The sequence below is a fragment of the Halorubrum sp. GN11_10-6_MGM genome (assembly GCF_005435165.1).
GTDB lineage: Archaea > Halobacteriota > Halobacteria > Halobacteriales > Haloferacaceae > Halorubrum.
In genome coordinates, this window is sequence record NZ_SGUC01000023.1 from 1 (window position 1) to 50,173 (window position 50,173).

At 68.8% G+C, this 50,173-nt stretch carries 54 protein-coding genes and 1 tRNA gene; 26 read left to right on the forward strand and 29 right to left on the reverse strand.

The features are described from left to right. The coding region (locus EXE46_RS11430; RefSeq protein ID WP_241981544.1) for a transglutaminase domain-containing protein at nt 1-2,204 on the forward strand (2,204 nt) is incomplete at its 5' end. Nucleotides 2,205-2,258: 54 nt separating this feature from the next. After that, nucleotides 2,259-2,552: a stress response translation initiation inhibitor YciH gene (yciH, locus tag EXE46_RS11435; RefSeq protein WP_004046732.1), complete on the forward strand. Its 294-nt coding sequence runs from the start codon at nt 2,259-2,261 to the stop codon at nt 2,550-2,552. 207 nt (nt 2,553-2,759) lie between these two features. On the opposite strand, the gene EXE46_RS11440 is transcribed toward yciH, so the two are convergent. Continuing rightward, on the reverse strand, nt 2,760-3,593 hold the full coding sequence (locus tag EXE46_RS11440; protein ID WP_137688523.1) for a geranylgeranylglycerol-phosphate geranylgeranyltransferase: 834 nt from the start codon (nt 3,591-3,593) through the stop codon (nt 2,760-2,762). Nucleotides 3,594-3,729: 136 nt separating this feature from the next. On the opposite strand from EXE46_RS11440, the gene EXE46_RS11445 reads away from it, so the two are divergent. Further along, nucleotides 3,730-4,338, forward strand: coding sequence for a helix-turn-helix domain-containing protein (locus EXE46_RS11445; protein WP_137688524.1), 609 nt, complete (start codon nt 3,730-3,732; stop codon nt 4,336-4,338). Nucleotides 4,339-4,360: 22 nt separating this feature from the next. Here the strand turns inward: EXE46_RS11445 and EXE46_RS11450 are convergent, their stop codons facing one another. The 3 genes from EXE46_RS11450 to fer form a co-directional block, all read right to left on the reverse strand. Further along, nucleotides 4,361-5,596, reverse strand: a complete 1,236-nt coding sequence (locus tag EXE46_RS11450; protein WP_137688525.1) for a TIGR04347 family pseudo-SAM/SPASM protein — start codon at nt 5,594-5,596, stop codon at nt 4,361-4,363. Further along, on the reverse strand, nt 5,593-6,042 hold the full coding sequence (locus tag EXE46_RS11455; RefSeq protein WP_137688526.1) for an Htur_1727 family rSAM-partnered candidate RiPP: 450 nt from the start codon (nt 6,040-6,042) through the stop codon (nt 5,593-5,595). Before EXE46_RS11455 ends, EXE46_RS11450 begins: the two co-directional genes overlap by 4 nt. A gap of 259 nt (nt 6,043-6,301) precedes the next feature. After that, nucleotides 6,302-6,691, reverse strand: a complete 390-nt coding sequence (gene fer / locus EXE46_RS11460) for a ferredoxin Fer (RefSeq protein ID WP_137688527.1) — start codon at nt 6,689-6,691, stop codon at nt 6,302-6,304. Nucleotides 6,692-6,942: 251 nt separating this feature from the next. Here fer and EXE46_RS11465 point away from each other — a divergent pair, with 251 nt between their 5' ends. Then, nucleotides 6,943-7,812 carry a CheF family chemotaxis protein gene (locus EXE46_RS11465; RefSeq protein WP_137688528.1) on the forward strand — a complete coding sequence of 290 codons (870 nt, stop codon included), beginning with the start codon at nt 6,943-6,945 and terminating at the stop codon, nt 7,810-7,812. Between the two features lie 75 nt (nt 7,813-7,887). Beyond that, nucleotides 7,888-8,784 (forward strand): hypothetical protein, encoded by an 897-nt coding sequence (locus EXE46_RS11470; protein WP_137688529.1) that lies wholly within the window; start codon nt 7,888-7,890, stop codon nt 8,782-8,784. A gap of 86 nt (nt 8,785-8,870) precedes the next feature. Here EXE46_RS11470 and EXE46_RS11475 read toward each other — a convergent pair whose 3' ends face one another. From EXE46_RS11475 to EXE46_RS11495, 5 genes are all read right to left on the reverse strand, one after another. Next, entirely contained in the window at nt 8,871-9,755 is an 885-nt protein-coding gene (locus EXE46_RS11475) for an MOSC domain-containing protein (RefSeq protein ID WP_137688530.1), read from the reverse strand. Between the two features lie 104 nt (nt 9,756-9,859). Beyond that, complete coding sequence (locus EXE46_RS11480) at nt 9,860-10,093, reverse strand: hypothetical protein (RefSeq protein ID WP_137688531.1); 234 nt, start codon at nt 10,091-10,093, stop codon at nt 9,860-9,862. Continuing rightward, complete coding sequence (locus EXE46_RS11485; protein ID WP_137688532.1) at nt 10,090-12,081, reverse strand: TRAP transporter fused permease subunit; 1,992 nt, start codon at nt 12,079-12,081, stop codon at nt 10,090-10,092. The genes EXE46_RS11480 and EXE46_RS11485 overlap by 4 nt, the downstream gene beginning before the upstream one ends. Before the next feature lie 158 nt (nt 12,082-12,239). Further along, a complete protein-coding gene (locus EXE46_RS11490) occupies nt 12,240-13,379 on the reverse strand; it encodes a TAXI family TRAP transporter solute-binding subunit (protein WP_137688533.1) in 1,140 nt (379 codons plus the stop codon). Nucleotides 13,380-13,663: 284 nt separating this feature from the next. Continuing rightward, nucleotides 13,664-14,092: a universal stress protein gene (locus EXE46_RS11495; protein WP_137688534.1), complete on the reverse strand. Its 429-nt coding sequence runs from the start codon at nt 14,090-14,092 to the stop codon at nt 13,664-13,666. A gap of 94 nt (nt 14,093-14,186) precedes the next feature. On the opposite strand from EXE46_RS11495, the gene EXE46_RS11500 reads away from it, so the two are divergent. Next, entirely contained in the window at nt 14,187-14,819 is a 633-nt protein-coding gene (locus EXE46_RS11500; RefSeq protein ID WP_137688535.1) for an IS6 family transposase, read from the forward strand. 70 nt (nt 14,820-14,889) lie between these two features. On the opposite strand, the gene EXE46_RS11505 is transcribed toward EXE46_RS11500, so the two are convergent. The 4 genes from EXE46_RS11505 to EXE46_RS11520 form a co-directional block, all read right to left on the reverse strand. Continuing rightward, entirely contained in the window at nt 14,890-15,711 is an 822-nt protein-coding gene (locus EXE46_RS11505) for a fumarylacetoacetate hydrolase family protein (RefSeq protein ID WP_137688536.1), read from the reverse strand. Between the two features lie 21 nt (nt 15,712-15,732). Beyond that, entirely contained in the window at nt 15,733-16,080 is a 348-nt protein-coding gene (locus tag EXE46_RS11510; protein ID WP_137688537.1) for a cupin domain-containing protein, read from the reverse strand. Next, on the reverse strand, nt 16,077-16,865 hold the full coding sequence (locus EXE46_RS11515; protein ID WP_137688538.1) for an SDR family oxidoreductase: 789 nt from the start codon (nt 16,863-16,865) through the stop codon (nt 16,077-16,079). The genes EXE46_RS11510 and EXE46_RS11515 overlap by 4 nt, the downstream gene beginning before the upstream one ends. Before the next feature lie 99 nt (nt 16,866-16,964). Further along, nucleotides 16,965-18,284 (reverse strand): DUF362 domain-containing protein, encoded by a 1,320-nt coding sequence (locus tag EXE46_RS11520; protein ID WP_137688539.1) that lies wholly within the window; start codon nt 18,282-18,284, stop codon nt 16,965-16,967. A gap of 161 nt (nt 18,285-18,445) precedes the next feature. On the opposite strand from EXE46_RS11520, the gene EXE46_RS11525 reads away from it, so the two are divergent. The 3 genes from EXE46_RS11525 (at nt 18,446) to EXE46_RS11535 (ending at nt 22,223) form a co-directional block, all read left to right on the forward strand. Continuing rightward, entirely contained in the window at nt 18,446-19,555 is a 1,110-nt protein-coding gene (locus tag EXE46_RS11525) for a mandelate racemase/muconate lactonizing enzyme family protein (RefSeq protein ID WP_137688540.1), read from the forward strand. A gap of 31 nt (nt 19,556-19,586) precedes the next feature. Next, nucleotides 19,587-20,807 carry a mandelate racemase/muconate lactonizing enzyme family protein gene (locus EXE46_RS11530; RefSeq protein ID WP_137688541.1) on the forward strand — a complete coding sequence of 407 codons (1,221 nt, stop codon included), beginning with the start codon at nt 19,587-19,589 and terminating at the stop codon, nt 20,805-20,807. Nucleotides 20,808-21,062: 255 nt separating this feature from the next. Then, nucleotides 21,063-22,223, forward strand: a complete 1,161-nt coding sequence (locus EXE46_RS11535) for an acyl-CoA dehydrogenase family protein (RefSeq protein WP_137688542.1) — start codon at nt 21,063-21,065, stop codon at nt 22,221-22,223. A 33-nt stretch (nt 22,224-22,256) separates the two neighbouring features. On the opposite strand, the gene EXE46_RS11540 is transcribed toward EXE46_RS11535, so the two are convergent. Then, nucleotides 22,257-23,216 (reverse strand): D-2-hydroxyacid dehydrogenase, encoded by a 960-nt coding sequence (locus EXE46_RS11540; protein ID WP_137688543.1) that lies wholly within the window; start codon nt 23,214-23,216, stop codon nt 22,257-22,259. A 66-nt stretch (nt 23,217-23,282) separates the two neighbouring features. Beyond that, nucleotides 23,283-24,617 carry an MFS transporter gene (locus tag EXE46_RS11545; protein WP_137688544.1) on the reverse strand — a complete coding sequence of 445 codons (1,335 nt, stop codon included), beginning with the start codon at nt 24,615-24,617 and terminating at the stop codon, nt 23,283-23,285. Nucleotides 24,618-24,956: 339 nt separating this feature from the next. Here EXE46_RS11545 and EXE46_RS11550 point away from each other — a divergent pair, with 339 nt between their 5' ends. Then, entirely contained in the window at nt 24,957-25,223 is a 267-nt protein-coding gene (locus tag EXE46_RS11550; protein WP_137688545.1) for an AbrB/MazE/SpoVT family DNA-binding domain-containing protein, read from the forward strand. A 3-nt stretch (nt 25,224-25,226) separates the two neighbouring features. Beyond that, nucleotides 25,227-25,580, forward strand: a complete 354-nt coding sequence (locus tag EXE46_RS11555) for a type II toxin-antitoxin system PemK/MazF family toxin (protein ID WP_137688546.1) — start codon at nt 25,227-25,229, stop codon at nt 25,578-25,580. A gap of 94 nt (nt 25,581-25,674) precedes the next feature. On the opposite strand, the gene EXE46_RS11560 is transcribed toward EXE46_RS11555, so the two are convergent. The 7 genes from EXE46_RS11560 to EXE46_RS11585 all read right to left on the reverse strand — a co-directional run bounded on the left by EXE46_RS11560 (nt 25,675) and on the right by EXE46_RS11585 (nt 30,080). Continuing rightward, the gene (locus tag EXE46_RS11560) at nt 25,675-26,067 is read right to left on the reverse strand and encodes a PIN domain-containing protein (protein WP_137688547.1); all 393 of its coding nucleotides are present in this window, start codon (nt 26,065-26,067) and stop codon (nt 25,675-25,677) included. After that, nucleotides 26,064-26,216 (reverse strand): hypothetical protein, encoded by a 153-nt coding sequence (locus EXE46_RS17180; RefSeq protein ID WP_199234156.1) that lies wholly within the window; start codon nt 26,214-26,216, stop codon nt 26,064-26,066. Before EXE46_RS17180 ends, EXE46_RS11560 begins: the two co-directional genes overlap by 4 nt. A 93-nt stretch (nt 26,217-26,309) precedes the next feature. Next, nucleotides 26,310-26,603, reverse strand: a complete 294-nt coding sequence (locus EXE46_RS11565) for a chorismate mutase (RefSeq protein WP_137688548.1) — start codon at nt 26,601-26,603, stop codon at nt 26,310-26,312. Nucleotides 26,604-26,666: 63 nt separating this feature from the next. After that, nucleotides 26,667-27,560 carry a shikimate kinase gene (locus tag EXE46_RS11570; protein ID WP_137688549.1) on the reverse strand — a complete coding sequence of 298 codons (894 nt, stop codon included), beginning with the start codon at nt 27,558-27,560 and terminating at the stop codon, nt 26,667-26,669. A gap of 83 nt (nt 27,561-27,643) precedes the next feature. Beyond that, on the reverse strand, nt 27,644-28,270 hold the full coding sequence (locus EXE46_RS11575; protein WP_137688550.1) for a hypothetical protein: 627 nt from the start codon (nt 28,268-28,270) through the stop codon (nt 27,644-27,646). Continuing rightward, nucleotides 28,267-28,728 (reverse strand): hypothetical protein, encoded by a 462-nt coding sequence (locus EXE46_RS11580; protein ID WP_137688551.1) that lies wholly within the window; start codon nt 28,726-28,728, stop codon nt 28,267-28,269. Before EXE46_RS11580 ends, EXE46_RS11575 begins: the two co-directional genes overlap by 4 nt. Next, nucleotides 28,725-30,080: a hypothetical protein gene (locus tag EXE46_RS11585; RefSeq protein WP_137688552.1), complete on the reverse strand. Its 1,356-nt coding sequence runs from the start codon at nt 30,078-30,080 to the stop codon at nt 28,725-28,727. The genes EXE46_RS11580 and EXE46_RS11585 overlap by 4 nt, the downstream gene beginning before the upstream one ends. A gap of 274 nt (nt 30,081-30,354) precedes the next feature. On the opposite strand from EXE46_RS11585, the gene EXE46_RS11590 reads away from it, so the two are divergent. From EXE46_RS11590 to EXE46_RS11605, 4 genes are all read left to right on the forward strand, one after another. Continuing rightward, nucleotides 30,355-30,813: a DUF5796 family protein gene (locus EXE46_RS11590; protein WP_137688553.1), complete on the forward strand. Its 459-nt coding sequence runs from the start codon at nt 30,355-30,357 to the stop codon at nt 30,811-30,813. A 31-nt stretch (nt 30,814-30,844) separates the two neighbouring features. Next, the gene (locus EXE46_RS11595) at nt 30,845-31,084 is read left to right on the forward strand and encodes a hypothetical protein (RefSeq protein WP_137688554.1); all 240 of its coding nucleotides are present in this window, start codon (nt 30,845-30,847) and stop codon (nt 31,082-31,084) included. 73 nt (nt 31,085-31,157) lie between these two features. Continuing rightward, a complete protein-coding gene (locus EXE46_RS11600) occupies nt 31,158-31,535 on the forward strand; it encodes a ferredoxin (RefSeq protein ID WP_137688555.1) in 378 nt (125 codons plus the stop codon). 45 nt (nt 31,536-31,580) lie between these two features. Next, nucleotides 31,581-31,665 (forward strand) — tRNA-Leu (locus EXE46_RS11605). A 56-nt stretch (nt 31,666-31,721) separates the two neighbouring features. On the opposite strand, the gene EXE46_RS11610 is transcribed toward EXE46_RS11605, so the two are convergent. After that, the gene (locus EXE46_RS11610; RefSeq protein WP_137688556.1) at nt 31,722-32,105 is read right to left on the reverse strand and encodes a transcriptional regulator; all 384 of its coding nucleotides are present in this window, start codon (nt 32,103-32,105) and stop codon (nt 31,722-31,724) included. A 333-nt stretch (nt 32,106-32,438) separates the two neighbouring features. On the opposite strand from EXE46_RS11610, the gene EXE46_RS11615 reads away from it, so the two are divergent. Next, nucleotides 32,439-32,792, forward strand: coding sequence for a hypothetical protein (locus tag EXE46_RS11615; protein ID WP_137688557.1), 354 nt, complete (start codon nt 32,439-32,441; stop codon nt 32,790-32,792). Between the two features lie 68 nt (nt 32,793-32,860). Continuing rightward, on the forward strand, nt 32,861-33,148 hold the full coding sequence (locus EXE46_RS11620) for a ParA family protein (RefSeq protein WP_137688558.1): 288 nt from the start codon (nt 32,861-32,863) through the stop codon (nt 33,146-33,148). Here EXE46_RS11620 and EXE46_RS11625 read toward each other — a convergent pair. After that, entirely contained in the window at nt 33,132-33,587 is a 456-nt protein-coding gene (locus tag EXE46_RS11625) for a MoaD/ThiS family protein (protein WP_137688559.1), read from the reverse strand. The two genes, EXE46_RS11620 and EXE46_RS11625, sit on opposite strands and share 17 nt — an antisense overlap. Before the next feature lie 239 nt (nt 33,588-33,826). Here EXE46_RS11625 and EXE46_RS11630 point away from each other — a divergent pair, with 239 nt between their 5' ends. After that, nucleotides 33,827-36,112: a nitric-oxide reductase large subunit gene (locus tag EXE46_RS11630; RefSeq protein WP_137688560.1), complete on the forward strand. Its 2,286-nt coding sequence runs from the start codon at nt 33,827-33,829 to the stop codon at nt 36,110-36,112. 195 nt (nt 36,113-36,307) lie between these two features. Beyond that, nucleotides 36,308-38,236, forward strand: coding sequence for a hypothetical protein (locus EXE46_RS17430; protein WP_241981545.1), 1,929 nt, complete (start codon nt 36,308-36,310; stop codon nt 38,234-38,236). A 301-nt stretch (nt 38,237-38,537) separates the two neighbouring features. On the opposite strand, the gene EXE46_RS11640 is transcribed toward EXE46_RS17430, so the two are convergent. The 3 genes from EXE46_RS11640 to EXE46_RS11650 all read right to left on the reverse strand — a co-directional run bounded on the left by EXE46_RS11640 (nt 38,538) and on the right by EXE46_RS11650 (nt 40,750). Further along, nucleotides 38,538-39,449 carry a 1,4-dihydroxy-2-naphthoyl-CoA synthase gene (locus tag EXE46_RS11640; RefSeq protein WP_137688561.1) on the reverse strand — a complete coding sequence of 304 codons (912 nt, stop codon included), beginning with the start codon at nt 39,447-39,449 and terminating at the stop codon, nt 38,538-38,540. A 184-nt stretch (nt 39,450-39,633) separates the two neighbouring features. Next, nucleotides 39,634-39,873, reverse strand: a complete 240-nt coding sequence (locus EXE46_RS11645) for a hypothetical protein (RefSeq protein ID WP_137688562.1) — start codon at nt 39,871-39,873, stop codon at nt 39,634-39,636. A 103-nt stretch (nt 39,874-39,976) separates the two neighbouring features. Next, nucleotides 39,977-40,750, reverse strand: a complete 774-nt coding sequence (locus EXE46_RS11650; protein WP_137688563.1) for a GTP cyclohydrolase III — start codon at nt 40,748-40,750, stop codon at nt 39,977-39,979. 247 nt (nt 40,751-40,997) lie between these two features. Here EXE46_RS11650 and EXE46_RS11655 point away from each other — a divergent pair, with 247 nt between their 5' ends. The 6 genes from EXE46_RS11655 (at nt 40,998) to EXE46_RS11680 (ending at nt 46,035) form a co-directional block, all read left to right on the forward strand. Further along, nucleotides 40,998-41,777: an HAD-IIA family hydrolase gene (locus EXE46_RS11655; protein ID WP_137688564.1), complete on the forward strand. Its 780-nt coding sequence runs from the start codon at nt 40,998-41,000 to the stop codon at nt 41,775-41,777. Nucleotides 41,778-42,066: 289 nt separating this feature from the next. Next, nucleotides 42,067-43,401 carry a DUF92 domain-containing protein gene (locus tag EXE46_RS11660; RefSeq protein WP_137688565.1) on the forward strand — a complete coding sequence of 445 codons (1,335 nt, stop codon included), beginning with the start codon at nt 42,067-42,069 and terminating at the stop codon, nt 43,399-43,401. Nucleotide 43,402: 1 nt separating this feature from the next. Next, the gene (locus EXE46_RS11665) at nt 43,403-43,921 is read left to right on the forward strand and encodes a GNAT family N-acetyltransferase (RefSeq protein WP_241981546.1); all 519 of its coding nucleotides are present in this window, start codon (nt 43,403-43,405) and stop codon (nt 43,919-43,921) included. A gap of 115 nt (nt 43,922-44,036) precedes the next feature. Beyond that, nucleotides 44,037-44,420: a phosphoribosyl-AMP cyclohydrolase gene (gene hisI / locus EXE46_RS11670; RefSeq protein ID WP_137688566.1), complete on the forward strand. Its 384-nt coding sequence runs from the start codon at nt 44,037-44,039 to the stop codon at nt 44,418-44,420. 3 nt (nt 44,421-44,423) lie between these two features. Next, nucleotides 44,424-45,602 carry a hypothetical protein gene (locus EXE46_RS11675; RefSeq protein ID WP_137688567.1) on the forward strand — a complete coding sequence of 393 codons (1,179 nt, stop codon included), beginning with the start codon at nt 44,424-44,426 and terminating at the stop codon, nt 45,600-45,602. A gap of 34 nt (nt 45,603-45,636) precedes the next feature. Next, a complete protein-coding gene (locus EXE46_RS11680) occupies nt 45,637-46,035 on the forward strand; it encodes a hypothetical protein (RefSeq protein WP_137688568.1) in 399 nt (132 codons plus the stop codon). Between the two features lie 32 nt (nt 46,036-46,067). Here EXE46_RS11680 and EXE46_RS17185 read toward each other — a convergent pair whose 3' ends face one another. Together EXE46_RS17185 and EXE46_RS11685 are read right to left on the reverse strand one after the other, a co-directional pair. After that, nucleotides 46,068-46,235 carry a hypothetical protein gene (locus tag EXE46_RS17185; RefSeq protein WP_004596778.1) on the reverse strand — a complete coding sequence of 56 codons (168 nt, stop codon included), beginning with the start codon at nt 46,233-46,235 and terminating at the stop codon, nt 46,068-46,070. An 84-nt stretch (nt 46,236-46,319) separates the two neighbouring features. Next, on the reverse strand, nt 46,320-46,871 hold the full coding sequence (locus EXE46_RS11685; RefSeq protein ID WP_137688569.1) for a hypothetical protein: 552 nt from the start codon (nt 46,869-46,871) through the stop codon (nt 46,320-46,322). 121 nt (nt 46,872-46,992) lie between these two features. On the opposite strand from EXE46_RS11685, the gene EXE46_RS11690 reads away from it, so the two are divergent. Next, entirely contained in the window at nt 46,993-49,713 is a 2,721-nt protein-coding gene (locus EXE46_RS11690) for an AAA domain-containing protein (protein WP_137688570.1), read from the forward strand. Nucleotides 49,714-50,173 lie beyond the last annotated feature (460 nt).

The following is a 50,173-nucleotide window of genomic DNA, read 5'->3' on the forward strand; positions in this document are numbered from 1 at the left end:
GCCCGGCGGTCGTCGGCGTCGCGGTCGTCGCCGCGGCGTACCTCGGCGTGTTCTTCCAGGTGACGAACGTCGTCGGCGGGACGGCGCGGACGGCGGCCGTCGTCGCCGTCGCGGGGGTGGGGGGCGTCGCGCTGGCGCTGGCCGTCGCCGAGCGGACCGCGCTCCTGCTCGCCGGAGCGCTCTTCGCCGCCGGGCTGGTCGGGTACTTCCTCGCCGTTCCGGAGAGCCAGCGCGCGCTGTTCACCGTGCGAAGCGTCGTCCTGGACGTGCTCGCGCTGTCGACCGGGCTCTCGGTGCTGCGGCTGGCGCTCGCGGACGTCTGGGTGCTCGCGGTGGCGCCCGTGCCGACGTTCCTCGTCGGCTACTTCGCGGGGCGCGGCCGCCACGTCGCGGCCGCGGCGGTCGCGGGCGGGACCCTCGGCTTCCTGGTCCTCACCGGCGACGCGGGGACCGGAGCGGCGGTCGCGGGCGTCGTCGGCCTCGCGCTCGCGGTGGGCCTCTCGACGCTCTCGACCCCGGGCCGGCGTCGGGGCCACGCGGGCACGTTCGCGGTGGTGGTCGCGGCGATGGTCGTCGCGAGCGCGACCGTGACCGTGATCCCGGCGGGCGCGGCGGCCCCGTTGGGGCTCGACCGGGGGACGGCGACGCTGGAGTCGAGCCTGAGCGCCGACGACGAGCTGGAGGTGATCGGGTCCACGCGCCTCTCGCCGGAGGTTCGGTACACGATCGAGAGTCCGGTCGAGCGGAACTGGCACACGGGGGCGTACGACACCTACACGGGCGACGGCTGGGTGAGGGCCGGCGAGCGGTCCGCGCTGGGCGACCCGCTCGCGGGACCACCGGGACCGAGCGAAGCCGTCTCCGTGTCGATAACCGCAGAGACGGAATCGACCGCGCTGCCGGCCCCGTGGAAGGCCGTGTCTGCCTCGGGCGGCGGGGCGGTCGAGGTCGACGAGCGCGGCAGTCTCCGGCTCGCGGAGCCGCTCGAACCCGGCGACCGAGTGAGCGTCGAGAGCCGCGTCCTCGACGCCGACCCCGCGGCGCTCCGGAACGCCAGCACCGACTACCCCGCGGCGATCGAAGAGCGGTACACCCAGCTGCCGGAGAGCACGCCCGAGCGGGTCGGCGACCGAACGGAGGAGATCGTCGCGGCCGCGGGCGCCGACTCGGCGTACGAGCAGGCCGCCGCGGTCGAGGCGTACCTGCGCTCGGGGTACGACTACTCGCTGACCGTCGAGGAGCCCGAGGGCGACGTGGCGGACGCGTTCCTCTTCGAGATGGACGCCGGCTACTGCGTCTACTTCGCGACGACGATGGCGGCGATGCTCCGATCGCAGGGGATCCCCACGCGGTTCGAGAGCGGCTACACCTCCGGGCAGCGGGTCGGGGAGGACGAGTACGTCGTCCGGGGACAGAACGCCCACGCGTGGGTGTCGATCTACGTGCCCGAGCACGGCTGGGTGGCGTTCGACCCAACCCCGCCCGACCCGCGCGACGCCGCCCGCGACACCCGGCTCGCGGAGGCGCGCGCCGACGGGGTCGAGGACGTCGACACCGAGGCGTCCACGCCGAACCAGACGCTGGAGGTCGGTCCACGGACGGCCCAACCGAACTCGATCGGCGGCGAGTCGGAGCCGGGCGCGGACGAGAACGACTCGACGGAGTCGGAGCCGGCGGACGCGAACGCGACGAACGGTACGGGCCTTTCGGAGGCGGACATCTCCCGTCTCGAAGGCGCGGAGGCGGACGGTATCGGGCCGGCCGGCGAGTCCGGCGGCTCCGGGGTCGGCGGGCTCCTGCCGACACCGAGCGCGGAGACCGCGCTCTATTGGCTGCTCGTCGCGGGGCTCGGCGTCGCCGGCGCCCGCCGCACGGGGCTCGCGAGCCGGGCGAGCCGGCGAATCGGCCCGATTCTCCCGCGGCGCCGACGCGATCCGGACGCGGAGGCAGTGCGGGCGTTCGCCGACCTCGAACGGCTGCTCGCCGGGCGCTACCGCGAGCGGCGACCGGGTGAGACGCCGCGGAGCTACGTCGACGCGGTCCGGACGCTCGGCGCCGACGAGCGCGTCGAGACCGTCGCGGCCGCGTACGAGCGCGCCGCGTACGCCGGCTCGGTGACCCGCGACGAGGCCGACGCGGCCCGGCGGGCCGTCCGCCGGCTCGCGCTCGAACGGCTGCCGCTCGTCGGGCGCTTCGTCCGCTGAACGGGGGGCCTCCCGACACTATTTAATATGGGCGTCCTGTAGATTCGGGCTGTAATGTCGGAAGTCTGCTCGACGTGCGGACTGCCTCAGGAACTCTGCGTCTGCGAGGACGTCGCGAAAGAGTCCCAGCAGATCAGCATCCGCATCGACGAGCGCAGGTACGGTAAGGAGGTAACGGTCATCGAAGGATTCGATCCGAAGGACGTGGACATGAGCTCCCTCTCGTCGGATCTCAAGTCGAAGTTCGCCTGCGGGGGCACCGTCGAGGACGGCGCCATCGAACTCCAGGGGAACCACTCGGGTCGCGTGGAGGATTTCCTCCGCGACAAGGGCTTCAACGTCGCGTGACCGTCACCTAACCGTCCGCCGTCGAGCGCCGGTTCGAACCGAACCGGTTTCGGGGGTAGTTTTTAACCGAATCGCGTCCGCGAGCCGCCGCTCCGTTCGATCTCGGACAGCGACAAGTCGCGTCGCCAACCGGAGTCGGTCGTCGCACCGGAGTCGGTCGTCGCACCGGAGTCGGTCGTCGCACCGGAGTCGGTCGTCGCACCGGGTTCAGGCGACCACGACGGCCCGCCCGACGACGAACGCCGCCGCGGCGAGGAAGGTCCCGTACTTGAATCGCTGCTGTGCGGCGCCGGGGTCGACGAAGCTCTCGTAGGTCGCGTACAGCATGACCGCGTCGGCGACCGCGACGACCGCGAGATACCCCGCACCGAGGGTCCCGGTGAGGTACGGAAGCGGACTGACGGCGACGGCGACGACGAGCGCGGCCGCGCCGATCCACAGCGCGGTGCGCTCGCCGACGGCGATGGGCAGCGTCGCGAGCCCCTCCTCGCGGTCGCCGGCCACGTCCTCGACGTCTTTGATCACCTCGCGGGTGAACGTCGAGAGGCCGGCGAGCGCGGCGAGGACGACGACCGCGCGCGGGTTCCCGACGGCGGCCCCGCCGAACAGGAACGTCGACCCGACGAGGTACGCGACCAAGACGTTGCCGAGGCCCGGCGTTCCTTTGAAGACGCTCGTGTACGTGACCAGGGCGACGAGGTTCACCGCGGCGATGGCGATCGCCAGCGGCGGGAGGCTGATCGCGACCGCGACAGCGACCGCGAACCAGCCGATCGCGGTCGCGAGCGCCGCGCGCGGCGAGACCGCGCCGCGAGGAATCGGCCGGTCCGGCCGGTTCACCGCGTCGATCTCGCGGTCGAAGTAGTCGTTGACGGCGTTGCCCGCGGCGACCGCGAACACGGTCGTCGCGGCCGCGAGCGCGGTCGGGAGGACCGCTCCGCTCGCGCCCGCGACGAACGCACCGGTGGCCGTGAGCACCCCGGCGGCGACGCAGTTGCCGAGGCGCGCGAGTTCGACGATACCGCGGAGCGTGTCTCGCACGTCGTCCGCGTACTCCCGCCCGCGAGAAATAAACGGTGCGGGATCGGTCGAGCCGGTCCGCGGTCGCCCCGTGCTGCTCGGCCGGGCTCCGGGAATCCGCCGAAAAGTAAAACGGCTCCCGTCCGTAGCGATGATCATGTCCGACGCCGCCGGCGACGACGGGGGGCGCCGCCTGCGGGTCGACCTCGACGTCGACCCGACCGACGACGGCGGCTGTCCGATCGCCGCCGAGGCAGACGAGGCCGCCGAGGTGGCGGTGAACGCGGTCGGCGACGAGTGCGTCGTCGACGTGACGACGCCGGAGGGCGACGTGTACCGCGGGACCGGCGAGGTCGACGAGGACTGCCTCTGTCACGCGTTCTCGCGGCTCGGCTACGCGCCGCACTTCCGACGCGTCGAGGACGGGACGATACTCGTGACCGCGTACGTCGACGACCGGGCCGCCGTCCGCCGCCTCGTCGAAACGCTCCGCGGCGTCGTCGACGGGGTCCGGCTCGTCCGGCTCGCGGTCGTCGAGGGACCGGACGCGACCGAGCAGGTCACCTTCGACCTCTCCGCGCTGACGCCGAAACAGCGCCGGGGGCTCGAACTCGCGGTCGTCCGGGGCTACTTCGACGACGACCGCGACGTTCGTCTGTGCGAGCTCGCGGACGAGCTCGGGATCAGCAAGTCCGCGCTCTCACAGCGGCTCCGCACCGCGCAGGCGAAGCTGGTGACCGACGTCTTCGAGGGCGCCGAGCGGTGAGCGCGGGCGTCCCGGTGTCGGCTCAGTCGTCGGCGGGCGCGGACCGACCCGCACCGTCGATCCGCGCGAGCGCCTCGTCGCCGGCGCGCTCGGCGTCCGTGAGGTAGCACTTCGGGTCGGGCGCGAACGGGTCGCCGTGCGCCGAGAGCGCGCGCAGCCGCGAGCCCCCCCGACAGATCGACTGGTACGCGCAGTCGGCGCACCGCCCGGAGAGGTGCTCTTCCCGCTCGCGGAGCCCGGCGAGGAGCGGGTTCGACTCGTCGGACCAGATCGCGCCGAACGAGCGGTCGCGGACGTTCCCGGGCGAGTACCCCTGCCAGAACTGCGTGAGGTGGACGTTGCCGACGGGGTCGACGTCGGCGACGCGCTCGCCGGTGGGGTCGCCGCCGTTGCGTTCGAGGTACCGATAGATGAGCCGGGCGCGGTCGGTCCCCATCTCGCGGTCGGCGTACTCGACGAGGTGGCCGGCGTCGGCGTAGTTGCCGACCAGCAGCGTCTCGATCTCCTCGCCCGCGTCGTGGTACTCGCGGGTGAGGTCACAGAGGTCGGTGACCGCCGTCCGGGTCGCCTCCGGGCTCAGGTCGACGTCGGAGATGTCCGCGCCGCGGCCGCCGTAGTCGAGGTGGTAAAAGCAGAAGCGGTCGACGCCGACGTCGACGAGCAGGTCGACGACGCCGGCGAGGTCGTCGACGTTGTGCTCGGTGATCGTGTACCGCAGCCCCGTCTTGAGCCCGACGTCGAGGCAGGCTTCGATCCCGCGCACGGCGGCGTCGAACGCGCCCTTCTCGCCGCGGATGCGGTCGTTGCGCTCGGGGAGGCCGTCGACCGAGACCCCGGCGTACTTGAGCCCCGCGTGCTTCAGCTCGCGGGCCCGCTCCCGGGTGAGGAGGGTGCCGTTCGTCGAGAGGACCGGGCGGACCCCGCTCTCGTCCGCGTGCTCGATCAGTTCGGGCAGGTCCTCGCGCACGAGGGGTTCGCCGCCGGAAAAGAGGAGGACCGGGACGCCGAACTCGGCGAGGTCGTCGATGAGCGCCTTCCCCTCCGCGGTCGACAGCTCGTTCGGGGCGCCCTCGGCGTCCGCACCGGCGTAGCAGTGCTCGCAGTAGAGGTTACAGCGCTTCGTGGTGTTCCAGACGACGACCGGGCGGCGCTGTTTCTCCTCGGTGATCTGCGGCTCCTTCGAGCCGTCGGCCGCGTCGTAGCGGAGCCCGTCGCTCTCGGCGTCGAGGCCGCACAGCAGCTTGCTGACGGAGATCATCGCGACCCCTCCGCGGGCGATTCGGCGGCGTCGTCTCCGTCGCGGTCGACCGGCGCGCCGCCGGAGGAGGCGGTCGGCGTCCCCTCCGTCTCCTCGTAGACGCGCTGCTCGGTGTCGGCCGCATCCTCGGCGGCGGCCGCATCCTCGTCGTCGTCGGGCGCCTCGCCGTCGTCAGCCCCTTCCGGAGCTCCGGTCGCCCCGTCGTCCGCCATCGACGCCGCGGAGTACCGCGACACCTCCGCGGCCGGACACACCCACACGTCGCGGGCGTACCACGCGAACAGCTTGCTCGCCTCCTCGTGGGCCGCGTCCGGCGTCGGCGCCGCGACCGTGCCGACGTGGCGGAGCGGGTCCGACTCCTCGTCGCGGACGAACACCTCGAACCGGCGACCGTCGGCCGATCGAACCCCGCTCGCGTCCTCGCTTCGATTCGTCTTCTCGACCATACCCCCGATACGGGCGGTCCCCCGAACGGGGTTTCGCGCGTTCTCACGGCCGCGAAACTCGCCCGAACTGGTTCGGGAGAGGGCCGCGAGACGCGGTCGCCACTCAGAGGGTGCGGATCGAAGCGGGAGCCCGGTCGCTACCGTTTCGAGAACCCGGTCGCTATCGTTTCGCGAGACCGGTCGCTACCGTCCCGAGGAAGTCGAGGACCGCGGGCGTCGCGATCCCGTGTGAGAACGGCCCGTTACCAGAAAGATCCGATCAGATGACGCGGTTCTGTAGGTAGTCGAGGTGTTTCGCGTTGTAGACGATCTTGACCTCGTCGGTGGCCGGGCTCCCGATGCAGGTGAGGCGGACGTTCTTCTCTTCGACCTCCTCGTCGGAGAGGATCTGCTGCATGTCCATCTCGATGTCGCCTTCCTTGACGATGGACGCGCAGTTCGCGCACGCACCGGCGCGACACGAGAAGGGCCAGTCGTAGCCCTGCGCCTCGGCGGATTCGAGGATGTACTCGCCCTGGTTCACTTCGAGGGTGCCGTAGTCCTCTTCGTCGAGGCCGGCGTCGGCGGCCTCCTCGAAGAGATCGTCGTCGTCCATCGACCAGCCGTGGTCGTCGAGCACTTCGTAGTTGAGGTATTCTACTGTGGGCATCACCTGCCGGTTTGAAGCCCACCTCATTAGGCTTTGCTGTTCCCTAGCCGGCGGGGCCGCCGCAGGATCCGAGCGACCGAACACGTTCGACCCGGCTCGGTGCCGCGAACGGGGTGCGGTCCGCCGCGGTCGGCCGTTCGCTCCGATCGCCGCCACCGTCCGTCCGGTCTCGGCGCCCTCGTGACAGAGGGTTATCACGACTGATACGAGACGGGTAACAATAAATAGCGTACGGCGCTCAGAGGGTACCGATGGAGGAGTCCGTCGTCGCCGACTTCGTCGGCCGGGTCCACGCGGCGAGCCTACCGACAGACGAGCCGGCGACGGGTCGCGTCCTGTTGAGCCAGCGGCGGCTCGTCCTCGCGACGGACGGCGGGAAGGAGACGATTCCGCTCTCGCGGATCTTCGACGTCGTCGTCGGGAACGTCCCGGGGGAGCTGCGCTCGTTTTTCAACGACAGCGTCACCGTCGCGTACGAGCGCGACGGGTCGCGGCGCTCGGCGCTCGTGGAAGGCGAGCCGGACGACATGGACAAGTTCGTCAGGCTGCTGTTCAAGGCCCTGTTGCGGGACGTCACCGTGACGGTGCGCCACCCGGCGAAGGTCGGCGGGCGCGTCACGGACGCGACCGATCACCGCGCCTCGGTGACGGTGGCGCCGGGCGAGATACGGTTCGGGAACTGTCCGGAGCCGTTCGCCGTCGACCTCTCCGCCGTGATCGACTACGAGCGGACCGACCGTACCCTCGACGGGACGAAGCGCCCCGCGCTCGTGTTCCGGCACGTCCTCGACGAGCGGACGGTCACGTCGATAGCGACCGTGCCGAACAAGCGCGCGCTCAACATCCTCGGCCGGTACATCAAGATCGAATACGACGAGGCGATGGAGGAGCTCGACTCCTTCGACCCGACCGAAGAGCAGCTGGAGATCCTCGTCTCCATCTACTCGGCCGGCGGGGAGGCGAACATCGCCGACGTGATCACCGGCGACGTCGCGCAGACGTCGATGATCCTCGACACGCTCCGCGAGGCCGACCTCGTCGCGGACGGTGACAGCGGCACCACGCTGACCCGGAAGGGACAGATGATCGTGAGCACCTACCTCGAATCGGTCAACGCCTGACGGGGAGTTCGAAACGGTCCGTAACCCCCGGCGGTGGGGGGAAGTTTGATGCTTGTGTAACCGTAGGTACTGCCCATGAGAGACCGTGACCACCGCGGGGAGGCGACGGCGCTCGACGCCGCGGCCCGCGAGCGGGGAATCGACGGACCGACCGGAGAGCGGTCGGGCGGGGGCGAGACCGGTTCGGGACCGCGAACCGCCCGCGTGCCGGCCGACCACGACCACGACACGTTCTCGGTCGAGGGGATAGACACCGACCGCCGCGAGGGAGTGCTGGAAGCGGTCCTGCGCGACGTCGACGGCGTCAGCGCCGCCTCGGCGACGCGGCGCAACGGGACGGTGGGCGTTCACCACGCCCCGTCGCTGTCGCGCGGCGCGATCCGCGAGGTGCTCGAAGCGTGCGGGCTCGTCGTCGCCCCCGGCGACGAGGCGTTCGAGGCGCGGCGCGCCTCGCAGTTCGCGTCCGCCCGCGTCGCGGTCGCGGTGCTGTTCGGCCTGATGGTCGCGACGCCGTACGTCGCGGTGCTGTACCCGACCCGCGTCGAGTGGCTGTTCTACGACCCGGTGACGGTCCAGTACCTCCAGTCGATCCTCGACTCGCAGATGACGACGCACTTCTTCATCAACCTCGGCGCGCTCTCGGGGATCGCGTTCCTCGTCGCCTGCGGGCCGACGATCCGGCGCGCCGCGGCGGCGGTACGCGACGGCGAGTTCACCAACGAGGTCGCCTTCGTGGGGAGCGTCGCCGCCCTCTACGGGTACAGCACGCTCGTCGCGTTCACCGGGCTAGCGGGCGCGGTCCACTACGACCTCGTCGCGTACGCGGTCGTCGTCGCGACGCTCTGGACGCAGTTCGGCGTCACGGACACGGCCTTCGACCCCGCGCCGAACGGCGAGGACGACGCCGAGGAAGCCGCCGACGCCGACCCCGACCCCGACGAACCGGTCGCGATGACCGACGGCGGTCGCTGACGGGGTCGCTCCGCTCGGCTGCGGCCGTTCGTCTGTATCGTCTGTACCCTTTTCCGTCGCCTTCGCCGTTTCCCTGCGGAGCCCACCTACGCGGTCGGCGTCCCGTTCTCGTCGACAGCCACGAGACCGTCGACGGCGACCGCGTCACCGACCGCCAGAACGTCCCCCCACGAGCGCTCCTCGACGACCGTGTTCACCATCAGTCGGAAGTCGTGGTCGAAGCGGTCGCTCGCCGTCCACTCGGGCAGCGTCTCGCGACGCTTCCGGACGAACCGCTCGCGGAACCCCTCGATCTCGGCGCCTGTGTCCGGATTCCGAGAGGGGACCACACAGCGCTGGCACGGGTTGACGCCGATCAGTTCCGTGTCGCCGACGGCGACGCGGACGCCCTCCCCGCTGTCGGCGAACAGTCGGTCCTCGAAGAACGCGGGGCAGTCGTCTAAGACGACGTTCGGGCGGAGTCGGCGCCGCATCTCCGTCGCGTCGGCCACCTCGTCGAACCACGAGGCGACGGTCTCCAGCGTCGCGCGGGAGACGACGGTCGGGCCGTGAGCGGCGCGGTCGTCGGGGAAGCCGCCGCTCCGGTCGCGGACGAGGTCGACGGCGTACCCGAGGTGTTCGCCGACCCAGTCGGCCAACTCGTCGCCCTCATCGGGGAGCGCGAACGTCCGCTCGTCGGCCGGGGCACGCGCCGTTTCCGGTCGCGAGAGCGTCACCGCGGTCGGCGTGGCGTCGGTCGGGCCCGCGAGGTCGTACTCCGCGCGGAGGCCGTGGACCGCCGCCTCGCTCTTTCCGTTGACGTAGCCGCCGCCACCCCCGACCGAGGCCGTCTCGGGGTCGACGCCGGCCTCGACGAGCGCGTACGAGCGGTCGCCACGGAGCGCGCCCGCCGGACCGATCGCGGCGCGGTCGACGGCGACGCCGTCACAGGATTTCAGGGGATACGCGAGGAGTTCGGCGACGCGTGTCATGCCCCGAGTTCGACGGGGCGAATAAAAAGCGATCTGGCGCGGGAGTCGGAATTCCCGAACGAATCACCGCGGGGTCCGGAACCGACCGGACGCCGCCGGCGGCCTCACAGCAGTTCGAGGAAGATGAGGAGCCACCAGACGTAGCCGCCGGTGAGCGCGATCGCGGTGAGGAGTTCGAGGGCGCCGACGTACTTCGAGCCGTGCGTGCGACGGAACGCCTGAATCTTCTCGACTTGGTTCCACACCGGCAACAGCGGGTCCGGGATGATCTCTCCGAGGCCGCCGGCCTGCTGTGCGGACTCCTCGGCGACCGATTCGGGAGAGTCGTCGTCGCTCATTGGCTCGCCCCCCTGCCGAACGGCAGCGTGAGACCGCGGATCATCACCTTTTCGGCGATGAACACGGCGGCGAAGACGGCGATTCCCGCGATCTTCGCGGTGTTGTTCGGGTACACCATGATGAACAGGCCGAGCGTCGCGAGCAGCGCGCGCGCGCCGATCTTCCGCCCGGGGCGCATCTTGAACGGGTAGTTCAGCCCGTAGATGATCGCCACCGCGCCGAGCAGCACGAGCAGTCCGACGTACAGCGTGTACGCCCCGACGTCCATCGAGATCAGGCCGGGGTTGTAGACGAACGCGACCGGCAGGACGAAAAGCGGCGCGGCGATCCGGATCGCCGCGCCGCAGGTCCGCCAGAAGTTCGCCTCCGCTATCCCGGCCGCGATCACCGCCGCGGTCGCCACCGGTGGCGTGATCCCCGCGAGGATCGCCGCGTAGAACATCGTGTAGTGGGCCGTGATCGGCGCGACGTTGAAATCGGAGACGAACGTCGGCACGATGAGGATGGCCACGATGACGTACGCGGCGACCGTCGGCATACCGACGCCCATCAGGATGGCGACTCCCATCCCGAGCAGCACCGCGAACAGCAGCACGCCGCCGGAGATGTTGATGAGCAGCAGCGCGATCTTCGCCGGGATGCCGGTCGTGCTGAAGAGGTTCACGACGCCGCTGATGACGACGAGGATGATCGCGATCGGCGCGAGGATGATCGCACCGCGACGGATTCCGTGAACGGTGTTTTTCACCTGCGTGACGAGCTCGCCGGCCGGGCCGACGCCGCTGTTGTCGACGAGCCGCTGGATCGGCGGCATGAGCGTCCCCGTGACCATCATCGCGACGACCGTGTACAGCGCGGACGTCATCACGGTGTACTGCGCGACCCCGAGGAGGTAGATGAGTATCCCGAACGGCACGCCGAACCGGATCGCCTCGAACACCTTTTTCTCCGTCGAGAGCTCCTCGTCGAAGAACTCCGAGAACTCCATGTCCTGACTGCTGGAGTCGGAGATGGCGAGGTAGTGAACCGCGATGGAGATGGACGCCACCAAGATCGCGGCCGGAACGAGGCCGGCGACGACGATGTCGAGGTACGGGACGCCGAGGTACGACGCCATCACGAACGCGGACGCGCCCATCACCGGCGGAAGCACCTGCCCGGACGTGGAGGCGACCGCCTCGATGCCGGCCGCGCGGTGTCCAGCCATTCCGGACTCCTGCATCGTCGGGATGGTGAACGACCCCGTCATCGCCGCGTTCGCGGTGTAGGAGCCGTTGATCGAGCCGATGACCGCCGAGGAGAGCACGGCGGTCTGTGCGATCCCCGACTCGATGTACTTCGCGGCCACGATGGCGACCCGCAGGATGAGGTCGAACGCGCCGTACGCGAACAGCAGGCCGGCGTACAGCAGGAACGGGGCGATCCACGACGCGGTGATCTGCGTGAGGCTCCCGTAGAACCCGTACAGGTCGGTGACGGTCGCTTGGAGCAGCGTCGCCTGGTTCATCCCCGCATGACCCAACACGCCCGGCACGAGGTTCCCGTACATCGCGTACGCGAACACGCCGATGATGAGCCCGAGGAACACGTTCCCGAACTCGCGCCACGTGAGGTACATCAGCGAGAGGACGACGAGCCGCGCGAGCATGTACTCGTGTTCGAGCGCGTACCCCTGCCGCAGGAGGTACACGTCCTGGAAGTTGAGCGCGAAGAACGCCGAGGCGGTCATCAGCGACAGCGACGCCGGGATCAACACGGCGCCGTCGATCCACTCGCCGTCGCTGATGGCGAGCCGCGTCTCGTTGAGCGCGTACACGGTCAGGATGCCACCGACGAACGCGGTGGCGAACTGCACCTGTGAGATCGTCTGCGTCTGCGCCCAGTAGAGCACGCCGGCCCAGAACAGCAGCGCCGCCGCCGTGACCGTGACGTCGAGCCCCCGCAGCAGTCCCGACTCAGAGTCCGTCGAGGCCGTTTCCGTACTCATTGGCGTCGTCGTACGTTAGGTGGGACGTTCGGTTGTCCGGGCGTGATTGAGAGTGTCATAGTTGATGTCTGGATTGTCGGTTACGTGGTTGGTGATTTTAAATTACTGATCGGTACGCCTCGGATATCGTGGGGGGAGAGCCCCCGACTACCGGCCGATCAGGCGCTGTCGCCTTCGGTCAGGCTGTCATCCCACGCGTCGTTGTCCCGGTAGTACTGGACCGCACCGCGGTGGACCGGGATGTTCTCTCTGGCCGACCCGAGCATGTCCGCGGTGGACTCGAAGTCGTTGAACTGCGCTTCGCCTTCGTTGACCGTGTCGTTGTGTTCGTCGACGACGCGGCACAGCTCGTAGACGGCGTCCGGGTTCGCCTCGGGGTTGAACGTGTAGTTCACTTCGAGGTTCCAGTGGAACACCTCGTCCGTGCCGATGTCGGTGTCCGCGATGGGCCAGTCGTCGTAGCTCGTGGTGCCGGTGCCGGCGCCCGGGTACGACTCGGCGGACTCCATGAGCGCGTCCGTCGGCTCGACGTAGTGGATGTCCGTTCGGGAGGCGATCTCCTGAACGAAACCGGTGTATCGCACGCCGGGCGTCCCGTACGCGATACTGGCGTCGATCGTCCCCTCCTCGAACGCGCCGGGCGCGGAGTCGACGCCCATGTTCTGGATGTTCATCTGGTCGTAGATGTCGGCCGTCGGCTCCTGCGACCAGACGTCGAGCGTCGTCGCGCGCGTCGAGTACCCCGGCTCGGCCGGGTAGACGTTCGCGCCGGCGAGGTCGTCGAAGGTCTCGATCCCCGTGCCGTCGCGAGCGATGATATAGATGGCGTACGGGAACGCGTAGAACCCGTACTGCGGGATGCGTTCCACGGGCTGTTCGGAGAACGCACCGGTCTCGTCGAGCGCCTTCGACAGCGAGTTGTTGTCGGTGATACCCGCGTTGAACTGATTGTTCGCCATCCGGCGGATCGTGCCGATGTACCCCGGGCTCTCGATCGTCGAGTAGCTCAGGGTGTCGCTCTCCTGGCTCACCGCGCGCTCGACGGCGAGTCCCACGTCTTGGGTCCCGCCGGCCGACGTCCCCACGCGGAGCGAGAGGTCCTGGCTCCCGCCGTCGGAGCCGTCGCTACCGTCGGAGCCGTCGCTACCGTCAGATCCGTCTCCGCCGTCGGACCCGTCGCTACCATCGGAGCCGTCGCCGCCGTCGCCGCCGCCGCCGGAACAGCCGGCGAGTCCGGTGATGCCTACAGCGCCGGTACCGTACAGGAACTTACGACGATTGACTGAGTTCTTCGACATACTCAACTGAGTACATCCGGTCGATCATTAACAATGTGTCTGTTTATTTCAGTTCAAAACCCGAGAATCTCACGGTCTTTCATGGTATCTAACACGTCACGGCCTCCGGCACAGAGCCGTGCGGAGACTTTCCGTCCCCGTAGCGTCGGGGTGAATTCGACGTATCTCGTCTCATTCCACAGTCGACAGCGCGACCGACCGTGCCGCGGCCGCCCCGTTCTTTCAATTGTGTTACAGTAACAGGTTCCGGTCGAGATGGCGCGGCCCGGCGTCGGGGGAGATCGTCACTCGTCGAGGATCACCGTCACCGGACGGTCCGCCGCGAGCAACACCGACTGGGTCGTGCTCCCGAACAGCATCTTGCCCGTCGGGCTCCGGCGCCGCCCGCTCATGGTGATGTTGTCGACGTCGAGTTCGTCGGCGACCTCGATGATCGTCTCGGCGGGGTCGCCGTGTTCGCGCCGGCGAGACGTTTCGACGCCCGCCTCAGTCAGCCGGTCCTCGACGTCGTCGACGCTCTCGGGGTAGTTCTCATCATTCCACACCTCCTCGGAGTCGACGCGGCCGCCCTCGCCGCTCACTTCGAACCCCTCGTACACGTTGAGAATCACCGCCTCGACGTCGGAGTCGGCGTTCGGTAGCGACGCGACGGAGTCGGCCGCGGCGAGCGCGTGGTCGACGTCGCCGCCGACGGGTAGCAGTACGCGGTACATGGTGACACTCAACCGAACAGGGGATGATAAATCTGTCTGCCGTGGCGGCCGCGGTGTTAAGTTAAGGAAGAGGCGGAGCGAAGTTCTAGTGCCTATGCCAGAAATCGCCCGCCTCACCGAGTGTACCGAGTGGATCGACTTGGAGTTTGTGGAGCGAGAGCGGACACCCCGGTCGATCATTGAAAAGGGTATTCGCCACCATCTCGCAGGATTATCACTTTCGAATACAGTTATTCTTCTTGAGGAATTGGGTGTCAAGAGAAGTCGTGTCGCTGTTCACAACTGGGTACAGAAAGCTGATTTACAGCCAGCTGGCGGTGAAAGCCCGGATCGCGTTGCGGTCGATCAAAAGGCGATCCGGATCAATGACGAGCAGTATTGGCTGTATGCTGCCGTCGATCCGGAAACAAACAGAATCCTTCATTCACGGCTATTTCCGACGTACACGATACCGATCGCACGAGAATTTCTCACAGAATTGGCCGAGAAACACGACGTTGAAGACGCCCTGTTTCTCGTCGATGACGCCGACGATCTGATCGGTGGGCTCCGCCGCGAAAACTATAGCTACCGCGTCGAACAACACGGCTTCAGAAACTCCGTAGAACGTGTCTTTAGAGAAGTAGAACGACGAACCTCTTCGTTTTCAAACTGTTTCAGCCACGTCGGTCCACCGACCGCGGAAAACTGGTTACAAGCCCACGCCGTCTGGTGGAATCATGTTTAAGTTAACACGACAGTGGCGGCTCGACGGCGCCGATCGGGGGCGGACGGCCGCGCTCTGCGACCCGGTCCGCCTACCGCGTCACCGGCGCGTCGACCGTCCCGATCGACTCGACGACCGCCCGCACCTCGTCGCCGGGGTCGATGGGCGCCGCACCGGGCGTGCCGGTGCTGAACAGGTCGCCCGGTTCCAGCGTCATCACGTCGGAGTGGAACGAGACGATCTCCGCCGGCGGGAACAGCATGTTTCGGATCTCGTTTTCGGCCTTCACCGCGCCGTTGACCTCCGTCCGCACGGAGAGCGCTTCGAGGTCGAGCGGCTCCTCCGGCACCGCGAGCGCGGCGCCGGGCACGAGGAACGTGTCGTAGCTCTTCGCCCGCGTGAGGAAGCGCGGATTCCGCTGGAGGACGTCCTCCGCGGTCATGTCGATCACGGGGAGGTAGCCCGCGACCACGTCGTCGACGTCGCCCTCGTCGACGTTTCGGCACGACCGGCCCATCACGACGGCGAGCTCCGCCTCGGCGGTCACCCGCTCGCTCTGTTCGGTCGGCGGCAGGCGGATCGGCCCGCCCGGCCCGGTCAGGACCGACGACGGCTTCATGAAGCTCGCCGGCTCCTCCGGGCGCTGTTCGTCGAGGTCGCCGGCGTGTTCCTCGTAGTTCAGCCCGATCCCCCACAGCTTCCCGAACGACTCTAGGGGCGCGCCGAACGAGAGGTCCGCGGCCGGGACGGGGTCGGCGGTCGCGTCGGCGACGTCGCCGAGCGTCCCCGCGGCGGCGCGGGGGAGCGCGTCCCGGACCGTCTCCAGGTCGGGCTCGACGGCGCCGAGGGGGACGTACCCCTCGTCGTCGCCGAGCAGCGGGTCGCCGGTCGCCGTTCGCGCGAGGTACTTCATTTCGGGGTCGCTCCGTTCATCTCACTCATCCCGGTCCGTCCAGAAGTCGAACGAGCGCCCGGGCGCGAACACGTCGAGGCCGACGGCGAGCTCGTCGCCCGTGTTCTCGACGCGGTGGGGTTCGTTGGACTCCAGGAGGACAGAATCGTTCTTCTGGAGCGTCACCTCGTCGTCCTCAGTCGCGACCGTGAGCTCGCCCTCCAGACAGAGGCACACCTGCTCGTTCTCGTGGTCGTGCATCGGCGAGCTGTGGCCCGGCGGCTTCTCGAACCACTCGAAGGAGAACCGGTCGCTGCCCGCCATCGACACGCGCCGCCACCCCTCCTCCGGCTCGTAGGTCTCCGCCTCGTCGAACGGGACGGGCTTCATAGGTTCGCTCCGGTCGAGCCGCCGTCGATCGGGAGCGCGGTGCCGTTGACGTAGCCCGACTTCGGCGACGAGAGGAACGCGACGGTGTTGCCGAGCTCCATCGGGTCGCCGATGCGTTCGAGCGGGTTCCCCGCCCAGTCGTCGAGCCCCTCCTCGTAGGAGTCGTAGTCGCCGCGGTCAACGGCGGCCTCGACGAGGTCGCGGATCCGGCTCGTCTCGTGGGGGCCCGGGAGGACGGCGTTCGCGCGTACCTCCGGCGCGAACTCCTTCGAGAGCGTCTTCTCTAACCCGATGACGCTCATCCGGACGGAGTTCGACAGCACGAGGCTGTCGATGGCCTCCTTCACGCTGCGGGAGGTGATGTTGACGATCGTGCCGCCGTCGCCCTCCTTGAGGTGCGGATACGACTCCCGCGCCAGCCGGACGACGCTCATCACGAGCAGGTCGTAGGCGTGCTGCCAATCCTCGTCGTCCGTGTCGAGGAACGCGCCCGAGGGCGGCCCGCCCGCGCTCGTCACGAGGTGGTCGATCGTGCCGAACTCGTCGACGGTCGTCTCCACGAGCGCCGCGACCTCGTCGGCGTCAGTCAGATCGGCCGGCTGCGCGACGATCTCGCCCGTCGCGACCGCTTCCACCTCCTCCTTGGCGGCCGCCAGTCGCTCCTCGTCGCGACCGTTGATGACGACGTTCACACCCTCTCGGGCGAGCGCCTTCGCCGATGCCTTGCCGAGTCCGCTGGACGATGCCGTGACGAGCGCCGCGTTTCCGTCGATCTGTAGGTCCATGCACTACCGATTCCGAGTGTCGGGTGAAAACGTTTTCTTACAGGCAACCGGAGCGGCTGTCTATCGGCCGACACGACGGCCGCGAGACCGCGTCGGCCACTAGTTGTCCCCGTCGGCGTCGGCCGCGGCCTCGAACGCCGCCGTGCCGTCGTCGAACCCGACCGTCTCGCGACCGACCACGCTCGCCGCCTCGGGGAGGTCGTCGACCACGGCGTCGGAGACGTGAAGCTCGCCGAGGTCCTGCGTGTTCGGGATCCAGACGATTCGGACCGTCTCGGGGTCGTACCCGCCGAGCGCCGCCAGCGCGGTCCGGAGCGCGAACTCGTCGTCGGGCGCCACCACGGGGAGCTTCGACTTCGCGAGCGACCCGCTCGTGAGCGCGTTCGCGTAGGTCTTCTTCAGATCGAGCTGGTCGACCGCACGCTTCCGGGTGAGGTCCGCGAGCCCGATCCCGTTGCCGTTCCCCTTCGTCGCCTCGGTCAGCCCCCGCACGTAGATGAGGTCGATGTCGGGCGTCTCCGGGTCGGGCGCGTTGAGGACCCGGTAGCGCCCGATGACGTTCGTGTCCATCCCGGCGCCGGAAATCTCCTTGCCGATCTCGTCGATGACGAGGAGGTCGACGTCGTCGACCGGGAGCGTCGGCATCTCGTCGTACGCGCGCTCCAACAGCTCCGGCTCGCAGTCGAGGAACGACCCGGCGGGGACGGCCTCCAAGTGACCGATCTCCTCCTCGAAGTTCTCGACGAGCGCGATCCCCCCGACGAGCGGGGTCTCCCGCTCGATGACGTCGAGCGCGGCCGTCAGCGTCTCGACGTACCCCTCGGCGATCGCCGTCGAGTGGAACGACTTCGCGCCGCGCTGTTTGCCGAGGCCGACGACGGTCATCTTCGCGAGCCCGCTCTCGATCGGCCCGGTGAAGTTGGTGTGGGCCTTCACGCGGTTCACCACCAGCACCGCGTCGGCCGCCAGCGCCGCCTCCGAGAAGTACACCGGGAGGTCGACGTCGCCCACCGGCACCGTCGCCAGCTCCGCGGCCGCCATGCGCGCGTCGATCGGCGCGCCGACCGACTCCTCGGTGATCCCGAGGGCCTCCAGCACCTCGCGCTGTCCCTCGGCGGTCGCGCCCCCGTGGCTGCCCATCGCCGGCACCACAACGGGGTCGAATCCGCGCTCGGCAATCTCGTCGACGACCGCCGCCGCGACCTCGTCGATGCGGTCGATCCCGCGGCTCCCGACGCCGACCGCCACGGTCGCGCCCGGGTCGAGGGCGTCGAGGTCGAGTTCGTCCAGCTCCGCCCGCGCCGCCCCGACGGGGTCGTCGAGGCGCTCCGTCTCCGGCTCGTATCGGACCCGCGCGAACCCCGGAAGCGGCTGCGGCTCGATGAGACCGTCGACGTCGGAACGCTCGGGAAACTTCATGTGACCCCCTCGCGGCGGCGATACAAAAACTGCTGGTGAGAAACCGCCGCCGAGTGAGCGTATCGCCGATGCCGGAAATGTGATTATATTGCCAATACAGGGGCTGTGAGAGCATTGCCGATACAGGGGTCTACTTGTACCCGTGTGACGCCGCACCACTCATGGAGATAACCGAAGTCGAGTCGTTCCCGATCAAGCTGCCGCTGGAGTCGCCCGTCTCCTTCTCCAACCGGACGCTCACCTATCGGGACCACGCGATCACGTACGTCCGGACGGACACCGGCCACGAGGGGGTCGGCTACTCGCTGGGGTACGAGGGGGCGGGCCTCATCGCCGACGCGGTCGAGTCGCTGCTCGAACCGATCCTCGTCGGCGAGGACCCCCGCGACACCGAGCGGCTCTGGCACGGGATGTACGAGGGGAACGTCCAGATCGGCCGAACCGGGCTCTTCTTGCGCGCCATCTCGACGGTCGACATCGCGCTCTGGGACGTGAAGGCGAAGGCCGCCGACATGCCGCTTCACAAGCTGCTCGGCGGCCACGCGGAGTCGGTGCCGTCGTACGCCAGCGGCGGCTACTACCGCGACGACAAGGGCCACGAGGCGCTCCGCGGCGAGATGCGACGCTACCTCGACGAGGGCCACGACGTCGTGAAGATGAAGGTCGGCCGCCTCTCGGCCGACGAGGAGGCGGAGCGCGTCGCCGCGGTGCGCGACGAGATCGGCGACGAACGCACCCTGCTCCTCGACGCCAACGGCGTCTGGGAGTCGAGCACGGAGGCGCTCCGCAACTGCCGCGCGTTCGCGCCGTACGACCCGTACTTCATCGAGGAGCCCGTGATGATCGACCGGGTCGACACGATGGCCGAGGTGAACGACGGGCTCGACTACCCCGTCGCCACCGGCGAACTGGAGGGGACTCGTCACAACTTCGCCCGGCTCGCCGACACCGGCGCGGCGACGATCCTCCAGCCCGACGTCACCGTCTGCGGCGGGGTCACTGAGTGGCTGAAGATCGCCAACCACGCCTCGGCGTACGACATCCAGATCGCGCCCCACTACAACTGGAACATCCACGCCTCGCTGCTCGGAGCCATCGAGAACGGCCTCTGGGTGGAGTACTTCTACCGCGACATGGACGTGAAGGCGTTCGACGACGTCGTCGCCGACCCCGTGAAGCCCGGCGACGACGGAACCATCGACCTTCCCGACCGCCCCGGCCACGGCGTGCCGCTCGACGAGGACGCGCTGGAGCGCTTCAGAGACGACTGACCCCGACACACCCGAGAAATCACCACCACACATGCGAGACTACTCAGACCAGATCGACACCCGCGACCCGGACCGAGACGTACAGATCACCGGCCTCGACGCCTGCGTCGTCGAGGGGAACTTCGAGTGGAACCTCATCAGAGTGGAGACCGACGCCGGCGTCACCGGCATCGGCGAGGCGTACCGGGGCGGCGGCGTCCCGGAGCTCGTCGAGTACACGAACCGGTTCCTCGTCGGCGAGAACCCGCTCGACGTCGAGCGGCTCGTGCGGTACATCTTCCAGGAGATGTCGGGCCACGGCGGCACGACCGGGAAAGTCGTCACCGCGGCCTCCGGCATCGAGATCGCGCTGCTGGACGCGGCCGGGAAGATCCTCGACCTCCCCGTCTACCAGCTGCTCGGCTCGAAGTACCGCGACGAGGTACGGCTCTACTGCGACTGTCACGCCGGCGAGGCGTACGCGGTCGAGGACGGCGCGACCACCTACGCCGAGGCGGAGGCGTACTCCCCGGAGGCGTACGCCGCCGAGGCCGCCCGCGTCACCGACATGGGATTCTCCGCGCTGAAGTTCGACCTCGACCTCCCGGCCGACAACGAGAACGACCCGTACAACGGGCGCCTGACGAACGCGGCGATCCGAGAGAAGAAGGAGATCGTCGCCGCCGTGCGCGAGGAGATCGGGTACGACGTCGACCTCGCCTTCGACTGCCACTGGGACTACTCCGTCGAGAGCGCGAAGCGGCTCGCCCACGAGCTGGAGGAGTTCGACCTCATGTGGCTCGAAGACCTCGTCCCGCCGGAGAACATGGACGCCCAGAAGGAGGTGACGAAGGCCACCCGGACCCCCGTCGCGACCGGCGAGAACCGGTTCCGCGTGTTCGAGCTCTCCGATCTCATCTACGACCACGGCGTCGACATCGTCACGCCCGATCCGACGACGGTCGGCGGGCTCTCGGAGACGATGCGGATCGCCGACCGCGCGGAGGAGAACTACATGCCGCTGTCGCCGCACAACGTCTGTAGCCCCGTCGGGACGATGGCCTGCGTCCACCTCGGCGCGGCGACGCCGAACTTCGACCTGCTGGAGTACCACGCGCTGGAGGTCGACTGGTGGGACGACCTGCTGGCGCGCGACGAGCCGCTGATCGAGGACGGCCGCATCGCGGTGCCGGAGGCACCCGGGCTCGGGATCGAACTCGACGAGGCCGTCGTCGAGGAGCACCTGCTCGACGGGACCGACGGCTGGGCCTGAGGCGGTCTCGGCCGGAGCCTCGGTTCGGCCGCGCTCCTTGCCCGGACCTCCCGCCGTCTCGGGCCGCGCTCCTTGCCCGGACCTCCCGCCGTCTCGGGCCGCGCTCCTTGCCCGAACTCCCCGCCGTCTCGGACTCGCGCTCGCCGCTCGGACGACGGGCGCTCGTGTCAGTTCAATCGGTTGACCGAAGTCCCGATTTCGGACGACTGACCGACACAACTATACTTATTTATCCTTGGGATCGCAAGCGATCGTATGCTGGATTACTTCGACATGGAGTCGACCCTGTCCGAGGAGGAGCGACTGCTCGTCGACTCGGCTCGATCGTTCATCGACGGCGAGGTCGACGACATGGGAGACCACTGGATCGAGGGCACGTTCCCCACGGAGCTCATCCCGAAGATGGGCGAGATGGGCTTTTACGCGCCGAACCTCGACGGGTACGGCCTCCCGAACGTCAGCGAGCGGGCGTACGGCCTGCTGATGCGCGAGCTGGAGGCGTGCGACTCCGGGCTCCGCTCGATGGCGAGCGTCCAGGGCGCGCTGGTGATGTACCCGATCCACGCGTTCGGCAGCGACGAACAGAAGGAGGAGTGGCTCCCGAAGCTCGGCGCCGGCGAGGCGGTCGGCTGCTTCGGGCTCACGGAGCCGGAGCACGGGTCGAACCCGTCCGCGATGGAGACGATGGCCGAGCCGGACGGCGACGAGTACGTCCTGAACGGCTCGAAGACGTGGATCACGAACTCCCCGATCGCGGACGTCGCGGTCGTGTGGGCGAAGGACCACGGCGAGGAGGGGACGCCGGTCCGCGGGTTCCTCGTGGAGACCGACCGCGACGGCGTCACGACGAACAAGATCGACGAGAAGCTCAGCCTCCGGGCGTCGATCACCGGCGAGATCAGCCTCCAGAACGTCCGCGTCCCGGCCGAGAACCGCCTCCCCGGCGTCGAGGGGATGAAGGGCCCGCTGTCGTGTCTGACGCAGGCACGGTACGGCATTGCGTGGGGGGCGATCGGCGCCGCACAGGACTGCTTCGAAGTGGCCCGCGAGTACGCCACCGACCGCGAGCAGTTCGGCAAGCCGATCGGCGGCTTCCAGATGCAACAGGAGAAGCTGGCGGAGATGGCGACCCAGATCACGCTCGCCCAGCTGCTCGCCCACCGGCTCGCGGACCTCAAGGAGGCCGGCGAGATGCGACCGCAGCACGTCTCGATGTCCAAGCGGAACAACGTCCGGATGGCCCGCGACCAGTCGCGCATCGCCCGCGAGATGCTCGGCGGCAACGGGATCACGGCCGACTACTCGCCGATGCGCCACATGGCCAACATGGAGACGGTGTACACCTACGAGGGGACGCACGACATCCACACCCTGATCCTCGGCGAGGACCTCACGGGGCTACAGGCGTACCAGTAAGGAGTCGCGCCGCGACCCGCCAGAACCGCTTTTTCAGGCCACCTGATTCTCCAGTCCCTCGTACGCGCCCGTCTCGTCGGCGCGTTCGAGGTTCGCGACGAGCAGGTCCGCGCGCCGCTCCCAGTAGCGCGGCGTGTGGCCCGCGACGTGGGGCGTGAGGAAGACGTTCTCGAACCCCCACAGGTCGTGGTCGCTCGGGAGCGGCTCCGGGTCGGTGACGTCCAGCGCCGCGCCGTGGAGCGCGTTCGACCGCAGCGCGGCCACGAGCGCCGGCGTGTCGATCACGCCGCCGCGCGCGACGTTGACGACGACCGCGTCGGTCGGCAGCGCGTCGAACTCCGTCTCGCCGATCAGCCCCTCGGTCGTCTCCGTCAGCGGGCACGCGAGGACCAGCACGTCCGTCCCCGGCAGCACGTCCGGGAGGTCGCCGTAGCCGACGACCTCGTCGGTCGAACCGCCCTTCTCCGGCGAGTAGCGGACCCCGATCGTGTCGACGTCGAACGCCGCGAACCGCTCCGCGACGGCCTCGCCGATCGCGCCGAGGCCGACCACCGTGACGGTGCTGCCGGCGACCTCGGTGAACGACTGGAAGCGCCGCCACTCGCGGCGCCGCTGGCGACGACGCCCCTCGTCGAGCCGGCGCGCGAACGTCAGCACCCAGCCGAGCACGTGTTCGGCGACGTTCGGGGCGTGGACGCCCGAGGCGTTCGTCACCGCGACGCCGCGCTCGGCGAGCCGATCGAGCGGGAGGTGATCGACGCCCGCGGAGTTACACGCGAACAGCCGCAGGTTCTCGGCGGCCGCGACCTCGTCGGCGTCGATGTATTTCCCGGTGACGACCGTCGCCTCGCGGAGGTAGCGGTCGTGGTCGGCCGGCGTCGCCGCGAGGCGCACCTCGTGGTCGGGGAGCCGTCGGGCGAGTATCTCCGCGTAGTCGGCCGCGGGGATACCGTGCGCGTGGTGGTCGAGGACGGCGACGTCGATGGCGGACATGGTCGACGCGTCGCGGCCGGCCGACAAAGCTCCCGGGGTCGCGGCCATCGGAGCGGGCGGACCGCCCTACCCCTCCATCCGGATCGGCGGCGACGCGCTCATCAGGAGCAGACAGACGATGCCGACGCCGGCGCCGACGACGCCGGCACCGGCGCCGACCGCGCGGACCGCCGCCTCGAACCCGAGCGGGCGGGTGGCCAGCGCGACGGCGACGCCCATGACCACCGGGGTCGCCGTCGCCGCCGCGCGCCCGCTCCCCTCGCCGAGGCTGACCAGCCCCCCGCGCAGGTCCGGCGGCGGAAGCGTCGTGATCACGCTCCGGTAGATGGAGAGCACGAGCCCGAAGCCGACCCCCATGAGGGCGACGCCGACGGCGGCGACCGCGAGCGACCGGGCGAGGAAGGCGAGCCCGAGCCCCGTCCCCATCGACAGGTTCAGGGCCAGAAGCGGGTAGAGCCGGTCGTCGAAGACCTCGGCTATCCGGCCGGCCTGCGTCGCCGCCAGCGCGTACGTCAGGCTCGCGAGCGCCGCGAGCGCCCCCGCCTCCGCCGGGGTGTACCCGAGCACGTCGACGACGAGGATCGAGTTGTACGTGAGGAAGCCGAACCACGCGACGTTCGCGCTCCCGCGGGCGACGACCATGGTCCAGGCCCGACGGTGCGCGACGAGCGCGCGCATGTCGCCGATCTGGTCGCGAACGCCCGTCGCGGAACCCTCGTCGCTCGCCTCGGCTTCCTCATCGCCCGCCTCGATTCTCCCGTCACTCGACTCGCCTCCCTCGTCTCCCGCCTCGGCTTCCTCATCGCCCGCCTCGTCGAGGGGCTCTTCGAGGTGGACGTAGACGACGGCGGCGATCGGAAACGCGACGGCGTACAACAGGAAGGGGTACTGCCACGCCATCCCGACGAGCACCCCGGCGGCGAGCGGGAAGACCGTCTGGGAGAGCCCCGAGCCGGTGAACCTGAATCCCTGTGCGGTCGCCTCCTTCGTGCCCGTGTAGAGGTCGCCGAGGCTGGTGATGATGATCGGCGTGAGCGCGGCGAAGCCGATCCCCTGGAGCGCGCGCAGGGCGAGCGCCGCGCCGAACGTCGAGACGAAGGCGATGGCGGTACCGGTGAGCCCGAACCAGACGAGCCCGAACAGCAGCACCGGTCGGCGCCCGTACCGGTCGGAGATCACGCCCGCGATCGGGATGACGGCGATCGACGGCGCGGTGAACGCCGACATCATGAGCCCGATGTTCGCCGTCGAGGCGCCGAGCGGCTCGACGAGGGACCCGAGCACCGGCGAGAGGAGCGCGGTGCCGAGCGGCGGAAGCACGTTGACGAGCAGCAGTAACTGGAACGGTCGCTCCCGGACGATCCCCGAGTCGGTACCCGCGATCGACGAGGGCGATACCACGGCTGCCCGCACGCCGTCGCCCGAATTAAATCTACGCGTTGGAGAAGTCTGCTACGCGCCGTGGTGCGGCGACGGTCCGGAACGTCCCGGCGACGACCCCGACCCCCGCGACGACGAGGGGCACAGCGGAGAGGGGCCGAAGGGATGGCGTGCCCCGCTCGACGCGCCCTCGTCGATGCTCCGGTAGGAGTGACCGCCGACGTACGAGAAGGACGCCTTCAGGCGGGCGAATCGTCCGCCCCGGTCGTGGTCGTGGTGAGCCTGACCGTCGCCGGTGGTCCGTCCCTCTCAGCATCTCCGAGCGAAAGGAATATTTGTACGAATATGATATGAATACGCATGAGTCGGAGCGAGAAACGAAAAGTCGGTGAACGGGGGCAGGTGACCCTCCCGAAAGAACTGCGGGAAAAACTCGGGATCCACGGCGGGGACGAGGTACTAGTTCACGAGGAGGACGGGAAGATAACCATCGAAAAACCCCTGTCTCGTGATGAACTCGCCGAGGGATACCGACGACGCGCAGCGGAATCCGAAGCCCTCGCAGAGGAGATGGACGGTGTGTCTCGCGAGGCCGACGAGTATCTGGGTGACTCTCCCGAGTGGTAATCGATGGACGTTCGACGCGGAGATATCGTCATCGTCGAACTCGACCCGACAGCGGGGTCAGAACAACGAGGAACGCGACCGTGTCTGGTCGTACAGAACGACGTCGGGAACGAGAACGCGCCGACGACCATCGTCGTCCCGTTTACGACCTCGCCGGGAGACGACCTGTATCCGTTCGAGGTTCTCGTCTCGGCTGGCGAGTCCCCACTCCGAGAGGACTCGGTCGCTCTCTGTAGTCAGATTCGCACGGTTTCCGTCGAGCATCGTATTAAGAACCGTATCGGCTCCGTTCCGGTGTCCCGCATGGAGGAAGTCGACGAGGCACTCGAGTACAGCCTCGGCCTGAGAGAACTCTAGCGGCTCTCCCGCTGCTCTACTTTGTTCAGGTAGTCGACTGATGTAACAGGGACAGCACGGATTGCCGCTATTCACCGCCGTCTCCGAATCAACGCTAGTCCAGCAACTCTGCCGGTGGGACGGCACCGTTGTCCAGCAGTTCGCCGTCAAACGTGACCAGCGTCGCGTCGATATCTTCGGCGAGGGCGAGAAGAACGCAATCGAGCGTGTACAGTAGCGTGTCTTGCTGAAGACTGTACGCCGCAATCTGGTCGCTGATTTCTGGAGCGTAGATGTCGACGTTCCCGTAGACATCCGTCAGTACTTCCTCAACACGCTCCTGTTCCACGCGTTTCTTCTTCGTCAACACCGACCGAATCTCCATGAGGTTGAGAATTGACGTACAGAATTCGTGACTCTCGTTCAGGAGTTCGGTCGCTACGTCGCCCCGGCCCGGTTCGTCCGTGAGGCTGGCGACGAAAACGTTCGTGTCGACGAACGCCTTCATCGACGTTCTCGTGTTTCGCGTACCGCCGCGACGGAGTCGACATCGACATCGGCCAGTCGTCCCGACAGCAGATCGCCGAGCTTATCCTCTGACTCGCCGTCGCCGTCGGTCTCTCTCGACCAATCCGGCGGCGTCGCGTAACTCCCCATGCTGACGAGTACAGGAGAGTGATATAAATCAGTTCGGACGTCCCAAGCTGTCCCTGACTCGGCATCACTCCCAGTCTTCGAGAGTGTTGCGCCCTACCGATTCTCCCGCTGCTCCACTTTGTTCAGCTCGATCAGCAGTCGGAAGATCGCCTTCACGAGGTTCGCGTCCACGTCGAAGCGCTCGGCGTTCTCGCCGGCGCGCTCCATCACGCGCTCCTCTTGGCCCTCGTCGGTGGTCGGGAGGTCGCGCTCGTCTTTGACGGCCGCCACGGTGTCGGCGACGTACGTTCGGCGGGCGATCAGCTCGACGATCTCGCGGTCGATGTCTTCGATCTCGCGTCGCAGTTCGTCGAGGCTTCGGTCCTCCGCGTTGGGTGTGTCGCTCATTGGTTGGTAGTGGGGTCGGGTTGGTGATGTGGCAGGGGTGGTCCGTGGTGTGTTCTCCGGCGCTCACTCGACGGCCGCGCCGTCGTTTCTCGTGGTCGTTCGCCGCAGCGTTCCGGGGCGGTCGCCCCACGCGTCGGCGACCGCGTCGAGGTCCGTCTCGGGGTCAGCGGGGTCGGCGACGGCGACGACGCTCGGGCCGGTTCCGGACAGCGACACCGCGGTCGCGTGGGGCATCGCCTCGACCGCGGGGTCGGCGTCGAAGCCGAGCGCGGCCGCAAACGCCAGCCCGTTCACGGTCATCGCCTCACCGTACCGGCCGTCGAGCGCGAGGTCGGCGACGAGGTCGGCCATCGGCGCGACGGCCTGACAGCGCGCGACGTCGGCGTCCGCGCTGTACGCGCGCTCCGGCGGCGTCCAGACGAGGACGTCCCAGTCGACGGCCTCGCGCGAGCGCAGCTCGTCGGCGTCGTTGTCGGTGACGGTGACGCCGCCGAGCATCGAGGCGGTCGCGTCGTCGAAGGCGCCCGTGACCGTGACGCCGGCCTCGCGGGCGGCGCGGACGCCGAGGCGACACGCCTCCAGCCGAGTGACGTCGACCGCGGGGTCGTCGGGGTCGTCGCCGACCGCGAGCCCGAGCGCGTCACAGGTCGCGAGGACCGTCGCGTTGGCGGCCGCGCTGGAGCTCTTGAGACCGGCCGCCAGCGGCACGTCGCTGGCGGTCCGGACGCGACCGCCCTCGCCGTCGCCCCAGCGCTCGGTCGCGAGCGCGACGCAGCGCTCGATCAGGGCGGTGTCGGCGGCGGCGTCCTCGGCGATCTCCCCGTCGACGCCGTCGGCGGCGGGGTCGAGTTCGACCGTCGCGCGCGTCTCGACGTCGATGCCGAACGCCGCGCCCGTGCCGGTCGCGAGCGCGTTCAACACGGTTCCGGCGCCCAGCGCCGCCGCCCGTCCCTCCATGGGTTCACGCTCGCGAGCGCGGACAAAGAGGTAGCGATCACGGCGAGTCTCTCGGGCGGGCGGATCGCGATCACCGACCCGCCTCAGATCGGTTCCGCGCGCCGTACCGCCGCGTCGACCGCGTACCGGTCGGGGTCCGGTCGAACGCGGCTCCGACTGCTCGGGAACGTGATCTCGGCCGCGAACGACTCGGTGTCACCGTTTCGGAACCGATTCTCGACGCCGAATCGCCCTGTCGCGTCCCCGTAGCCGACCGCCTCGCGCTCGTCCGACCCCGCCGGCGTCGCGTACGCGTCGACCCGGAACTCGACGGTCCCGTACTCGAATCGCCCCGCGTTCTCGACGAGTAGCCGCACCTCGACCGTCGTCCGGCCGCCGCCTTCGCGCACCTCTAGAACCGTCGCGTCGGTCACGACGAGCCCGGACCCGTCGGGGCCGACTTGGTCGGGGGTCGGTTCCGCCTCGCCGTCGGACCCGCCTCCGTCGCCGTCCGACCCGCCTCCGTCACCTCCATCGTTATCCGAATCGTCGCCGCTCGGTCCGTCGTCCGTCTGCCGAGTTCCGGGGGCCTCCTCCTCCGAGGTCACGAGACAGCCGGCGAGCAGGCCGGCCGTGCCGAGCGCGACGACTCCTCGCCGGGTCGGGCGTCGGACCGACGGGTCGGGCTCGCCGGCGTCTCGGCCGTCGGCCCGGTCGTCGGGATGGGTCATCGCATCACCGTCCCGAGGACCCCGGTCGACGCACCGACGGCGCCGGAGACGAACGCGGTCGCGAGCGTCGGCACGAGGGCGTCGGCGAGCCCGTGCGCCTGCGCGGCGGCGTCGCCCTGCGAGACCACGATCAGCGTGACCGCGACCAGCCCGTACGCCAGCGCGCCGAGTCCGGTGCCGAGCCCGCAGGTCGTCGCCGCGGCGACGACGCCGCGGGACCGCGACCCCACGAGGACCCCGAGAACCCCGGCGAACGGGACCGCAGCGACGAGGACGGTCGCGGTCACCGCGAGGTACGACTGCGCGACGAACACCGGGCCGAACCGGGCGGTCTCGCCGGTCGCGGCGGTCGCCAGTGCCGTCTCCGCCCACCCCGTGGCGGCCGCGGCGACGATGCCGACGCCGGCGCCGACGAGGGCGAACGCCGCGGCCACGAGGCCGATCGCGTTCGCGTTCACGCGCCGGTCACCCACCCGTGCCGCAGGCGGCCGTGCCAGCCGGTCCGCTCCTCCCACGCGTCGCCGGAGAAGCCGGTCGCGAGCAGGAACTCGCCCGCGCGGACGACGTAGCCGTACTGGACGCCGGCGTGCTCGTCGAAGCCGTAGCGCTCGCCCTCCGCCTCGCGGTGGTAGAAACGGTGCCACGCGGTCGGGCCAGCGTCGGTCTCCGCGTCCGTGTCCGACGCGTTTCCGGCGGCGGACGCGTTCCCGTCGAAGTCGGAGCCGGCGAGGGTGGCCTCGGGGTCGATCGGCGCGCGACCCTCGGTCGATCCCTCCTCGATCGCGGTCGCGAGCCGCGACGCGGCGGTCGTCGGGTCCGGATACCGCTGGACGTGGACGGGGACGCCGCCCAGTTCCCGGGCCCACCCCTCGAACGCGTCCCGGCGGCGGTTCCCCAAGGGGGGACGGCGCGCGAACGCGACGAACAGCTCCTCGACGCGATCGGCCGGCTGCGGGATCGGGCCGAGCCGCGCGCGGAGTTCGCGCCGGCGCTCGGGACCGAAGGCGTCGCCGTATATCCGCGGGATCCGGTCGCTGTCGACCGCCTCGCGGTCGTACGGTCGGTGCGCGAACGTCGAGAAGCCGCGGCTCGCGACGGCGAGTTCCATCAGCGTCCCGCCCGTGACGCGTCCGCGCTCGGGGTCGTCCGGGGGGAGCGGCGCCAGCAGTCGGCGGAACAGCCGGTTGTGGATCGGGTCCCGAGAGAACGCCCGCTCGACGTAGATCGAGGTCCCGATGCCCTCGAGCCCGGACCGCATCCGGTCGAGCTCTTCGAGGGCGCGGTCGACGTCGCCGCGGGGCGCGAACTCGCGCAGGGTCTCGACGTGGCGGTCGACGTGGTCGCGGATCCGCGGCCCGGGAGAGAAGTGCGGTTCCAGCGCGTCGGCCGCGCGGGAGATCGCGGTCTCGCCAGCGGCCGCGACCTCGTCGACCTGTTCCGCCGTGATCGCGGCCTCCTCGTCGACCGTCGCGCGGACCGACCTAACGGTGGAGACCGCCTCGGCGACCGCGTCGCGGTAGGTCGCGACGGCGTCCGGGTACTCGGTCGCGAACCACACCGCGTCGTCGACGACCTCGCGCGTCGCGTCCGCCAGCGCGGCGTTCGCGGCCGGCGGGTCGCCGTCGGTCTGCTCGGGCGGATCGTCGGAGGCGTCGTCCTCGGAGGGACCGTCGTCCGGGCCGTCTCCGTCGCCCGGCGCGTCGGCGTCCGCGGGGGCGTCGGGGTACTCGACGCCCTCGACGCCGAGACACCCGGCGGTCCCGACGAGGGCGGCGCCGGCGCCCAGAAGCGTCCGTCGCGTCCGTTGCATGACACGCACTCCCCGCGGCAGGGACTTAAATGTGGCACGCCGATTCTCGCGGCTGAGGGCGCCCCGCAGCCCGGCTTCCGCCGGGTCGTTCGTCGGCGCGCTCTGCCGCGGTTCGACGGGCTCCGTTACAGTTCGACGGGCTCCGTTACAGTTCGACGGGCTCCGTTACAGTTCGACACGTTCCGCCGCAGTTCGACGTTCCCTCGCAGTTCGACGGGATTCGGCGCGACCCCCGAGCGCGTCCCTTTTGAGGCCGGCACTCCGAGCGTCGCGTATGTCCGCGCCATCACGCAGCGACGTGCCGCCGACCTCGATCGGCATCGACCTCCGCGAGGAGGGCGTCGTCGTCGAGTACCTCGACGGCCGGACGACCCTCTACCGGGGCGTCCCCGAGTCCGCCGAGGGATCGGTGACCGCCGGTCCCGGCAAGGAGACCCACGTGCTCGTCACCGACCCGACGGAGACCGAGGGCGTGATGACGTACGTGAACGACTACAAGACCGACGACGAGATCCTCGAAGAGTCCGGCGTCGGCCGCGTCATCGTCGAGGACGGCGAGCGCGACGAGGTGTTTCCCGGCGTGATCGTCGGCCGAGACGGCCAGCGCAACGAGGTCGTCGCCGACCCCGAGGTCGCCGGCGGGCGCGTGTTCGTCTTCGTCGAGGACGGCTGGACCGAGGGGAGCTACGAGATCGTCGAGGGCCCGGAAGACGGCCTCGACGCGCACCGGTGACTCCGAGGCCGACACCGGGGGATTCGGCGACATGAGCCTCGCGAAACCCTGGCGCGACCTCGACCGCTCGACCGTCGGGAGCGCGCCCGACCGCTACGCGCTGTACGAGCTCGGCGACGCCGACGGCGACACGGTCGGGTTCGGGACGGGAATCCTCCGCGACGAGCTGAAGGAGGCGCTCGCGTACGGCGACGACGCGAAGGTGCGCTGGGAACTGGCCGAGTCGCCCGGCCACGCCGAGCGGCTGCTCGCGGAGCACGTCGGGGAGTGACCTCCCCGCACCTCGGTCCGAGCGGCCGGGAACGACCGACAGACGAAAGGCCCGCGGTCGCCGAGGAGTCGACATGAGCGACGAGGTCGAGACCGGCGGCGATGAGGCCGCGACCGACGGCGGCGACGAGGTACTCCGCGCCAGCGACATCGGCGGAGAGGGGCCGCCGATCGAGGAGAAGCCCTACAAGATCGTCTTCGAGGCGAACAAGTGCTTCGGGGCGGGGAAATGTGCCGAGGTCGCGGACAACTGGGTGATGGACGTGGTGAGCGGGATGGCGAAGCCGGAGACGTACTACATCGGCGAGGAGGACCTCGAAGAGAACGTCCGCGCGGCCGAGGCGTGTCCCGCGAAGAAGGAGGCCGGCGTGATCCACGTCGTCGACCGGCGGACGGACGAGGAGATCGCGCCGGACCCGCACGGCGACGGGACGCTGTCGGTCGACTGGTAGGACTTCCGAAAGGGGTTTCACCCCGCCGCCGGTAGCGGAATCCGCGCGGGGGTGGCTGAGCCTGGCCAAAAGCGGCGGACTTAAGATCCGCTCCTGTAGAGGTTCGAGGGTTCGAATCCCTTCCCCCGCATGCCTGCGATCGAATGCTGTTGAAATTCCCTTCGGGAGAATAACTAGGGTCCAGTGTCACGCAAGCGGCTCGACGAAGATGTGATCCTTCTTCAGCCGAGGTGATTTGGAGCGCCCGGACTCATCGAACGCAACTACTTCCAGTCGCGCGAGGAGCTTGAGGTCCTCCGAGACGTTCTTTTTATCAAACTCCAGTTCTCGGGCGAGCCCTCTCACTGAATCCGCATTGTTCTCCCGGAGGTAATCAATAATCGCGAAGTGGCGGTGGTTGAAGTGGTCTATAACGTCTTCCCGACTAATGATCGTCAGATCGCTGTATCCAGCATCACGCAGCGCGCGGTAGTACCGGAGCCGCCGCCGTTCTGGACTGGGATCCGTATCTGCTCCAAGATCACCAACGGGCTTGGTGGAATCTTCTTCCACCGAATCGTTCTTAGACATAATCGTCTCCCTGACCGTTGGTAGAACTACCAACGAAATATAGCTTGCGATCGGTGGAATGTCAGTTCAAGAATTAGTCAGGATCATTGCCTTTAAGTTCACTGAGTTTTTAGAGAATATATGGACACTCTTTCGCCTCTGTGTGTCGTTCTGGCGTTGCTTAGTGATATGTGGAGAGTGTCTGATGGCATGGCTCTACAGACAAACCTACGAAATCTTATAGCCAATGAATATGGAAAATTCTATTCTCCGACCTATCTCGGAGTACGATTTGATTAGTATCATTAGCAAGATAGAACCGAACTCCAGTATCGTCCTGGCGGGTGGTTTCCTATGAGTGGCGAGTCTAAGGAGACGGTAGACGACATCCCCCTCGACTGGTACGAGGGCGACCGCTACTTCCTCAATATCGCCAAAGAACCAAACAACCCGAACAGTTGGTGCGTGTCTGTCGTGAGGGTGGCAAGCGAGGAGTCCGAATCAAATACTAACGTGGTTCGGATGGACACCGACCACGGAACGCCACATATGGATGAACTGTGGCTCCTCCCGAAAAATCGAGACAAGCCCGAGTTCCCCGGGATGACAGTTGACGAAGCTGAAGCCCGCCTTCTGAGGAACTGGAGAAAGTACGCCTATCTCTACGCCAGTGAACGAGAAGAGAAGGATGTCGAAGAGCCCGAGTAACTCCGTCAGCTGGATGTCTGACGTGGTTGTTTGAAGTCACAGAACGCACGGAAGCGTAGGAAAGCCTGATGGATAGGATCGCAGTGACGAACCAGAAGGGCGTCTCCAAGACGACGAACGTAATCAATGTCGCCGGGGCGCTCGCCGGTCCCGGCGTCGATGTCCTCGCCGTCGACATGGATCCGCAGGGTATCTCATCCACCGGATCGGTTCGAAGACGAGTACAAAGCCAACCCGCCGACGTTCGCGGACGCGCTGAAGTAGAGGGCCGCGTACATGCCTCTCGATGGGCGGCGGACGCTCAAAACGTGCCGGACGAAGCGGCGGGCAGAGGGCGGGCTAACAGCAGAACATGAACGGGTAGACCAAGGCGACGCGGTCGCCCTCCTCCAGCTTCGTGTCGAACCCGTTCTCGTTCTCGTTGAAGTGGCCGTTGACGAGGATCCGGGCGTACGTCGTCGTCTGCTCGCCGACGGGGTTCTTCGTCCACGTCCCCGGCAGTTCCTCCGGCGCGGGCGCCCACCCGCTGTGGGTCGCGTCCGCTTCCGTCTCCGCGATGAGCATCTCCTGAAGCTGCGGGTACTCCTCGAACAGTTCGTCGAGGAACGCCCGGAGCGTGTCGCCTTCGAAGGTGTACTCGAACTCGTAGACGTCGAGTTCCGTCCGCACGTGCCCAGTACACCGCACGGTGACGGTCGTCTCCGCCTCGGTCGCGGTCGCTTCGGCGTCGCCCGCGCTCGCGTCGACGTCGGCATCGACAGGGGGCGACTCGGTCGTCTTGCTGGTCTGAGACATACGCGAAGCTACGCCGCCGTTCCGGGTAAGCCGGATTGCGAACATGTTCGCGCGGAGCGCGGCCCCGGCAACGCGGGATTCGTCGAGAACGCCCGTCGAGCGTGCCCGCCCGGACCGCGAGGGCGGCGACGGTCGAAAGACTCGTTCAAACCGCCCGACTGCGGCGCTTCCGGGCGTCGAAAATCCGACCGAACATGTTGCCGCTAAACGCATAGGGCGTCTCGGCGGTACCCTCGCACATGCGACTCACGAGGAAGACAATCGCGAAGGTGATCGTCGCGGCGTTCCTGTTGAATCTGGTCGTGATGGGCGCCGGGGCGTGGTTCGCGTACCAGGAGGCGCCGCCGATACCCGACGAGGTCGTCGGTCCCGACGGCGAGACGATCGTCACCGCGGCCGAGGTCCAAGACGGGAAGGAGGCGTTCCAGCAGTACGGGCTGATGAACCACGGGTCGATCCTCGGCAACGGCGCCTACTACGGCGAGGACTACACCGCCGAGACGCTGGAGCTGAAGACCCGACACATGCGCGAGTACTACGCCGACGCCGAGTACGGAGCGGCGTACGACGACCTCGACTCCGGCGAGCAGTCCCGGATCGACGCGCTCGTGCGCGACGAGCTCGATGCGTCCCACGACGGGGGCGACGTCGTCCGGTACTCCGCCGCGGAGGCGTACGCCCACCGGCAGGTTCGCGAGACGTACGTCGAGCGGTACCACGAGGGCGACCACGACCGCGGCGTCCCGGTCGGGATGATCGAGTCCGCGGAGGGCGCGGAGTCGTTCGCCGACTTCGCGCTGTGGACCGCGTGGTTCTCGCACACCGACCGCCCGAACGCGGACCACTCGTTCACCAACGAGTGGCCCTACCAGCCGGGCGCCGGCAACGACGCGACCGGCTCGGCGATGATCTGGAGCGTGATCGCGATGGTGCTGCTCGTCGGCGCCGCGGGCGCCGCGATCCTGCTGTACAAGTCGGTGAAGCTCCCCGAACCGACCGCCTCCGGAATCTCGGTGCCCGAACCGGGCGACGTGAGCGTCTTCCCAAGCCAGCGCGCCGCGCTCCGATTCATCCCCATCGCGGCGGGGCTGTTCCTCGCGCAGGTGCTCCTCGGCGGGCTCCTCGCGCACTTCTACATCGAGCGGGCCGGGTTCTTCGGGATCGAGCGGATCTTCGGGGTCCACATCCTCCAACTGCTCCCCTTCTCGATCGCGAAGACGTGGCACATCGACTTGGGCATCCTCTGGATCGCGTCGACGTGGCTCGGCGCCGGGCTGTTCCTCCCGCCGCTCCTGACCGGTCACGAGCCGAAGCGACAGGGGACGTACGTGAGCGTCTTGCTCGGCGCGCTCGTCGTCGTCGTGGTCGGCGGGATGGGCGGCATCTGGCTCGGCGCGAACGGGTACCTGCCGGGCGAACTCTGGTGGCTGCTCGGCAACGAGGGGCTCGAATACCTCGAAGTCGGCAAGGTGTGGCAGGGCGGCCTGCTCGTCGGGTTCATCCTCTGGGCCGTCCTCGCGGTCCGCGGACTCAAACCCCTGCTCGACCGCGAGCCGGTCTACGGACTCGCGCACATGATCCTCTACGCGGGCGGGTCGATCACCCTGCTGTTCGTCGCCGGGTTCATGTTCACCCCCACGACGAACATCGCCGTCACCGAGTTCTGGCGGTGGTGGGTCGTCCACATGTGGGTCGAGGGCGCCTTCGAGTTCTTCATCGTCGCCATCATCGGGCTGACCCTGGTGTCGATGAACCTCCTGAGCCGTCGCAGCGCCGAGAAGGCGGTGATGCTCCAAGCGCTCCTGGTGATGGGCACCGGCGTCATCGGCGTCTCGCACCACTACTGGTGGATCGGGATGCCCGACTACTGGGTGCCGATCGGCAGCGTCTTCTCGACGCTGGAGCTGCTGCCGTTGATCTTCATCCTCTACGAGGCGATCGGGCAGTACCGCGCGATGAGCGAGACTGGGTTCCCGTACAAACTGCCGTTCATGTTCATCGTCGCGAGCGGCGTGTGGAACTTCGTCGGCGCGGGCGTGCTCGGGTTCTTCATCAACCTCCCGCTGATCAACTACTACGAGCACGGCACGTACCTCACCGTCGGCCACGCGCACGCCGCGATGTTCGGAGCCTTCGGCTTCCTCGCGCTCGGTATGGTCGCGTACATGCTCCAGCTGTCGATCGACCCCGAGCGCTGGGACGCCTCCTGGCTCCGGGCGTCGTTCTGGTGTTGGAACGCCGGGCTGGCGCTGATGGTGTTCGTCTCCGTCCTGCCGGTGGGCTTCCTCCAGCTCGACGTCGCGTTCACCGAGGGGTACGCCGCGGCCCGGAGCCTCGGGTTCTACGAGCGCGACATCGTCCAGACGCTGTTCTGGGCGCGGCTCCCGGGCGACACGCTGATCATCCTCGGCACGGCGATCTACGTGGCCGACCTGATCCGCAAGCGGTTCGTGCTCCGACAGTCGGAGGACGACCCCTCGGTCGACGACATGGCGGTCGCCGAGGGGATCGTCGGCGACGACTGATCGGTCAGCCGCCGTCATGACGGGGTATCGACCCGTTGAAGCAGTCAATCGATGACGCGTTCTGCCGAGGGTACCGAACAGCGCGGGTCCGTCCGGCACGGCGGTCTCGCGTGCGGTGCCGGGTACGCGGCGAACTACGTTCCAATATCGACGTAACCCTTCATCTTTTTTATCTTTTGAATCGGGGATATGATAATGAGCTCACAACACGTCGGAATAAAGCGGCGACGAATGCTCCAGCTGGCGGGGATCTCTACGGCGGGTGTCGTCGGGGCCAGCGGACGAGCGCTGGCCCAAGAAGAGGACCCGAACGTCACTATCGAAGTTCCCGATCAAATGACCGGCGGGGAGTCCATCGTAGTGGAGTCGTTCGAAACTGATGTCGACGGGCTGTTCCAGATCGCCCGGGACACGGGTGGAGACTCGGTTTATAAACGGATGGAGATCGAGGCGGGAACGGAGTTCACCGACCGGGAGCTCGAACTCGATGCCCCCATTTCCGAATCTCAATCTGTACGGACATCACTGTACCCGATAACCGGTGGCCGATCGTACGATACGATGAGTTCAGAGGTCTTCGTTTCCGAGGCTGCCGACGGTGCCGAACCCGTTGGAACCCCTTACGGAACCGAACCGGGGGTCCAGAAGATCGAAGCGGATCCCGACGCCGGGTTCCGTTCCCCGTATTTCCTCTATACGCCGGCGTTCCCTACAGTCGAAAACTCCGTGAACGACTCTCAGGAACGACCGCTGGTAGTTACAGCGCATCCCTGGGGCGAGTTCGAAGAGCGGGTCGAGGACGCCCGACGGCCCGATCGCGGTATCACGGGGCGCATCGGGGACGCGATGAACTGTCCCGTGTTGGACATCCCTCTCACGTTAACGCGCGGACACCTCGGATTGGAGCCGCAGGAGTTGACGTTGGCCCCGGAATTGGATATTACCGATCCCCGACGCGAGCGTGTCGACCTCCAACTCATCGCGATGATCGAGGACGCCAAATCCCGACTGAACGCGGGTACCTATACGATTGCGGACGGGATCCATTACGACGGCGGGTCGTCTGCCGCCGATTTTATCGAAAAAATCGCCCCGCTTCACCCGGAACACGTCAACGCGTACTCTTCTGGCGCAAATGGATATGCCTTCCTCCCATTTGAGGAGCTCACCGACGATATCCCGGTTCACGGCGATCCGGACCGAACGACGATTCCGTGGCCGATCGGGACCGGGAATCTGGAGCAACTAACCGGCGAGGAGTTCGACAGGGAAGCGTGGATGGACATCGAGCAGTTCCGGTGGATCGGTGGCGAAGATCAAGACCCCGATGACCCCCGGAATTACGTTCACAAACGGTTCAGAGGCGACGACGAGATCGACCGAGCGATCGAGGAGATCTTCGGGACGTTACAGGTCGACGATCGGTTCGGAACCAGCCGCGAAATTTACGACCACCTCGGCGTCCCCGCCACGTTCAGGAAATTCGAGGGACAGCCGCACGCCCCGGATCGGGAATACAGGCTGGAGGCGGCCGAGTTCCACGAAGAACGGATCGAAGCGGACTTCGAACTCGTCCATGTGACGGTTCGGGAATCCGCTAGCGAAGCACGTGTCGGAGACCCCGTAACGGTGAGCGTCGTCGTGACGAATTGGACCGACGTCGAATCAGCGACGACGATCTCCCTTTCCGTTGACGGACCCGAAGCCGAAACGACCGACGTCGAAACGAGGGCGGTTCAGATAGGTCCGAACAGCACGGAAACCGTTGAACTCGAAACGGCCTTCGAGGAGACGGGAGAATTCGTCCTGCGTGTCAACGAGACGGCGTTCGGAGACCCCGTTGTGGTGACCGAACAACCGACCGAGGAAGGCGACGAAAGTACGGAGACGACGGGCGATCGAGACGACGACAGCGCCGACGGTGACGGCGGCGGGGCCGAGGAAGACGGCGAGACGGGTACCGAAACCCCTGCCACAGAAGACGGCACCGACGAGGGTGACTCGGCCACGGATCGGGCGGGAGTGACCGAAGACGAGCAACCCGGATTCGGGGTCGTACAGACGCTCACGGCGGTAGGCGGGATCGGGTATTTGCTCGGGCAACGCCGCTCGACCGACGACTGAACGATCCGTCGTTCCCCCGGCGAGCCGAAACCGGTCCGAACGGATCGCCCGCTGAGAGTTTCAACGGCGCCGGCGCGTCGGATTTTGAACAAAGACTTTTTGTAAGGAAATAAATAGTTAACCGGCGATGGTCCCACACACGGAACACGCCACCCGTGAGCTCACGGCCCAGACGGCGCGGACCGAGCCCTACGACATTCTACGGAGCGAAGCGCCGTTCGAAGCGAAGGCCGAAGGGGCCCTCGATCTCGGTAGACGATATCTGGGCACGCAGAACGCGCATCTGGACCGCCCGCCGGCCTCAGTAGTGCCAGGGGTACTCGCGGAACGCCGGCTCCCGGCCCTCCAAGAACGCGTCGCGGCCCTCTTGGGCCTCCTCCGTCATGTACGCGAGGCGAGTCGCCTCGCCGGCGAACACCTGCTGCCCGACCATCCCGTCGTCGGCCATGTTGAACGCGTACTTCAGCATCCGCATCGCGGTGGGCGACTTCCGGGTCATCTCGTCGGCCCACTCCAGCGCCACCTCCTCTAGCTCCTCGTGCGGAATCACCTCGTTGACCATCCCCATGTCTTCGGCCTCGTCGGCGGAGTAGGTCTTTCCGCGGAAGAACACCTCTCGCGCCTTCTTCTGCCCGATCTGCTTCGCGAGGTACGCGGAGCCGAACCCGCCGTCGAACGAGCCCACGTCGGGATCGGTCTGGAGGAACTTCGCGTGCTCCTCGCTGGCGAGGGTCATGTCGCAGACGACGTGGAGCGAGTGGCCGCCGCCGACCGCCCAGCCGGGGACGACCGCGACGACGGGTTTCGGCATAAAGCGGATCAGCCGCTGGACTTCGAGGATGTGGAGCCGGCCCGCCCGCGCCTCGCGGACGAGGTCGTCGTCGTCGTCGCCCGCCTCGTCGTCGTCGCGGTACTCGTAGCCGGAGCCGCCCCGCACCGACTGGTCGCCGCCCGAGCAGAACGCCCAGCCGCCGTCCTTCTCAGAGGGGCCGTTCCCGGTGAGGAGGACGGTGCCCACGTCGGCCTGCTTGCGGGCGTGGTCGAGCGCGGCGTACAGCTCGTCGACGGTGCCGGGACGGAAGGCGTTGCGGACCGCGGGGCGGTCGAAGGCGATCCGGACCGCGGGAACGTCGACCGCGCGGTGATACGTGATGTCGTCGAACTCGTCGGTGACGGACTCCCACGCGTCGGGATCGAAAATCTCCGAGACCATGCCGGCTCGTACGCTCGGGTCGCGTATAAACGGCGCCGGATCGAAGGGAACAGGGCGTCGGATCGGAGGAAAAGACCGCCCCGCTCAGCGAGAACGATCGTCGTCGCGTCCCGCGAGGAGAACGGGGAGCCGACTCCAGCGTCGGGGACGGACGCCGGGGTCGCGGCTCGCCCGCCGGGACCTGTCAGTCGTTCTGTGCGTACGCACCCTTCGGGTGTCCCTTATGCTGGAGGTTGCGGTTGTCGCGTTTCCGCGTCGCGGTCGCGGGGATCACCTCGTGGGACGGATGGATCTCCGACCGCGGCATCCCGGTGTAGCCGTGGTCGGGATGCTCGGAGCAGTGTGCCATCGCGTCGTGCGAGCCCTCCCACGGGCCCTCGTCACAGCCGTCCGCCGTACAGACGAACACTATCTCCTCTGACATGCTATCCGGGGATAGCCGACAGGTGTATATAAAACCCGCACCGAAATTATCAAATTTGATTCCTGCGTGCCTCCCGGGAATCGACCGTCAGCGTGACCGGGCGCTAGTCGCTCGCCGCGGGCGCGGCGAACAGCTCGACGCTCGTCCCGTCGTGTCGGCACTCTTCGAGGGCGTGTTTGGCCGCGAAGCCGGCCTCGTGGGCGGACGCGCCGCGGCCGACGCCGACCTGAAGCTCGATGTCGACGTCGTCTTTCACGTGGGCGACCGCCGACGAGAACGCCCGCTCGGGGAGGTCCGGACAGACCGCCACGACGTTGTCGCCGCCGACGAAAAAGGAGAGGGCGCCGTGCGCCTCGCGGAGGTGGCGCATCAGCGAGCCGTACGCCCGTTCGATGTTGATGAACGTGTCGAACTCGTTGAGCCGGTCAGTGTACTTGCCGGTCGCGTTGACCACGTCGAAGTGCGCGATCTGGAGGTCCGACCGATCCGTCTCGGAGAGGTACTCGCCGGCGAGCACCTCGGTCCGACTCTCGTCCTGTGCGCTCCCTTCGGTCTGGAGCCGCCGGTTCGCCGCTTCGAGCGCGTCGACCGGGCGTTCGGCGACGGCGGTCCCGAGGCTGACGCTGACCGGGTAGCGGTTGCCGATCGACTCTTGGAGGCTCGCGTGGGCCGCGCCGTCGACGCCGTTCGTCACCGCGATCATGTTGTCGAAGCGAGTGAAGAAGACGTAGGCGTCGCGGTGGCCGAGGAACTGGGCGACGTCGGCGAACAGCCGCGACTGGAGCGTCTGGAGGTCCATCTCCCGGCGCGGCTCCGGCGTCGTCGTCCACGGGCCGTAGTTGTCGATCTGGACGAGGGTCACCTGGGTCGTCGTCACAGTAGACACCGATACGGAACGCGGCCGCTTTACCCTTCCGTTATCCCGAAGGTGGAACCGGTACCGAGTTCGTGATCAGAATCAGTGTCGGGTTGGTGATCGGAATCGGTGTCGGGTTCGTGATCGGAACCGGCACCGAGTTCGCGATCGATCTCGCGACCGGATCCGGGGCGTTCGTCCGGCGCGGTCGCGCGGTCCGGGGCGACGACGGCGCAACCCCTACGACCGTGGCGCCCCCACCGCGAGTATGGACTTCAGCGGCGCCGTCCTCGACGTCGACGGCACGGTCGTGCGCGGCAACGATCCGATCCCGGGCGCCCCGGCGGGCTACGGGCGGCTCCGGGAGGCCGGGATCGAGACGCTGTTCGTCTCGAACAACCCGACGAAGGCGCCGCCCGCGTACGTCGACCGGCTCGGCGCGGCGGGGTACGACGTCGACGCGGAGCGCGTCTTCACCGCGGGCAGCGTGACGACGCGGTACCTCCGCGAGCACCACGCGGACGACGACCTGCTGTGTATCGGCGAGTCCGGACTGATCGACCAGTTCGCCGAGGCCGGGCTCTCGACGACCGACGACGTCGGCGCCGCCGACGCCCTCGTCGCCTCGATCGACCGCGAGTTCGACTACGAGGACCTCTGTACCGCGCTGTGGACCCTCGAACGAGACGTTCCCTTCATCGGCACCGACCCCGACGTCGTCATTCCGGCCCCCGAGCGCGACGTCCCGGGGTCCGGCGCCGTGATCAACGCGATCGCGGGCGTCGCCGAGCGCGACCCCGACGCCGTCCTCGGCAAGCCCTCCGACACCGCGATCGAGATGGTGCGCGAGCGGCTCCCGTACCCCGCCGAGAAGTGTCTCGTCGTCGGCGACCGGCTCGACACCGACATCGCGCTCGGCGCCCGCGCCGGAATGACGACCGTCCTCGTCCGCTCGGGCGTCACCGACGAGGCGACCCTCTCGGCGTCCGACGTCGACCCGGACCACGTGATCGACCACCTCGGGCAGATCGGCCGAGTTATCGGCTGACGGGGCGGCGACAGATCGTCGACAGCGACCGTCGAACCAACCGCCGACAACGTCCGCTGCGTGGACAACAGTTATGTACGAGCGAATGTACCGCTCGCATATGACAGTGGTTGACTCACACGAGGATCAGACCGGCGAGGACGAGGCGGACTCGGAAGAGTCCGTCCGTGTGCTGGAGGGCCACGCGGTCCAGTTCAACGAGTACCGGTACTGATCGGGGGAAGACGCCCGGATCGACCGCCCGACGGCTGTCGGGACCGTTAAGTGGTCGTCGCGGGTAGCCGAGGGTGTGATACGGAGGCTCCGACGCGCGAGTATCTTCGCCGCGGTGGCCGCCTTGGCCGCCCTCGCGCCGACGCTCGACACCGCCGCCGCAGTCCCCTTCTTCGCCGTGGCGGGGGCGGCGTTCTTCGGCGTCCGCGACGGCGAGTGGTTCGAGACGCTCGCGCTGCCCGGCGACCGCGAGGCGGAACGCCTCTACGGGCTCGTCTCCTTCGCGCTCGCGGGCGCCGGCCTCGCGCTGTTCGCGTCGCTGCCGCGCGCGCCGCTGCCGTACGAGGCGTTCGCGGCCGCGACGCTCGCCGTCGGCGCCGGTCGCCTCGGGCGGACCCTCGTCTCCCGGCGGACGGGCGACGAGTTCCCGCTCGTCGCGGGCTACGTCGCCGCCGGGACGGCGGCCGCCCTCCTCGGACAGATCGCGGTGCGCCTCCAGACCGGCGCCCCGGTCGACGGCGCGACGGTCCCCCTGCTCGTCTTCCTCGCGGCCGCGGCCGCGCTGACGGCCGCGCTCATCCGCTCGCTGGTGTTCTCTCGGGACGCGCACATCACGACGATCCTCGTCGCGTTCGCGACGTGGGGGTTCCTCGCACTGGAGCCCACCGTCGACGCCCCCCTCATCGTCGCCGGCCTCGCGGTGACCGGCGCGCTCGGCTACGTCTCCTTCGCCATCGGCACCGCCTCGGTGGCCGGGATGCTCACGGGCGTCGTTGCGGCGCTGCTCGCGGTCGTCCTCGGCGGCGTCGGCTGGTTCCTGACGCTGATGTCTTTCTACGCGATCGGGGGGCTCGCCTCGAAGTACCGGTTCGACGAGAAGGCCGCCCGCGGGGTCGCCCAGGAGAACGAGGGCGCTCGCAGCACCGGCAACGTGCTGGCGAACTCCGCGGTCGCGCTCGCGGCCGTGGTCGGCTACGCGGCCGCGCCGCACCTCGCGGTCCCGGCGGCGCCGCTCGGCTTCGCGTTCGCGGGCGCGACGGCGACCGCGATGGCGGACACCCTCTCCTCGGAGATCGGCGGCCTCTTCGACGGCCCGCGGCTGGTGACGACGCTCCGCCGCGTCGAGCCCGGGACGGACGGCGCGATCACCTGGCAGGGCGAGCTGGCGGGCCTCGCCGGCGCGCTCCTCGTCGGCGCCCTCGCCGCCGGCGGGACACCCCTCCTCGACCCGGTTACCCCGGGCGGCGTCGCCGCGGCCGGGGCGGTCGTCGCCGCGGGCGTCGCCGGGATGACCGTCGACAGCCTCCTCGGCGCGCTGATCGAGGGCGACCGGATCGGCAACCAGACCGTGAACTTCCTCGCGACGCTCGGCGGCGCCGCCGTCGCCGTCGCGCTCTGGGCGGTGGTCTGAGATGGCGGGCGGGGACGCCTCGAACCCGGGCGGAGGCGAGCGCGACGACGACCGGGACGCCGACGATGGCGACGGCGGCGGGGGCGGGCCCGACGAGGGCGACGCCCCCGACCCCCGTGTCCGTCCGGGGCGACCCGCCGACGCCGACCGGATCCGCGCGCTCCAGTCGCACCTCCGACAGCCGAGTCCGGACCTGCTGGAGTACGGACTGGCCGTGGGCGCCGCGCGGGTGAGCGTCGCGAACGGGCGCGTCGTCGGCTACCTGCTCCCGGTCGACGCGCCGAATCGGCCGGGCGTCCACGTCGCGGAACTCGTCGTCGAACCGGGATACCGGCGCGAGGGGCGCGCCCGCGGACTCCTCCGCGCCGCGATCGGGGACGCCGACGGCGCGGTGACGCTTCAGGCGCACCCGGACAACGACGCCGCGCTCTCGCTGTACGAGTCGCTCGGCTTCGCGGTCGTCGAGCGGCGGCCTGACGCGTACGCCGACGGCGACGCGCTCTTTTTGCGGCAGGAGTAGCCGCGTCCCGCGGCGCGTCGGGGCCGGCCGCGTCGAGGCGGGGCGCTCCGAGCGACGGTCCCACCGGACGACCGCAGGCACAAGGACTATTCGAGCGCCACGCCTCCGGACAGCCATGAGTGACGCCGACGCGGAGGCCGAGCCGATCGACGTCGACTTCGGCGAGAGCGGGCTGGTGCCCGCGGTCGCCCAAGACGCCGACTCCGGCGAGGTGTTGATGCTCGCGTACGTCTCGCCCGAGGCGCTCTCGCGCACCCGCGAGACCGGCGAGGCCCACTACTACTCCCGGTCCCGCGAGGATATCTGGCACAAGGGCGGCACCTCCGGGCACACCCAGTCGGTCCGCGAGGTCCGGGTCGACTGCGACGCCGACGCGCTGCTGTACCTCGTCGACCAGGCGGGCGGCGCCTGTCACACCGGCCACCGGTCGTGTTTCCACCGGACGGTGGACGGCGAGAACGTCGGCGAGCGCGTCTTCGACCCCGACGAGGTGTACTGACCGATGGCCGAGGGGACTGTCGGCGCCGCGTCGGGAGCGGCCGAGAGCGAGGGGGACGACCCCGTCGCCGAAGCGGGCGAGGCCGCCGCGCGGCTCCGCGAGCGCTACGACGAGCTCCGCCGGATCGAGTCCCGGATCGACGGCTACGGCCGCGACCGGGTGGAGGGCGCCGCCGACGCGTACCGGAACGCCCACCGGATCCTCGACCGCTTCGAGGAGGACGCGGTCGGCTCCGGCGACTTCGAGTCGTACGTCCGCTTCCGGGGGGAGTTCGGCGACGCGGTCGACGTCGACGACGACCTCCCCGCCGCCGACGCCTTCGAGGCCGCCGACGAGGCCGTGGACAAGCGCCGCCTCTCCGCGGAGGACTTCGCGGCCGCCCGCGAGGCGCTGGAGCCCGCCGGGGAGTTCGTCGACCTGCTAGAGGCGTACGACGACGCCGTCGACGACTACCGGGCGTCCCGGAAGGCGGCCCGCGAGGCCCGCAAGCGCCTCGACGCGCGGGTCGACGAACTCCGCGAGGTGGCCGAGATGGCCGACGCCGACCTCGACGCCGACCTCGACCGCCTGCGCGGACCGATCGACGAGTACGACGACGCGGTCCGCGAGGCGTTCCGGGAGTTCTTCAAGTCGGCGTCGGCCCGCGAGGTGTTCGACTTCCTCGACCGCGCGGATTCGACCCCGTTCGTCGACGTCGACGTGCCGCCGACCGACCTGGCGGAGTACGTCGAGACGCACGCCGCGGGGGAGGAGCCGCCGGCGACGCTGCTGGAGTACGCCGACTACACGAACTCCAAGCTCGAACACTACGTCGACGACCCGGGCGCGCTCCGGACCGCGGTCGCGGTCCACCGGACGTACCTGGAACGGCTCGACGGCGAGCCGCTGACGCTCGACTGGCCGCCGAAGCCGGGCGACGAACTCGCCTACGAGATCGACGAGCTGGTCCCCCTCGTCGGCCGGATCGCCGACGACGAGGCCGTCGCCACCCTGCGCTCCGTCCGCGAGCTCGCGCGGAGCGACGAGTACGAGCGGCTCCGTCGCGCGGCCGAGGTGCGCGACGCGCTCGATAGCGACGATCTGGCCCTGATCGAGCGCGGCGAGGCCGACGAGCGGCTCGCCGAGGCCGAGCGGACGCTGTCGACCGTCGACGACGTGCTGGCGGAGACGGAACGGGAGTGACGATTTTTAAGCCCCGTCGCGGCCGAGCGGTGGTATGACCAGATTCGACGCCGCGAGCGAGGCCGAGCGGCTGAAGCTGTTCGCCGACGCCGCCGCCGCGCACCGCGCGCGCTCCGGCGACGTGATGACCGTCGACGTCGACCCCGACAGCGACGACACCGAGGGCGGCGAGGTGCCCCCGTGGATCCAGCTGGCGGGCACCGAGCTCATCATGGACTGTACCGACGAGGAGTTAGACCGGCTGAAGGACCTCCTCGGCGAGTTCCCGGAGTTCCGGATCGACGAGCTCGTCAGCCCGGAGGAGGCCGAGGGGACGAACGCGGTCGTCACCGCGCGGTCGGACGCGAACCGCGTCGCGGGGTTCGTCGAGCGCGCCTTCCGCGAGGTGTACGAGCTCGACGAGGCGTACCGCGCGTGGGTGACGGCGATCTGAGCGGGACCGCGACCGCCGTCACCGGTTGGCGGTCACTTCGCGAAGTAGCTCGTGAAGAATCCCGAGAGGAACGAGCTGATAGCGACCGCGACGAGGAGGTCCGTCGTGTCGTGGTCGCCGTCGCCGGCGGTGAGCCACGTGACCGCGACACCGATGCCGAGCGAGATTACGCCGTTCGCCGTGTCTTCTTTGAGTCCCATGCCCACTGTTGACGGCGGAGCGACAAAACCGATGCGGCGGGACTCGCTCCGTTCGGGAGAGCGGTCGGGTCGATCGCCCGGGCGTCAGTGGAACCCGCGGTCGACGTCGTCGTCTTCGATCAGGTCGTCGAGCTCGCTCGTGAGAAGCTCTTCGGCCTCCTCGAAGGTGTCCGAGAGCTCGTCGAGCTCGTCGGGGCGGCCGTCGAACTCGTACTCCATGGGGCCGAACGCGGGCGACTCGACCGCCTCCATCACGTCCTCGAAAAGGTGGTCGGGGTCGGTGGGGGCCTCGGCGTGGACCTTCAGGGTCTCCGTGAGCCGCGTCGCCATCTCCTCGGCGTGGTCCTCGTCCTCCGGCGCCGACCGGACCGCGAAGCGCCCGTCGTTGTCGGCGTCCGGGAGGAGCGGGTCCAGCTCGTCGTCGACCTTCCGGGCGACCCGCGTCCCCACGCCGCGGAGGTCGCGGGGATTCTTGGCGTACGTCTTCAGGTGGTAGAGACCGACGCTCGGGTGGCCGAAGTAGAGGTCTTCGCCGAGGCCGCCGCGGCGGGAGCCGGCGACCGCGCGCCAGCCGTCGGGGTCGGTCGAGTCGCTCGCGACGTCCGCGAGGATATCGTCCCAGTCTCGTACGCGCATGCTGGTGGACGAGTCGGAGGGCCGAGCGCAAGAGCGTGTCGGTGGCGGCCGAACGGGGAAACGGACGCGGGTCCACGCCCACCACCGACAGCGTTTTTCGGTGCCGCCGCCGAACGGTGGCGTGAACGTTCGGGGGCCGATCGTCTCCGTCGGGGAGGCGCGGACGGTGTCGACGTCGTACGGCGAGCGCGACCTCCGCGAGGTGCGGGTCCGGCCGGACCGCGGCGCGGGCGACCCGGTCGACGTGACGCTGTGGGGGAAGTGGACGGAGACGGCCGAGCACGCCGAACCGGGGATGGAACTCCTCGTCACCGACCCCGAAGAGGACGAGTACCGCGGAGAGGCGGGGTACGCGACGACCGACGAGTCGTGGGTCGTCCTCCAGCCCGACTTCCTCGTCGACGTGACGGGGATCCGGTCGTGGGTCCAGTGTCCGCGGATGTACTACTTGAATAAGCTGTCGGGCATCCCGCTCAACTACCCGGTGGTCAAGGGAACCATCGTCCACGAGGTGTTCGGCGACCTGCTGCGCGGGATGGAGCTGGAGGCGTCGGTGAAAGACCGCGTCGCGGAGGCCGGGCTGGAACTCGGCCTGCTCGGCTACGAGACTGAAGAGGTCGAAGACGAGGTGCGCCGCAACGCCGCCGCCGTCGAGGGGTGGCTCGCGCAGGGGACGCTCGGCGACGAGGACACGTGGCGCCCCGAGTTCTCGCTCATCTCGCCCACGTTCGGGTTAAAGGGGCGGGCCGACGCGCTCCGGCGCGACACGCCCGTCGAGCTGAAGACCGGGAAGAACACCAAGCGGGAGCCGCGGTTCCACGACAAGGTCCAGGCCGCCTGCTACGCGCTCATGCTCGACGAGCGGGGCGTCGACCCGGAGATCGGCACGCTGCTGTACACGAAAAACACCGCCCTCGACCGCAACGAGGAGTCGGGCGACCTCGCGCCCGCCAAGGAGTTCACGGTCGGGCGTGGCTTCCTGGAGTTCGTCGTGCGCGAGCGCAACGCCCTCGCGGCGATGGAGTGGCGCGCGCTCAACGACCCCGGCAAGCGCCCCACGGTGCCGACGGGGTACGAGGCGGACGCGACGTGTAGCTACTGCTTCGAGCAGGACGCCTGTATGGTCGTCTCCGGGCGCCTCGACCAGGAGTCGAAGGCGGGACAGATCGGGACGCCGGTGCCCGACGCGGAGCGCGACTACTTCGACCGCTTCTACGTCGCCTTAGAGGAGGAGCGCCGCGAGACCCACGCCGAGTACCGGAAGCTGTGGGAGCAGACGCCGGCGGAGCGCGCCGCGGACGACCGCGCGCTGATCGACCTCGAACCGACCGGCCGGACCGAGATCGACGACGCGCGCTGGGAGCTGCGCGCCCGGAAGCCGGACGACGCCGTCTCGAAGCTCCGCGAGGGCGACGTGGCGCTCGCGAGCGACGGCGACCCGGTCGGCGGCCACGCCGAGCTCGGTCGGATCACCCGGCTCGGGAGCGACGAAGTCGTCGTCGAGACGGACGAGCCGGTGGAGCTGCGCCGCCTCGACGTCTACCCCTCGGAGATCTCCGTCGACCGTTCGCTCACCGCGCTCCACGACGCGGTCTTAAAGGGAGAGCCGGACCGCAAGGACGTGCTGTTCGGCCGCCGAGAGCCCGAGTTCCGGGACCCGGCCGACCGTCCGGCCGGCAGCCCCGGAACGGACGACCCGGACGCGCCCGACGCGTACATCGGCAACAACGCGGCCCAGAACGAGGCGGTCGAGCTCGCGGTCGACGCCGAGGACCTCGCCCTGATCCACGGGCCGCCCGGGACCGGGAAGACGTACACGATCGCCCGGACGATCCGGGCGCTGGTCGCGGAGGGGAACCGGGTGTTGCTGTCGGCGTTCACGAACCGGGCGGTCGACAACGCGCTCGAAGCGCTGCGCGACCAAGGCTTCGACGAGGTGCTTCGGGTCGGCAGCGAGACCGGCGTCCGCGGCGACATGCAGGACGTGCGGCTCGTCCAACGTGGCGAGCCGAACGCGAAGGCCGCCGAGCTGCGCGAGGCCCCGGTCGTCGCCGCCACCACCGCGGCCTGCGGCTCCCGCGTCATGCGCGAGTGCGAGTTCGACGTGGCCCTCGTCGACGAGGCCTCGCAGCTCACGGAGCCGGGCACCCACGCCGCGATCAACCTCGCGGACCGGTTCGTCCTCGTGGGCGACCACGAGCAGCTCCCGCCGGTCGTCCGCGCCGAGAACGACCTCAAGACCTCACTCTTCCAGCGGCTCATCGAGACGTATCCGGACGCGAGCGTCATGCTCGACCGCCAGTACCGGATGAGCCAGCGGATTCAGGCGTTCGCCTCCGCCGAGTTCTACGACGGCGCGCTCCGCCCCGCGACCCCCGAGGTGGCCGGGCAGACCCTCGCGGACCTGGGCGTCGACCCCGACGCGCTCGCGCCCGAGCTGACCGGCGGCGTGGGGTTCGTCGACCCCGACGGCGAGCGCGACGGCAACCGGAACGTCCGCGAGGCCGAGCGCGTCGCCACGGTCGTCGACGCCTACGTCGCCGCCGGCGTCGACCCCGACGACATCGGCGTCATCGCCCCGTTCCGCGCGCAGGTCGCGGAGATCGGCCGCCGGACCGATGTGACCGTCGACACCGTCGACCGCTTCCAGGGCTCCTCGAAGGAGGTCATTCTCGTCTCGTTCGTCGCGACCGGCGACCTCGACGGCCCGATATTCGAGGACCACCGCCGGATCAACGTCGCGCTCACCCGGGCGAAAAAGCAGCTGACGCTCGTCGGCGACGCCGACGCGCTCGACTCCGATCCCTTCTACGCGCGGATGCTCGACTGGGCGCGGCGCTGAGCCGAGTGTCGGCCCGATCCGTTCCGACCGGTGAGCGGCAGCATCGTTCACTTATAAATCAGTGCGGTGGCGCGTGCCTGCGAGCGCCCGGAGGGCGCGAGGAGCACGCGCGAGTGAGTCGCGAACGGAGTGAGCGACGAGGCTGGGGAGGTGTGAGGTGCGGGGCTGTGCGGGGTGGGACTCGAAGGGGCAGCCGCGAGGCGGGCGCAGGCGACTCCAAGCACCGCAGGGAGCGAGTGAAACGAGCGACCGAGGAGCGCGGCGAGCGTGCGCCCGCCTCGCGGCTGGGGCTTCGGCCGTGTTCACTGCCGATCCGCCATCGGCTGTTTATAAGGTACGTGTTTACCCTGAAGACTCAACAATCGGAGCAGCTTGATCCCGTGAGATCATCTCGTTGTCGCGGACAACTCGCCTGAGTTCGTCGTAAGGATTGCGTCCCTGCTGGCGCCACGTCGCCAGC

Coding starts and splice junctions, on each gene's coding strand:
- EXE46_RS17430 (WP_241981545.1), top strand. CDS start 36,308: ATGAGCTCACAACACGTCGGAATAAAGCGGCGACGAATGCTCCAGCTG.
- EXE46_RS11595 (WP_137688554.1), top strand. CDS start 30,845: ATGAGCCTCGCGAAACCCTGGCGCGACCTCGACCGCTCGACCGTCGGG.
- EXE46_RS11685 (WP_137688569.1), bottom strand. CDS start 46,871: ATGCGCGTACGAGACTGGGACGATATCCTCGCGGACGTCGCGAGCGAC.
- EXE46_RS11465 (WP_137688528.1), top strand. CDS start 6,943: ATGGAGGAGTCCGTCGTCGCCGACTTCGTCGGCCGGGTCCACGCGGCG.
- fer (WP_137688527.1), bottom strand. CDS start 6,691: ATGCCCACAGTAGAATACCTCAACTACGAAGTGCTCGACGACCACGGC.
- EXE46_RS11655 (WP_137688564.1), top strand. CDS start 40,998: ATGGACTTCAGCGGCGCCGTCCTCGACGTCGACGGCACGGTCGTGCGC.
- EXE46_RS11485 (WP_137688532.1), bottom strand. CDS start 12,081: ATGAGTACGGAAACGGCCTCGACGGACTCTGAGTCGGGACTGCTGCGG.
- EXE46_RS11615 (WP_137688557.1), top strand. CDS start 32,439: ATGAGTGGCGAGTCTAAGGAGACGGTAGACGACATCCCCCTCGACTGG.
- EXE46_RS17185 (WP_004596778.1), bottom strand. CDS start 46,235: ATGGGACTCAAAGAAGACACGGCGAACGGCGTAATCTCGCTCGGCATC.
- EXE46_RS11470 (WP_137688529.1), top strand. CDS start 7,888: ATGAGAGACCGTGACCACCGCGGGGAGGCGACGGCGCTCGACGCCGCG.
- yciH (WP_004046732.1), top strand. CDS start 2,259: ATGTCGGAAGTCTGCTCGACGTGCGGACTGCCTCAGGAACTCTGCGTC.
- EXE46_RS11505 (WP_137688536.1), bottom strand. CDS start 15,711: ATGAAGTACCTCGCGCGAACGGCGACCGGCGACCCGCTGCTCGGCGAC.
- EXE46_RS11450 (WP_137688525.1), bottom strand. CDS start 5,596: ATGATCTCCGTCAGCAAGCTGCTGTGCGGCCTCGACGCCGAGAGCGAC.
- EXE46_RS11560 (WP_137688547.1), bottom strand. CDS start 26,067: ATGAAGGCGTTCGTCGACACGAACGTTTTCGTCGCCAGCCTCACGGAC.
- EXE46_RS11590 (WP_137688553.1), top strand. CDS start 30,355: ATGTCCGCGCCATCACGCAGCGACGTGCCGCCGACCTCGATCGGCATC.
- EXE46_RS11675 (WP_137688567.1), top strand. CDS start 44,424: ATGGCCGAGGGGACTGTCGGCGCCGCGTCGGGAGCGGCCGAGAGCGAG.
- EXE46_RS11495 (WP_137688534.1), bottom strand. CDS start 14,092: ATGTACCGCGTACTGCTACCCGTCGGCGGCGACGTCGACCACGCGCTC.
- EXE46_RS11480 (WP_137688531.1), bottom strand. CDS start 10,093: ATGAGCGACGACGACTCTCCCGAATCGGTCGCCGAGGAGTCCGCACAG.
- EXE46_RS11520 (WP_137688539.1), bottom strand. CDS start 18,284: ATGAAGTTTCCCGAGCGTTCCGACGTCGACGGTCTCATCGAGCCGCAG.
- EXE46_RS11445 (WP_137688524.1), top strand. CDS start 3,730: ATGTCCGACGCCGCCGGCGACGACGGGGGGCGCCGCCTGCGGGTCGAC.
- EXE46_RS11475 (WP_137688530.1), bottom strand. CDS start 9,755: ATGACACGCGTCGCCGAACTCCTCGCGTATCCCCTGAAATCCTGTGAC.
- EXE46_RS11585 (WP_137688552.1), bottom strand. CDS start 30,080: ATGCAACGGACGCGACGGACGCTTCTGGGCGCCGGCGCCGCCCTCGTC.
- EXE46_RS11510 (WP_137688537.1), bottom strand. CDS start 16,080: ATGAAGCCCGTCCCGTTCGACGAGGCGGAGACCTACGAGCCGGAGGAG.
- EXE46_RS11600 (WP_137688555.1), top strand. CDS start 31,158: ATGAGCGACGAGGTCGAGACCGGCGGCGATGAGGCCGCGACCGACGGC.
- EXE46_RS11555 (WP_137688546.1), top strand. CDS start 25,227: ATGGACGTTCGACGCGGAGATATCGTCATCGTCGAACTCGACCCGACA.
- EXE46_RS11500 (WP_137688535.1), top strand. CDS start 14,187: ATGCCAGAAATCGCCCGCCTCACCGAGTGTACCGAGTGGATCGACTTG.
- EXE46_RS11620 (WP_137688558.1), top strand. CDS start 32,861: ATGGATAGGATCGCAGTGACGAACCAGAAGGGCGTCTCCAAGACGACG.
- EXE46_RS11490 (WP_137688533.1), bottom strand. CDS start 13,379: ATGTCGAAGAACTCAGTCAATCGTCGTAAGTTCCTGTACGGTACCGGC.
- EXE46_RS11665 (WP_241981546.1), top strand. CDS start 43,403: ATGGCGGGCGGGGACGCCTCGAACCCGGGCGGAGGCGAGCGCGACGAC.
- EXE46_RS11525 (WP_137688540.1), top strand. CDS start 18,446: ATGGAGATAACCGAAGTCGAGTCGTTCCCGATCAAGCTGCCGCTGGAG.
- EXE46_RS11640 (WP_137688561.1), bottom strand. CDS start 39,449: ATGGTCTCGGAGATTTTCGATCCCGACGCGTGGGAGTCCGTCACCGAC.
- EXE46_RS11550 (WP_137688545.1), top strand. CDS start 24,957: ATGAGTCGGAGCGAGAAACGAAAAGTCGGTGAACGGGGGCAGGTGACC.
- EXE46_RS11570 (WP_137688549.1), bottom strand. CDS start 27,560: ATGGAGGGACGGGCGGCGGCGCTGGGCGCCGGAACCGTGTTGAACGCG.
- EXE46_RS11455 (WP_137688526.1), bottom strand. CDS start 6,042: ATGGTCGAGAAGACGAATCGAAGCGAGGACGCGAGCGGGGTTCGATCG.
- hisI (WP_137688566.1), top strand. CDS start 44,037: ATGAGTGACGCCGACGCGGAGGCCGAGCCGATCGACGTCGACTTCGGC.
- EXE46_RS11540 (WP_137688543.1), bottom strand. CDS start 23,216: ATGTCCGCCATCGACGTCGCCGTCCTCGACCACCACGCGCACGGTATC.
- EXE46_RS11530 (WP_137688541.1), top strand. CDS start 19,587: ATGCGAGACTACTCAGACCAGATCGACACCCGCGACCCGGACCGAGAC.
- EXE46_RS11565 (WP_137688548.1), bottom strand. CDS start 26,603: ATGAGCGACACACCCAACGCGGAGGACCGAAGCCTCGACGAACTGCGA.
- EXE46_RS11535 (WP_137688542.1), top strand. CDS start 21,063: ATGCTGGATTACTTCGACATGGAGTCGACCCTGTCCGAGGAGGAGCGA.
- EXE46_RS11575 (WP_137688550.1), bottom strand. CDS start 28,270: ATGACCCATCCCGACGACCGGGCCGACGGCCGAGACGCCGGCGAGCCC.
- EXE46_RS11625 (WP_137688559.1), bottom strand. CDS start 33,587: ATGTCTCAGACCAGCAAGACGACCGAGTCGCCCCCTGTCGATGCCGAC.
- EXE46_RS11630 (WP_137688560.1), top strand. CDS start 33,827: ATGCGACTCACGAGGAAGACAATCGCGAAGGTGATCGTCGCGGCGTTC.
- EXE46_RS17180 (WP_199234156.1), bottom strand. CDS start 26,216: ATGGGGAGTTACGCGACGCCGCCGGATTGGTCGAGAGAGACCGACGGC.
- EXE46_RS11515 (WP_137688538.1), bottom strand. CDS start 16,865: ATGGACCTACAGATCGACGGAAACGCGGCGCTCGTCACGGCATCGTCC.
- EXE46_RS11680 (WP_137688568.1), top strand. CDS start 45,637: ATGACCAGATTCGACGCCGCGAGCGAGGCCGAGCGGCTGAAGCTGTTC.
- EXE46_RS11610 (WP_137688556.1), bottom strand. CDS start 32,105: ATGTCTAAGAACGATTCGGTGGAAGAAGATTCCACCAAGCCCGTTGGT.
- EXE46_RS11645 (WP_137688562.1), bottom strand. CDS start 39,873: ATGTCAGAGGAGATAGTGTTCGTCTGTACGGCGGACGGCTGTGACGAG.